This is a genomic window from Arthrobacter sp. efr-133-TYG-120, from assembly GCF_030209785.1.
GTDB lineage: Bacteria > Actinomycetota > Actinomycetes > Actinomycetales > Micrococcaceae > Arthrobacter.
This window is the reverse complement of the sequence record NZ_JARVRI010000005.1, coordinates 226,214-273,709: the sequence shown is the minus strand read 5'-3', so window position 1 is coordinate 273,709 and position 47,496 is coordinate 226,214. Positions and strand designations below refer to the sequence as shown.

At 63.7% G+C, this 47,496-nt stretch carries 49 protein-coding genes and 3 tRNA genes (1 of these 52 running past the window's edge); 25 read left to right on the top strand and 27 right to left on the bottom strand.

Translation table 11 applies throughout. From position 1 onward, the window contains the following. A partial coding sequence (locus QRN51_RS04625; RefSeq protein WP_284988804.1) for a glycogen/starch/alpha-glucan phosphorylase occupies positions 1 to 914 on the top strand: 914 nt, incomplete at its 5' end. A 35-nt stretch (positions 915 to 949) separates the two neighbouring features. On the opposite strand, the gene QRN51_RS04620 is transcribed toward QRN51_RS04625, so the two are convergent. Beyond that, positions 950 to 1,309: a barstar family protein gene (locus QRN51_RS04620; RefSeq protein ID WP_284988803.1), complete on the bottom strand. Its 360-nt coding sequence runs from the start codon at positions 1,307 to 1,309 to the stop codon at positions 950 to 952. Between the two features lie 5 nt (positions 1,310 to 1,314). Further along, the gene (glgX, locus tag QRN51_RS04615) at positions 1,315 to 3,423 is read right to left on the bottom strand and encodes a glycogen debranching protein GlgX (RefSeq protein WP_284988802.1); all 2,109 of its coding nucleotides are present in this window, start codon (positions 3,421 to 3,423) and stop codon (positions 1,315 to 1,317) included. A gap of 282 nt (positions 3,424 to 3,705) precedes the next feature. Between glgX and QRN51_RS04610 the strand changes: the two genes are divergently transcribed. Beyond that, positions 3,706 to 4,518, top strand: a complete 813-nt coding sequence (locus QRN51_RS04610; RefSeq protein ID WP_284988801.1) for a carbon-nitrogen hydrolase family protein — start codon at positions 3,706 to 3,708, stop codon at positions 4,516 to 4,518. 172 nt (positions 4,519 to 4,690) lie between these two features. Here the strand turns inward: QRN51_RS04610 and rlmB are convergent, their stop codons facing one another. From rlmB to QRN51_RS04585, 5 genes are all read right to left on the bottom strand, one after another. Further along, positions 4,691 to 5,686, bottom strand: coding sequence for a 23S rRNA (guanosine(2251)-2'-O)-methyltransferase RlmB (gene rlmB, locus QRN51_RS04605; RefSeq protein ID WP_284753371.1), 996 nt, complete (start codon positions 5,684 to 5,686; stop codon positions 4,691 to 4,693). A gap of 79 nt (positions 5,687 to 5,765) precedes the next feature. Next, positions 5,766 to 7,229, bottom strand: coding sequence for a cysteine--tRNA ligase (cysS, locus tag QRN51_RS04600; protein WP_284988800.1), 1,464 nt, complete (start codon positions 7,227 to 7,229; stop codon positions 5,766 to 5,768). A 68-nt stretch (positions 7,230 to 7,297) separates the two neighbouring features. Then, complete coding sequence (gene ispF / locus QRN51_RS04595) at positions 7,298 to 7,807, bottom strand: 2-C-methyl-D-erythritol 2,4-cyclodiphosphate synthase (protein WP_370872236.1); 510 nt, start codon at positions 7,805 to 7,807, stop codon at positions 7,298 to 7,300. A gap of 23 nt (positions 7,808 to 7,830) precedes the next feature. Continuing rightward, on the bottom strand, positions 7,831 to 8,613 hold the full coding sequence (ispD, locus tag QRN51_RS04590; protein ID WP_284988798.1) for a 2-C-methyl-D-erythritol 4-phosphate cytidylyltransferase: 783 nt from the start codon (positions 8,611 to 8,613) through the stop codon (positions 7,831 to 7,833). Positions 8,614 to 8,790: 177 nt separating this feature from the next. Further along, positions 8,791 to 9,273 (bottom strand): CarD family transcriptional regulator, encoded by a 483-nt coding sequence (locus tag QRN51_RS04585; protein WP_011690592.1) that lies wholly within the window; start codon positions 9,271 to 9,273, stop codon positions 8,791 to 8,793. 295 nt (positions 9,274 to 9,568) lie between these two features. Here QRN51_RS04585 and QRN51_RS04580 point away from each other — a divergent pair, with 295 nt between their 5' ends. Beyond that, complete coding sequence (locus QRN51_RS04580; protein WP_284988816.1) at positions 9,569 to 10,141, top strand: hypothetical protein; 573 nt, start codon at positions 9,569 to 9,571, stop codon at positions 10,139 to 10,141. Positions 10,142 to 10,244: 103 nt separating this feature from the next. On the opposite strand, the gene QRN51_RS04575 is transcribed toward QRN51_RS04580, so the two are convergent. Together QRN51_RS04575 and QRN51_RS04570 are read right to left on the bottom strand one after the other, a co-directional pair. Continuing rightward, positions 10,245 to 10,925 (bottom strand): winged helix-turn-helix domain-containing protein, encoded by a 681-nt coding sequence (locus tag QRN51_RS04575; RefSeq protein WP_059388662.1) that lies wholly within the window; start codon positions 10,923 to 10,925, stop codon positions 10,245 to 10,247. Next, a complete protein-coding gene (locus QRN51_RS04570) occupies positions 10,922 to 12,127 on the bottom strand; it encodes a sensor histidine kinase (protein WP_284988815.1) in 1,206 nt (401 codons plus the stop codon). Before QRN51_RS04570 ends, QRN51_RS04575 begins: the two co-directional genes overlap by 4 nt. Before the next feature lie 206 nt (positions 12,128 to 12,333). Here QRN51_RS04570 and phoU point away from each other — a divergent pair, with 206 nt between their 5' ends. Further along, entirely contained in the window at positions 12,334 to 12,987 is a 654-nt protein-coding gene (phoU, locus tag QRN51_RS04565; protein ID WP_284753411.1) for a phosphate signaling complex protein PhoU, read from the top strand. A gap of 73 nt (positions 12,988 to 13,060) precedes the next feature. Here the strand turns inward: phoU and QRN51_RS04560 are convergent, their stop codons facing one another. Next, entirely contained in the window at positions 13,061 to 13,807 is a 747-nt protein-coding gene (locus QRN51_RS04560; protein ID WP_284988797.1) for a phosphoglyceromutase, read from the bottom strand. Positions 13,808 to 13,940: 133 nt separating this feature from the next. On the opposite strand from QRN51_RS04560, the gene QRN51_RS04555 reads away from it, so the two are divergent. Beyond that, a complete protein-coding gene (locus QRN51_RS04555; protein ID WP_502870847.1) occupies positions 13,941 to 14,753 on the top strand; it encodes a class I SAM-dependent methyltransferase in 813 nt (270 codons plus the stop codon). A gap of 43 nt (positions 14,754 to 14,796) precedes the next feature. On the opposite strand, the gene QRN51_RS04550 is transcribed toward QRN51_RS04555, so the two are convergent. Then, positions 14,797 to 15,135 (bottom strand): DUF2516 family protein, encoded by a 339-nt coding sequence (locus QRN51_RS04550; protein WP_284988796.1) that lies wholly within the window; start codon positions 15,133 to 15,135, stop codon positions 14,797 to 14,799. 10 nt (positions 15,136 to 15,145) lie between these two features. Further along, complete coding sequence (locus tag QRN51_RS04545) at positions 15,146 to 16,330, bottom strand: trans-sulfuration enzyme family protein (RefSeq protein WP_284988795.1); 1,185 nt, start codon at positions 16,328 to 16,330, stop codon at positions 15,146 to 15,148. A gap of 174 nt (positions 16,331 to 16,504) precedes the next feature. Between QRN51_RS04545 and tmk the strand changes: the two genes are divergently transcribed. From tmk to QRN51_RS04530, 3 genes are read left to right on the top strand one after another with little or no spacing between them, the layout of a single operon-like run. Further along, complete coding sequence (gene tmk, locus QRN51_RS04540; protein ID WP_284988813.1) at positions 16,505 to 17,149, top strand: dTMP kinase; 645 nt, start codon at positions 16,505 to 16,507, stop codon at positions 17,147 to 17,149. After that, positions 17,146 to 18,294 carry a DNA polymerase III subunit delta' gene (locus QRN51_RS04535; RefSeq protein ID WP_284988794.1) on the top strand — a complete coding sequence of 383 codons (1,149 nt, stop codon included), beginning with the start codon at positions 17,146 to 17,148 and terminating at the stop codon, positions 18,292 to 18,294. Before tmk ends, QRN51_RS04535 begins: the two co-directional genes overlap by 4 nt. Before the next feature lie 49 nt (positions 18,295 to 18,343). Further along, positions 18,344 to 19,945, top strand: a complete 1,602-nt coding sequence (locus QRN51_RS04530; protein WP_284988793.1) for an alpha/beta hydrolase — start codon at positions 18,344 to 18,346, stop codon at positions 19,943 to 19,945. A 28-nt stretch (positions 19,946 to 19,973) separates the two neighbouring features. Here QRN51_RS04530 and QRN51_RS04525 read toward each other — a convergent pair whose 3' ends face one another. Then, a complete protein-coding gene (locus QRN51_RS04525) occupies positions 19,974 to 20,711 on the bottom strand; it encodes an HAD-IA family hydrolase (protein ID WP_284988812.1) in 738 nt (245 codons plus the stop codon). A 228-nt stretch (positions 20,712 to 20,939) separates the two neighbouring features. Between QRN51_RS04525 and QRN51_RS04520 the strand changes: the two genes are divergently transcribed. The 3 genes from QRN51_RS04520 (at position 20,940) to QRN51_RS04510 (ending at position 22,594) form a co-directional block, all read left to right on the top strand. Next, positions 20,940 to 21,012 (top strand) — tRNA-Thr (locus tag QRN51_RS04520). Between the two features lie 595 nt (positions 21,013 to 21,607). Further along, positions 21,608 to 22,096 carry a hypothetical protein gene (locus tag QRN51_RS04515; protein WP_059388657.1) on the top strand — a complete coding sequence of 163 codons (489 nt, stop codon included), beginning with the start codon at positions 21,608 to 21,610 and terminating at the stop codon, positions 22,094 to 22,096. 186 nt (positions 22,097 to 22,282) lie between these two features. After that, positions 22,283 to 22,594: a hypothetical protein gene (locus tag QRN51_RS04510; protein ID WP_172465578.1), complete on the top strand. Its 312-nt coding sequence runs from the start codon at positions 22,283 to 22,285 to the stop codon at positions 22,592 to 22,594. 263 nt (positions 22,595 to 22,857) lie between these two features. Here the strand turns inward: QRN51_RS04510 and QRN51_RS04505 are convergent, their stop codons facing one another. Beyond that, entirely contained in the window at positions 22,858 to 23,283 is a 426-nt protein-coding gene (locus QRN51_RS04505; protein ID WP_284988792.1) for a hypothetical protein, read from the bottom strand. Positions 23,284 to 23,340: 57 nt separating this feature from the next. Beyond that, the gene (locus tag QRN51_RS04500; RefSeq protein ID WP_059388654.1) at positions 23,341 to 23,670 is read right to left on the bottom strand and encodes a hypothetical protein; all 330 of its coding nucleotides are present in this window, start codon (positions 23,668 to 23,670) and stop codon (positions 23,341 to 23,343) included. A gap of 516 nt (positions 23,671 to 24,186) precedes the next feature. Between QRN51_RS04500 and QRN51_RS04495 the strand changes: the two genes are divergently transcribed. From QRN51_RS04495 to QRN51_RS04475, 5 genes are all read left to right on the top strand, one after another. Continuing rightward, on the top strand, positions 24,187 to 24,777 hold the full coding sequence (locus tag QRN51_RS04495) for a hypothetical protein (RefSeq protein WP_284988791.1): 591 nt from the start codon (positions 24,187 to 24,189) through the stop codon (positions 24,775 to 24,777). Positions 24,778 to 24,979: 202 nt separating this feature from the next. Then, positions 24,980 to 25,648 (top strand): hypothetical protein, encoded by a 669-nt coding sequence (locus tag QRN51_RS04490; RefSeq protein WP_284988790.1) that lies wholly within the window; start codon positions 24,980 to 24,982, stop codon positions 25,646 to 25,648. 178 nt (positions 25,649 to 25,826) lie between these two features. After that, positions 25,827 to 26,171 (top strand): hypothetical protein, encoded by a 345-nt coding sequence (locus tag QRN51_RS04485; protein ID WP_284988789.1) that lies wholly within the window; start codon positions 25,827 to 25,829, stop codon positions 26,169 to 26,171. Between the two features lie 357 nt (positions 26,172 to 26,528). Then, entirely contained in the window at positions 26,529 to 26,837 is a 309-nt protein-coding gene (locus tag QRN51_RS04480; RefSeq protein WP_284988788.1) for a DUF4190 domain-containing protein, read from the top strand. Between the two features lie 265 nt (positions 26,838 to 27,102). Next, the gene (locus tag QRN51_RS04475) at positions 27,103 to 27,780 is read left to right on the top strand and encodes a hypothetical protein (protein ID WP_284988787.1); all 678 of its coding nucleotides are present in this window, start codon (positions 27,103 to 27,105) and stop codon (positions 27,778 to 27,780) included. A 156-nt stretch (positions 27,781 to 27,936) separates the two neighbouring features. On the opposite strand, the gene QRN51_RS04470 is transcribed toward QRN51_RS04475, so the two are convergent. Beyond that, a complete protein-coding gene (locus QRN51_RS04470) occupies positions 27,937 to 28,989 on the bottom strand; it encodes a matrixin family metalloprotease (RefSeq protein ID WP_284988786.1) in 1,053 nt (350 codons plus the stop codon). A 79-nt stretch (positions 28,990 to 29,068) separates the two neighbouring features. After that, on the bottom strand, positions 29,069 to 29,479 hold the full coding sequence (locus QRN51_RS04465; protein WP_284988785.1) for a hypothetical protein: 411 nt from the start codon (positions 29,477 to 29,479) through the stop codon (positions 29,069 to 29,071). 248 nt (positions 29,480 to 29,727) lie between these two features. Between QRN51_RS04465 and QRN51_RS04460 the strand changes: the two genes are divergently transcribed. Beyond that, positions 29,728 to 29,904, top strand: coding sequence for a CsbD family protein (locus tag QRN51_RS04460; RefSeq protein ID WP_059388645.1), 177 nt, complete (start codon positions 29,728 to 29,730; stop codon positions 29,902 to 29,904). Between the two features lie 212 nt (positions 29,905 to 30,116). Then, positions 30,117 to 30,632: a DUF7793 family protein gene (locus QRN51_RS04455; RefSeq protein WP_284988784.1), complete on the top strand. Its 516-nt coding sequence runs from the start codon at positions 30,117 to 30,119 to the stop codon at positions 30,630 to 30,632. 99 nt (positions 30,633 to 30,731) lie between these two features. On the opposite strand, the gene QRN51_RS04450 is transcribed toward QRN51_RS04455, so the two are convergent. The 6 genes from QRN51_RS04450 to QRN51_RS04425 all read right to left on the bottom strand — a co-directional run bounded on the left by QRN51_RS04450 (position 30,732) and on the right by QRN51_RS04425 (position 34,920). Then, positions 30,732 to 31,571 carry an aldo/keto reductase gene (locus QRN51_RS04450; RefSeq protein ID WP_284988783.1) on the bottom strand — a complete coding sequence of 280 codons (840 nt, stop codon included), beginning with the start codon at positions 31,569 to 31,571 and terminating at the stop codon, positions 30,732 to 30,734. Between the two features lie 116 nt (positions 31,572 to 31,687). Next, complete coding sequence (locus tag QRN51_RS04445) at positions 31,688 to 32,140, bottom strand: hypothetical protein (protein WP_284988782.1); 453 nt, start codon at positions 32,138 to 32,140, stop codon at positions 31,688 to 31,690. A gap of 8 nt (positions 32,141 to 32,148) precedes the next feature. After that, complete coding sequence (locus QRN51_RS04440) at positions 32,149 to 32,802, bottom strand: bacterial proteasome activator family protein (RefSeq protein WP_284988781.1); 654 nt, start codon at positions 32,800 to 32,802, stop codon at positions 32,149 to 32,151. 26 nt (positions 32,803 to 32,828) lie between these two features. Then, on the bottom strand, positions 32,829 to 33,287 hold the full coding sequence (locus QRN51_RS04435) for a GNAT family N-acetyltransferase (RefSeq protein ID WP_284988780.1): 459 nt from the start codon (positions 33,285 to 33,287) through the stop codon (positions 32,829 to 32,831). 32 nt (positions 33,288 to 33,319) lie between these two features. Continuing rightward, positions 33,320 to 33,901: a PadR family transcriptional regulator gene (locus QRN51_RS04430; protein ID WP_284988779.1), complete on the bottom strand. Its 582-nt coding sequence runs from the start codon at positions 33,899 to 33,901 to the stop codon at positions 33,320 to 33,322. 35 nt (positions 33,902 to 33,936) lie between these two features. After that, on the bottom strand, positions 33,937 to 34,920 hold the full coding sequence (locus QRN51_RS04425; protein ID WP_059388640.1) for an NAD(P)H-quinone oxidoreductase: 984 nt from the start codon (positions 34,918 to 34,920) through the stop codon (positions 33,937 to 33,939). Between the two features lie 112 nt (positions 34,921 to 35,032). Here QRN51_RS04425 and QRN51_RS04420 point away from each other — a divergent pair. After that, positions 35,033 to 35,120, top strand: a tRNA-Ser gene (locus tag QRN51_RS04420). Positions 35,121 to 35,211: 91 nt separating this feature from the next. Here the strand turns inward: QRN51_RS04420 and QRN51_RS04415 are convergent. After that, a complete protein-coding gene (locus tag QRN51_RS04415) occupies positions 35,212 to 36,474 on the bottom strand; it encodes a plasmid pRiA4b ORF-3 family protein (RefSeq protein ID WP_284988778.1) in 1,263 nt (420 codons plus the stop codon). 40 nt (positions 36,475 to 36,514) lie between these two features. Further along, entirely contained in the window at positions 36,515 to 36,889 is a 375-nt protein-coding gene (gene nirD, locus QRN51_RS04410) for a nitrite reductase small subunit NirD (RefSeq protein WP_284988777.1), read from the bottom strand. A 279-nt stretch (positions 36,890 to 37,168) separates the two neighbouring features. On the opposite strand from nirD, the gene nirB reads away from it, so the two are divergent. Next, positions 37,169 to 39,784, top strand: a complete 2,616-nt coding sequence (gene nirB, locus QRN51_RS04405) for a nitrite reductase large subunit NirB (RefSeq protein ID WP_284988776.1) — start codon at positions 37,169 to 37,171, stop codon at positions 39,782 to 39,784. A 37-nt stretch (positions 39,785 to 39,821) separates the two neighbouring features. Here the strand turns inward: nirB and QRN51_RS04400 are convergent, their stop codons facing one another. Further along, entirely contained in the window at positions 39,822 to 40,595 is a 774-nt protein-coding gene (locus QRN51_RS04400; protein ID WP_059388637.1) for a potassium channel family protein, read from the bottom strand. A gap of 109 nt (positions 40,596 to 40,704) precedes the next feature. On the opposite strand from QRN51_RS04400, the gene QRN51_RS04395 reads away from it, so the two are divergent. Both QRN51_RS04395 and QRN51_RS04390 read left to right on the top strand, forming a co-directional pair. Beyond that, positions 40,705 to 41,583 (top strand): undecaprenyl-diphosphate phosphatase, encoded by an 879-nt coding sequence (locus tag QRN51_RS04395; protein WP_284988775.1) that lies wholly within the window; start codon positions 40,705 to 40,707, stop codon positions 41,581 to 41,583. A gap of 123 nt (positions 41,584 to 41,706) precedes the next feature. Beyond that, positions 41,707 to 42,486, top strand: coding sequence for a VOC family protein (locus tag QRN51_RS04390; protein WP_059388636.1), 780 nt, complete (start codon positions 41,707 to 41,709; stop codon positions 42,484 to 42,486). Between the two features lie 134 nt (positions 42,487 to 42,620). Here QRN51_RS04390 and QRN51_RS04385 read toward each other — a convergent pair whose 3' ends face one another. Continuing rightward, entirely contained in the window at positions 42,621 to 44,612 is a 1,992-nt protein-coding gene (locus QRN51_RS04385; RefSeq protein WP_284988774.1) for an FAD/NAD(P)-binding protein, read from the bottom strand. A 59-nt stretch (positions 44,613 to 44,671) separates the two neighbouring features. On the opposite strand from QRN51_RS04385, the gene QRN51_RS04380 reads away from it, so the two are divergent. The 3 genes from QRN51_RS04380 to QRN51_RS04370 form a co-directional block, all read left to right on the top strand. Next, positions 44,672 to 46,933 (top strand): prolyl oligopeptidase family serine peptidase, encoded by a 2,262-nt coding sequence (locus QRN51_RS04380; RefSeq protein ID WP_284988773.1) that lies wholly within the window; start codon positions 44,672 to 44,674, stop codon positions 46,931 to 46,933. 140 nt (positions 46,934 to 47,073) lie between these two features. Further along, a tRNA-Ser gene (locus QRN51_RS04375) sits at positions 47,074 to 47,161 on the top strand. Positions 47,162 to 47,316: 155 nt separating this feature from the next. Continuing rightward, a protein-coding gene (locus QRN51_RS04370) for a metallophosphoesterase family protein (protein WP_284988772.1) crosses the window boundary here: on the top strand, positions 47,317 to 47,496 show its beginning. The gene runs 903 nt beyond the window's last position; 180 of the gene's 1,083 nt are visible here — the first part of the coding sequence; its start codon is at positions 47,317 to 47,319; the stop codon falls past the right edge of the window.

Here is a 47,496-nt window from a genome sequence, read left to right as displayed (position 1 = left end):
CCGCCGTGCGGCACCGGATCGTGTTCCTGCCCAATTACGACATCGCGATGGCCCGGACCCTGTTCCCGGGCTGCGACGTGTGGCTGAACAACCCGCTCCGGCCCCTGGAAGCCTGCGGGACCTCCGGGATGAAGGCCGCCATCAACGGCTCCCTGAACCTCTCGGTGCTGGATGGCTGGTGGGATGAGATGTACGACGGCGAGAACGGCTGGGCGATCCCGACCGCGAACAACGACGCGTCCCCGACAGAACGCGATGACATCGAAGCGGCCGCGCTCTACGAGCTCCTGGAAACCCAGGTGGCCCCGCGCTTCTACGGCTCCACGGTCTCCGCGGAAGCCGGCGCGGCCGGGCCCTCGCAGTCCGGCCCGGAAGCCGTGCCGACGCACTGGGTCTCGATGATCAAGCACACCCTGGCCCACCTCGGCCCCGCCGTCTCGGCCGACCGCATGCTCCAGGACTACGTCAACACCCTCTACCGCCCCGCAGCCGAGTCGGGACGGCGCGCCGTGGCCGGCTCGTTCAAGGAAGCGAAGGAACTCGCGGCCTGGACCACCAAGGTCCGCACCGCCTGGCCACAGCTGATCGTGGAACACGTCGATTCCATCGGCGTCTCCGAGGAGCCCCAGATCGGCGACACCCTCCAGGTCAACGCCTACATCGCCCTGCATACGCTGACACCGGACGATGTGAGCGTCGAGGTGGCCTATGGGCGGGCCGAAGAAAGCGATGAGCTGGAGGACATCACCGTGGCCGAACTGAGCTCGTTCGAGGACCTTGGCAACGGGCGCCACCTGTTCACCGGGTCCATCCTGATCAACCGCTCCGGGTCCTTCGGCTACACCGTCCGGGTCTTCCCGAAACACCCCTCCCTGGCCTCCAAGGCCGAACTGGGGCTGATCGTCAACGCGTAGCGGTTAACCGGGCGGGCCCTGCCCGCCCGGTCGCGCTAATGCTGGAAGACCGCTATGACAGCGAGGTCCCGCCCGGAGTAGAACTCGGCGTCCTGGAGGATTTCGCAGACCAACCCGAAGGACCGGTCCGTTCGGTAGACGGCAGGGACCTGCCAAATCAGGGTGACGGGTGGTTGCTCGTCCTCGGACACACTGTCTGCGAAATCGTGGAGTGAATCGTTGAGCGCATCCAGGTCCACGCCGTCGTACTCGGGGAAATCGAGCACCTGGCCGAACACTTCCAGGACGGCCTCCTTGTTTGCGGCCGGCGGCACCATCACGGTCCGGCGGCCGGCGTCGGACACTTGTTCCTGTAGTTCTTCGAGTGTCCACGTGTCTGCGGAATAGATTTTCATGGTTCCTAGGTGCGGTAGACGTTGATGGTGTTGCCTTGGACGACTTCCCGTTCGCCTGCCGCGACCAGCGCGCCCTGCCTGCGGTCATTGAGCTCGGACGTCGTCAGTCTTAGTTCGAACATCCGGCTGCCGGCACCGGATTCGGCGACCAGTTTGGGCAGGACGACCTTCTGATCGTCTTTGTTCCCGTTGATCACGAGCAAGCCGCGGTAGGCGCCGCCCTCCGAGCTCACCAGGAGTTGCACAACCCGCAGGGAAGGATCGTGCCAACGGGCCGCCGTCATGGGCTGGCCTTCCTCATCAAACCAGTCCAGGCCCGTCCCCTTGTCCGGGAAGCCCGCGTCCTGGGCCTGCATGAACTCCTTGCGGAGCCGGATCACCCGTTTGGTGCTCCGCAGCATGTCGTGCGATTCGGGTGTCTGGGTCCAGTCGATCCACGTCAGGGGGTTGTCCTGGCAATAGGCGTTGTTGTTTCCCTGCTGTGTGCGCCCAAGCTCGTCGCCGGCGGTGATCATGGGCACGCCGATGGAGATCATCAACGTCGTCATGAGGTTCCGTTTCGAAAGGGCACGGGCCGCGAGAATCCTCTCGTTCTCCGTTCGTCCTTCGAATCCGTGGTTGTAGCTGCGGTTGTCGCTGTGGCCATCGCGGTTTTGTTCGCCGTTGGCCTCGTTGTGCTTGCGGTCGTAGGACACCAAGTCGGCAAGCGTGAAACCGTCGTGGGCGGTGATGAAGTTGAGGGAGGCGAGCCTTGAGCGCCCAGAGGGTTCAAAGACCCGGGCTGAGCCAGTCAAGGCGTCCGCCAAGACCCCCACGTTTCCCCCGGACATCCCGGCGTCGGCAGCGCCCCGGTCAGAGAGCCAGAAGCGGCGCACGCCGTCGCGGAAGTGATCGTTCCAGTCCACCCATCCCTTGGGGAACCGCCCTGTCTGCCAGCCACCGTAGCCCACATCCCACGGCTCGGAAATGAGCTTGGTCTTGGAGATCACCGGGTCCTCCGCGATGCGCTTCAGGAAAGGATGTTCAGGATCGAACTCGTTGCCCGCATTGCGGCACAGGGTCACGGCAAGGTCGAAACGGAAGCCATCGATGTGGAATTCTTCCGCCCAATAGCGCAGCGATTCAATGGCCAGATCCACTACCCTCGGTTCCGCAAAATTGAGGGTGTTGCCGCAGCCCGTCGTGTCGAGGTAGCGGCCGTGGGCATCGTGGCGGTAATACCGCTGCTCGCCGAGGCCCCTGAAACTGAGGGTGTCGCCGTCGGGGCCGCCTTCCGCCGTGTGATTGTAGACGACGTCGAGGATCACTTCGATCCCGGCGGCATGCAGGAGCTTCACCATGCCTTTGAATTCATCCTGGACGGCGTGTGGCCCGGCCTGCTGGGCTGCCTGCGTGGCGTAGTCCGAGTGGGGCGCAAAGAAAGCTGCTGTGTTGTAGCCCCAATAATTGGTGAGGCCCAAGTACTGCAGGTGCTGCTCGTCGATGTGGAAGTGGATGGGAAGCAATTGGACAGCCGTGACTCCCAATGAGTGGAAGTGCTCGATCATGGCGGGGTGGGCCATGCCCGCGTAGGTGCCGCGGAGGTGCTCGGGGATATCCGGATGCAGCATGCTTTGGCCGCGGACGTGTGCCTCGTAGACAATAGTCTCCCGCCACGGCGTGCGCAGCGGACGGTCGTCGCCCCAATCGAAAGCCGAGTCCATCCGCACGGAGGTCAGCAGTTCTCCGCGCTGGTGCACCGCCCGACCGTAAGGATCCAGCAAGAGCTGCTCGGCGTCGTCGGCGTCAAAGTCCGGAGCAGGCACAGATAGTGGAAGTGTGTCCTCGTGGACTGCTGCCCGGAAGCCGTACCGGGTGCCGAGCGGAAGCCCGTCCACGATCCCGTGGTGCACGCCGTCCTCGAGTTTGGGCAGCGTGTGGACTTTCCAGGAGTCGCCCGGGGCCTTGTAGGCGATTTCGACTCGAGCGAGTCCGGGGGCCCATACAGCGACGTTGACCCGGTCCGGCGAGGAGGTGTCGCGGTCGGATTTCCCGGGCAGCGGAACACTGAGCCCGAGCGGCGACGGCCGCGAGGCGTCCACTGTAGATGCTGTGTCAAAAATCGGCATAACCATTAGTTGAGAGTTTAGTCTCCAGCGCCAATTCTCCCTTGCCCACGGCCCATATGACAGTGCCCGCATCCTCCGGTCGGACCCAAACCGACGGCCCCCGGGAGCGCAAACAAGCTGCTCACCTGCTGAAACGTCATCTCCCCCGGCCCGTTGCGCTTTTCGTGAAACCGGTCGTTGGAGCGGATTGTGTCGGTTGCGCGGAAGACGCCCGCGCGCACGCGGATGAGTTCGTATCCTCGGCGCGGTCGTTGCATACTTTGGCTATACACCAATGTGGAGGTAATCGTGCGAATCGCTCTTGCTCAACTCATCAGCGGCCGCGAGCTGGCAGACAACCTGGTCCTGTTGGAAGACTACGCGCGCCGGGCCAAGGAGGGCGGCGCCGAGCTCGTGGTGTTCCCGGAAGCGACCATGCGGGCGTTCGGAAATTCCCTGCTCGACATCGCCGAGCCCCTGGACGGGCCATGGGCAAGCCGGGTGCGGAAGATCGCCCAGGATCTTGGGATCGTGATCGTGGCCGGAATGTTCACCCCTGGAGTGGCCTCCGACGGCAGCAGCAGCGGCAAGGTCCGGAACACCCTGATCGCCACCGGGCCCGGAGTGGACACCAGCTATGACAAGATCCACCTTTTCGACGCGTTCGGCTTTGCGGAATCCGACACCGTCGACGCCGGCACCAATCCGGTGACGTTCGACGCCGGTGGCCTCACCTTTGGCCTGGCCACGTGCTACGACATCCGATTCCCGGCGCTCTTCACGGCCAATGCCGAGCGCGGAGCCGATGTGAATATCGTGTCCGCTTCCTGGGGAGCCGGACCGGGGAAGGCGGAGCAGTGGAAGCTGCTCGCGCGGGCCCGGGCTCTCGACACCACGACCTTCGTCCTTGCGTGCGGTCAGGGCGATCCAGTGACCCAGGGCCGTGAACCCAAAGGTGCGGCACCCACCGGAGTGGGGCACTCCGTCGTCGTGTCCCCCTTGGGAAACGTGTTGGAAGAGCTCGACGCCGAACCCGGCCTCTTGTTCGCGGAACTGGACGCCGCCGTCGTCGAGGACGCGCGGGTCAAACTCCCGGTCCTGGCGAACCGCCGCGACTTCTGAAGGTAACGGCAACGCTGGCTCACATCTGGCGTCAAAAACAAGGACGCTCGCTCACATCTGGGGATAAATAGACGGACGCCCGCTCACCTAAGTGAGCGGGCGTCCGTCGGAAACACCACATAAGTGAGCGAGCGTCAGTATTTGGCCGGCGGCTGGGCCGCCACCCAATCGGCTACTTGGCCGCGCGCTGCCTTGAGACTTCGTACAGGGAGATGCCCACTGCCATAGAGGCGTTGAGCGATTCCATGGCGGAGTCGATCGGGATGGAGATGATCTGGTCGCAGTTTTCGCGGACCAGGCGGCTGAGGCCCTTGCCCTCGGAACCCACCACAATGCACACGGGATCGGTGGCCAAGGAGAGATCCGGCAGCGAGACATCGCCGTCGCCGTCCAGGCCCAACACGAAGATACCCATCTGCTTGAACTGCTTGAGGGCGTTGTTCAGGTTGGATGCCCGGGCCACGGGAACGCGGACCGCCGCGCCTGCGCTGGTCTTCCAAGCCGAAGCGGTGACACCGACGGAGCGGCGCTCGGGGACAATCACGCCGTGGCCGCTGAAGGCGGAAACGGAGCGGATGATGGCGCCCAGGTTGCGGGGGTCGGTGATGCCGTCGAGCGCAACGAAGAGGGGCGCGTTGGGGATGTACCCCTTCTTCCATTTGGCGACCGTCTCTTCGGCGAGGTCGTAGGCGTCCTGGTATTCGTACGGCGGGATCTGCAGCACGAGGCCCTGGTGGACAGCGTCTTCGGTCATGCGGTCAAGCTCGGGCTTACCGGTTTCCAGCAGCGGGATGCCGCGTTCGGCAGCGAGTTTGAGGGATTCCTTGACGCGGTCGTCCATCTCGATCCGGATGGCAACGTGCAGTGCCTTCGCGGGGATTCCGGCGCGCAGTGCCTCCACCACGGAGTTGCGTCCGGTGACCACTTCCTCGGTAGCGCGTCCCTTGGGGCCCGAGCGGGCGCCCGGGTTGGAGCGGCTGGCGCCTCCGGCCGCACGCTTGGCCGCGGAGCGTTCAGCAAGCTGCTTGCTCTTGTACGCCTTGTGGTACTCGCGGTCCTCAGCCTTGGGGGTCGGACCCCGGCCTTCGAGGGCCTTTCGACCGTGGCCACCGGTTCCGGTGGTGGGGCCCTTCTTGCTCTTGACAGCCCGGCGACCGTTGTTGGCCATGAATTCCACCCTTGATTGTGTTGAGTACGTCTGCAATCAAGTCTACTGAATCAACTTAAATCGGGACGACGGCCCTTTCTCAGTCCCGTTTGAGGCTCCAGCTGGCGCCGTCGGCGCCATCCTCGACGGCGATACCGGCTGCCGCGAGAGTGTCCCGGATCGCGTCGGAAGCCGCCCAATCCTTGTTGGCCCGCGCGTCGGCCCGCGCCTGCAACTGGGCTTCCACAAGGACCTCAAGGGCCTGGGCGGTCTCGGAATTCTCCTGGACCTCGCCGCGTACATCGTTCAGTCCGAGCACAGTGGTCATGGCCATCACGGCCTGGAGCGCCTGCCGGGCTCCCGCGTCGTCCCCGGACGCCAGCGCCGTGTTTCCGGCACGGACAGTCTCGTGCAGGGCGCCAAGGGCCTGCGGGACGTTGAGATCGTCATCCATGGCAGCAGCGAAGGCATCCGGCACGGGACTCGACTCAGGGTGGGCGGCAAACTCGCCACCGAACTTCTTGGAGGCTTTCGCAATAAAACCGTAGATACGCTCCACGGCAGCCGCAGCCTCCTGAAGCGAGGTGGGCCGGTAGTCCAGGATGGAGCGATACTGCGCCTGGCCGAGGTAGTACCGGACAACGCGCGGACTCGCGAGCTCGAGCATCTCCTCGGGGCTCACTGTGTTGCCCACCGACTTGGACATCTTTTCGCCCTCATACGTGACCATGCCGTTGTGCAGCCAGAAGTTGGCGAACTCGTCGCCCGCGGCCTGCGATTGTGCCATCTCGTTCTCGTGGTGCGGGAAGCGGAGGTCCAATCCGCCGCCGTGGATGTCGAACTGCTGGCCCAAGTACTTCGTAGCCATGGCGGAGCATTCAAGATGCCAACCCGGCCGGCCGGTTCCCCACGGCGAAACCCAGCTCGCCGTCGTCGGCTCCCCGTCCTTGTAACCCTTCCACAGCGCGAAGTCCCGCGGGTCGCGCTTCCTGTTGCTGAATTGCGGCTCGACGTCGGCGGCGCCCTGCATATCGTCGATGTTCTGGCGGGTCAGCGAGCCGTACTTGCTCCAGGAGCGGATGTCGAAGTAGACGTCGCCGGAGTCGTCCAGCGCAGGGTAGGCGTGGCCGCGGTCGATGAGCCTTTGAATGAGGGCGTGCATCTCCGGGATATGGCCGGTGGCGCGCGGTTCGTACGTGGGGCGGGAAACGCCCAGGACGTCGTAGGCCTGCTCGAATTCCTGCTCGTAGCGGTAGGCCAGGGCCCACCATTCTTCCTCGGCCTTGGCTGTTGGTTCCTCGGCCCAGTCCGGCCCGAATGACTGCGCCGACTTGGCGAGGATCTTGTCGTCGATGTCTGTGACGTTGCGGACAACGGTGACACGCAGGCCGCGATATTCAAGCCAGCGGGTCAACTGGTCAAAGGCGATCGCGGAGCGGACATGTCCCACGTGCGGCATCCCCTGCACCGTGGCACCGCAGTAGTAGACGCTGGCCTTGCCGGCTTCAAGGGGAACGAAGTCGCGGACTTCGGCGGATGCGGTGTCGTAAAAGCGCAGGGTCACCGCTCCAGATTAGCGGATGCGGACCATCAGGCTTCGTTGGGCGCCATCCGTCCCTGTTTAGGCGCGATTTAGGCGCTATCGCCTTTGTGCGCTCCCGGCACGGCGTACACGAGTGCCGTGGCGACGGCGGAAATGCCCTCGCCACGCCCCGTGAAACCCAAGCCATCGCTGGTGGTTGCCGTGACGCTGACGGAAGCTCCAGCGGCGGCGCTGAGGACACGCTGCGATTCTTCACGCCGCGGCCCGAACTTTGGCCTGTTGGCAACGAACTGCACTGCCACGTTCCCGATTTCGAAACCGGCGGCACGGACGATCCTGGCAGCCTCCCCCAAGAGTTTCACCCCGGACGCACCCGCGAGTTCGGGACGGTCCGTGCCGAAATGCGTGCCCAGATCACCGATGCCGCACGCCGAGAAGAGCGCGTCCGCAGCCGCATGGGCGACGCAATCGCCGTCGGAATGCCCCGAAAGTCCGCGCTCCCCCTCCCAAAACAGCCCGCCGAGCCATAGCGGCTGCGGATCGTTGTCAGGTGCGTAGGCGTGCACGTCCACCCCGATGCCGGTGCGCGGCAGGATCATCGTTACGTTCTGCGAGCCTGCCATCAGCCTTCCACCCAGCGGACTCCGAGCGGCCCTTCCAGCAGGCCTTCGGCAATGATGAGGTCCAGCGGCGTGGTGATCTTCAACGACTGGCTGGCGCCCCGGACCGCGTGCACGGGCACGCCCAGGAGCTCGACGAGCATGGCGTCGTCCGTGACTGCCGCCGACTGCTCGTCGTCGAACGTCGCGGCCGCCGCGTGGGCGCGCAGCAAAGTCTCATAGTCGAATCCCTGCGGAGTCTGCACGGCGCGCAGTTGTTCGCGCGGGGCGGTGCCCGTGACGATCTCCGGCGCGATTCCGGCGTCGTCCCCGTCCGTTTCCGCAACCATCTTGACGGTGTCCACCACCGGAATAGCGGGGATGACCGCTTTGGCGCCCGACGAGAGCGCAACGGCTACGCGGTGGAAGACCCGGTCGGGAGTCAAGGCACGCGCGGCGTCGTGAACCAGCACAGCGCGAGTTCCCTCAAGGACCGCCCCAAGGGCCGCCCGGACCGAAGCGGCACGGGTGGATCCGCCGTCGACCACGGTGATCAGCGGACCGTCAGCGCCCAGCTCTTGGCGGAATTGTTCACAAAGCTCGCGCATTTCCAGATCGCCTGCGGGAACTGCCACGCAGATCTGGCGGGCAACATCGGCGGTCGCGACGCCGCGAAGGGCATGGGTCAGGATCGTTTCGCCGCCCAGCGGCACTTTCGCCTTGGGCATGCCGTAGCCAAGCCGCTCACCGGAGCCTGCCGCAACGACGACGACGGCGGTGGCCTCGCGCTGGGATGGTGTAGTCATGCGCCCAAGCCTACGTGGTGCCCACCGGCCCAACTAGCTAGCACTAGGTGTCGTTTTGGTCGCCCAGAACGACACCTACTGCGAGTTGGTTGGGCTGCGGCGCTGGGAGCTCAGCTTTCGGGCAAAAGGAAACCCCGGCAGCAGGTTGCTACCGGGGTTCAAATCTTTGAATCTCTGTTAGGAAGCCAGAACTTCGTCGAGAACGCTTGCGGCTTTCTCTTCGTCGGTCTTCTCAGCCAATGCCAGTTCTGAAATCAGAATCTGACGAGCCTTGGCCAGCATTCGCTTCTCACCTGCGGAAAGGCCGCGATCGTGATCACGGCGCCAAAGATCGCGGACGACCTCTGCAACCTTGATGACGTCGCCGGAAGCAAGCTTCTCCAGGTTTGCCTTGTAGCGACGGGACCAGTTGGTGGGCTCTTCAGTGAACTCGGCGCGGAGAACGTCGAATACGTGCTCCAAGCCTTCCTTGCCCACTACGTCGCGGACCCCAACAAGGTCTACGTTTTCTGCTGGAACTTCAATGGTCAGATCACCCTGAGCCACCTTGAGCTTGAGATACATTTTCTCTTCGCCCTTGATAGTGCGCATCTTGATTTCTTCAATTTTTGCTGCACCGTGGTGAGGGTAAACTACTGTCTCGCCGACCTCAAAAACCATGTGGACTTTCCCCTTTCCCGCAGACCAGTTTATCACGCTTAAGGCATACGATTGGCACGGAAAGGGGTCCTGAGCCCAGTAAATACGCGGAAAATGGCCTTTTCGACCCTCCGGCACCCTCTTGACGGGAGGGCATAAAAGTGCATTGGACGCAGCGTTCCGGATGACCCTACTCCTTCTGGAGGGCCGCCACAATGGTGATCGGAATCCTTGTTCCTGCTAGTTTGCCGATAGGCTATGGCTGAAAAGTGTTCCAATGACTCTTAGAGGAGTACGTGTCGTGCGCATTACTGCGATGAACCGTGTCCAGCGCGGCAAACTGGCGATGGCGGCGGCCGCCATCAGCATCGGTCTCTTGTCCGTGACCGGCTGTGGCTATATCAACCCCCAGCAGACCAACGAGCAGTACTCTCCGTCTGATGGCGTCAGGGATGACCTCGGTTCGCTTCAGCTGCGCAACATGCTCATCGTCGCCACGGACGCCAACAAGCCGGGACGCGTCATTGGTGCCGTGTTCAACACTTCCTCGAGCGATGCAACCCTGACCATCAGTGGCGCAGGCGGCTCACAGGCGACTATTCCGGTCAAGGCCAAGTCCCAGACCTACCTCAACGAGAACACCGACCCCGCGATTCTGAGCACAAGCGGCGGAGCCCCGGGTTCCATGGTTTCCGTGACCATCAAGACCGGCTCCGATTCTCGCACCGTGCAGTTCCCGGTCCTGGATGCTTCGTTGAAGGAGTACTCGAAGTACCTCCCCACGGTTTCCGCTTCTCCGAGCCCCTCGGTCAGCGGTTCCGCCACCCCGAGCAGCAGTGCGACCTCGGGCACCAGCGCGACGCCGAGCGCAAGCGCAACCGGCCACTAGGCCGCCAGCGGCCTGCGCCGCTAGGGTCGGCAACAAGCTGGATCCACGAAGACAAAAAGGAAGGGCTCCCACGAGGGGAGCCCTTCCTTTTTGCTGTAGGTTCCTACGGCTCGAACTTGTAGCCCAGGCCCCGAACCGTCACCAGGTAGCGGGGAACAGAGGGGTCCGGCTCGATCTTGCTGCGCAAGCGCTTCACGTGGACATCCAGGGTCTTGGTATCGCCCACGTAGTCCGAGCCCCAGACGCGGTCGATCAGCTGCCCGCGGGTGAGCACCCGGCCTGAATTGCGAAGGAGCATCTCAAGGAGTTCGAATTCCTTCAGCGGAAGCGACACCTGTTCGCCGTTGACGCTCACTACGTGCCGCTCAATGTCCATCCGCACCGGGCCGGCCTGGACGGTGGACGTGATGAGTTCCTCCGGTTCGCCTTGGCGGCGCAGCACGGCACGCACGCGCGCCACGAGTTCCCTCGAGGAGTACGGCTTGGTGACGTAGTCGTCCGCGCCGAGCTCCAGGCCAACCACCTTGTCGATTTCCGAGTCCTTGGCCGTCAGCATGATGACCGGGACGCTGGAACGCTGGCGCAGTTGCCTGCAGACCTCAGTGCCAGGGGTCCCCGGAAGCTGCAAGTCCAGCAGCACCAGGTCGGCCCCGTTCCGGTCGAACTCCACCAAGGCGTCACTGCCGTTGTCCACAACCTGGACATCGAAGCCTTCCTTGCCCAATAGGTAGGACAGAGGGTCGCTGAAGGACTCCTCGTCCTCCACGATCAGAATCCTGCTCAAGCGCCAGCTCCTTGCTCTAGGGCGCGTACGGCGCCCGTCGTTTGAATCACGCTTCGGGGCTTCGCCCCGGCGTCGTCGTCCTCCTGGCCTTCCATTTCCGGAAGGCGGATGGTGAAAGTAGAACCTTGGCCTGGCTGGGACCAGACGGTGACCTCGCCGCCGTGGTTGGACACCACATGCTTGACGATGCTCAGTCCCAGGCCTGTTCCCCCGGTCTGCCGGGACCTCGCCGCATCCACACGGTAGAAGCGTTCGAAGATGCGTTCCTGGTCCTCCGGGCTGAGACCCTCGCCCTGGTCCGTGACGGAAATGGCCACCACGCCTTCTTTGGCGCGGACCCCCACTCCCACGCGGGTGTTCTCCGGCGAATAACGGATGGCGTTGTCGATCAGGTTCCGCAAGGCGGTCACCAACAGGTCCTGGTCGCCGAAAACCATCGTTTCCGTGCGGCCCCCGACGACGATCTTGATGTTCTTGAGCTCGGCCGGGAGCTGCGAGCGGTCCACGGCCTCGGAAATCACCGTATTGATGTCCACGGCGTGCCCTTGCTGTGCCACATTGGCACCTTGAAGCCGGGACAGCTCAATGATGTCCTGAACCAGCGCGGCCAGCCGTGTCGATTCCTTGTGCATGCGCTTCGCGAAGCGGCGCACGGCTTCTTCGTCGTCCGGGCTTGCCTCGAGCGCTTCCGCAAGCAGGGAGATGGCGCCCACCGGCGTCTTGAGTTCATGCGAGACGTTCGCCACGAAGTCGTTGCGGATCTCTTCGGTACGGGTGATTTCGGTACGGTCATCGGCCAGCAGGACGATATATTCCCATCCGAGCATGGCTGCCCTCACCTGGACCACAATGGTTCCCTTGCCCAATGGACCGCGGGGCAACTCGTAAGTCTCCTCGAGGATCACGCCGTCGCGCCGCACCTTTGCGGTCATGTCCAGCAACTGCTTGTGCACCACTGTGTGGCCCCGCACGAGGCCGTACGCATAGGCCGCGGGACTGGCCCGGACCACGCCGTCGATCGCGTCCACGACGACGAAAGCGCGCCCGACGACCGACAGCACCTCCGCTGCTCCCTCCGGAAGAAGCGGCTCGGTGACGTCCAGGTCCACGATCTTCCGCTGCCGTTCACTGAGCCTGAACGCGAGCACGCCAAAGACGCCGCACGACAGGCCGACTAGACCTGCGATGACACCGATGAGCACTGGATCCACGGATCTAGCTTATGCGCTCAAAACACTGCAAAATATGGAACGGTCACCAAACCGCCCCGATTCAGCTAACGTTCACCTAAAGGTGCGCAATCGTTCATTGACCACTGCCACTCTTACTAGTTGGACCGTAGTTAGCTGTGATGATTTCCGCGCCGTTAGAGGGGTGCGGAGGAGATTTCCAAGGAGAGGACGCCACCGTGCGCAAGGTTTTTCAGGAGGAGCTCATCCAGGTCGGTGAGGACCTCATCGAGATCTCAAAGCTGGTCACTGAGGCGATCCAGAACGCGACCACCGCCTTCGAAGGCGCCGACGTCGATCTTGCACAGGATGTCATTGCCGCCGACGCGCGGATCGACTTCCTGCAGAACGGCCTCGACGAGCGCGCCATCGACATCCTGGCCCTCCAGGGCCCTGTGGCAAGCGATCTCCGGATGATCGTCGGCTCCCTGCGGATGAGCGCATCCCTGGAGCGCATGGGTGACCTCGCCCGGCACGTGGCCCAGCTGGCCCGTTTGCGCTACCCGGCCACGGTCATCCCCGAGCAGCTGACGGCGACATTCAAGGACATGGCTCGCCTCGACCTCGAAATCATCCAGAAGGTGACGCTGCTCCTGGAGTCCCGCGACCTCGAAGTTGCCCGCGACATCCTCAAGCTCAACATCCGCGTGGACGATCTGCACTTGAGCGTCTTCAGGGCAATCGCTGATCCTGCCTGGGCCGAGACTGCAGCCACCACGGTGGATGTGGCCCTCGCCAGCCGCTACTTCGAGCGTTTCGCCGACCACGGCGTCTCCGTTGCCCGCAAGGTGACCTACCTGGTCACCGGTGAATGGCAGCCTGAAGGCTTCTAGCCAGTCTTAGCAAACAACGACGGCGGCCGGCCCACCTCGCAAGGTGGGCCGGCCGCCGTCGTTCTCTCAAAAACTACTTCTTGCCCTGGGCAGCTACAGCCTTGATGGACTCTGCCGCTGCCTCTGGGTCGAGGTAGGTTCCGCCGGGGTTGATCGGCTGGAAGTTCTCGTCCAGGTCGTAGACCAGCGGGATGCCGGTGGGGATGTTGAGGCCCGCGATGTCTTCGTCGCTGATGCCGTCGAGGTGCTTGACGAGCGCGCGCAGGGAATTGCCGTGAGCCGTGACCAGGACGGTCTTGCCCGACTTGAGGTCTTCCTTGATGTCGGATTCCCAGTACGGCAGGAGACGCACGAGGACGTCCTTGAGGCATTCGGTGCGCGGGAGGGCATCGCCGAGGTCCGCGTAACGGGGATCGTGTGCCTGGGAGAACTCGCTGTCGTCGGAGAGCGGGGGCGGCGGGGTGTCGTAGCTGCGGCGCCATTCCATGAACTGCTCTTCACCGAACTCAGCGAGGGTCTGGGCCTTGTCCTTGCCCTGCAAGGCGCCGTAGTGGCGCTCGTTGAGGCGCCAGTCACGCTTGACCGGAATCCAGCCGCGATCGGCCTTGTCCAAGGCGATGTTCGCGGTGTTGATGGCCCGCTTGAGCAGGGACGTGTACAGGATGTCCGGGAGAATGTTGTTCTCGACCAGAAGCTCTCCGCCGCGGGCTGCTTCCTCGCGGCCTTGGTCGTTCAGGTCGACGTCCACCCAGCCGGTGAACAGGTTCTTGGCGTTCCAGTCGCTGTGGCCGTGGCGCAGCAGAATCAGCTTGTAAGTCATGGTTTTCATCCTAGGCGATCAAGCCCTGCCGTTGCCGGGCGTTACGCCCTCCACAACGCGGGGTCACTTAGCGCCGGTGTTCGTCCGCCGGATGGGCCGTAAGTGACCCCGCGTTGGAGGATAAAGTGGGACGGTGGTGCGAAAAGCGGAGCGGGTGCAGGGAAGGCGCGGCAAACCCGTCGGAAACATCACCAGGGGCACCACCAATCCCAACCGCATGCGCCGTTTGGACCGCTGGTTGGCGGGCCCGCAGGGATGGCGGCTACGCTCCGCCGTCGACCCCTTGGTAGTGGACCTTGGCTACGGCGCTTCCCCGGCCACCGCCGTCGAACTCTTCGAAAGGCTGCAGGCCGTCCGCCCGGACGTCCGCGTGTGCGGGATCGAGATCGAACCCGAGCGAGTCAGTATCGCGAAGCCCTTGGAAAGGCCCGGGCTCAGCTTCCACGTGGGCGGTTTCGAGGTTCCTGTTCCGGGCAATCCAGTGTTGGTGCGCGCCTTCAACGTACTGCGGCAATACGAGGAGTCGGACGTGGCGGGGATCTGGGCGCTCGTGCAGTCGCGGTTGGCACCGCAGGGGTTGTTCATCGACGGTACGTGTGACGAAATCGGCCGCAGGGTGACGTGGGTTGCACTGGATCCGGACCGGCCGTTGAGCCTGAGCCTGTCCATGCGGTTCGGCGGCTTCGAACTGCCCTCTGACGTGGCCGAACGCCTGCCCAAGGCACTCATCCACCGCAATATCCCCGGCGAACGCATCCATGCTTTCCTGAATGCGTTGGACCAAGCCTGGCTGGAAGCCGCACCAATTGCGTCCTTCGGCAGCAGGCAGCGGTGGACCGCCATGTGCCAATCAATGCGCGACGCCGGTTGGCCCCTTCAGGACGGACCCTCGCGCTGGCGCTTGGGGGAACTTACGGTCGACTGGTCAGCGGTGGCCCCGGCTTAGTTGGCCCCGGCCTGAGCTTGCGAAGGCTGGGAGCCGGTGGGGATCACCAGGGACCGTACGGCCCCTGGTTGCGGCCGCTGTTGCCGATTTCCTTCACCGCGGGACGGACGTCCGCCAAATAGACGCACCCCGCGGTGACAGCCGCGATGCCGAAGAAGCCGAAGCCACTGCCGCCACCGAGCAGGGAAAGCCCGCCGATCACCGCTGCGATGCCGGTCAGGGCAAGCCAGAAAGTCTTGGTGCGCTTGGACGCGGCCTCAAAGGACGAGGGTTTGTGGCGCAGGCAATCGACCAGCGCCCACAGCTCCAAAGCGAAGGCGACCAGTCCCAGAATGAACCAAATCCCATTCTGGATGTTTGAAATCAAAATTTTTCCGTCCACGCCCACAAGCCTAGCGGTCAAGCGACTTGAGCGCTTGCTCCAAATCCGCCCAGAGGTCTTCGACGTTCTCGATTCCGACGCTCATCCTGACCAGGTTGTCCGGCACACTGAGCGGCTCGGCGGTGTGCCGGCGTCGGCGTTCGATGAGGGATTCGACGCCGCCCAGCGACGTCGCCGGGATCCACAACTGCAATGCACGAACCAGCTGATCTGCCGCGTCGGCACCGCTGCGGGTCCCGTCTCCGGCGAGCTGGATGCAGAGGATCGAACCGAAGCCCTTCATTTGGGACTTGGCCCGCTCATGGCCGGGATCGGTGGGCAGGCCCGGGAAACGGATCGACTCGACGCGGGGGTGGGTACTCAGCCGCTCGGCCAGGGTTGCGGCAGAAGCTTGCGAGCGCTCGATCCGGAGTGCCAGCGTGCGCAGTCCGCGGAGCGCGAGCCAGGCCTCGAACGGGCCCGCGATGCCGCCGTGGATGATGCGGTGGTGCAGGAGTTCCCCGCGCAGCCCGGCGTCGGATGTCACCAAGGCGCCGAGTACGACGTCGGAGTGGCCGGCCAGGTATTTCGTCACCGAATGGAGCACGACGTCGGAGCCCAGGCTGAGGGGCTGCTGGACGAGCGGCGTGGAGAAGGTGTTGTCCGTGACCACGATGGCGCCGGCCTCATGGGCCGCGGTGGCCAGGGCCCGGACGTCGGCGATGCCGAGCATGGGGTTGGTGGGACTTTCGATCCACAGCATGCTGGCGGGCTTTCCATCCGCGGGGGCGAGCTGCGCCTTGACGGCGTCGGTGTCCGCGATGTCGACGGTCCGCAATTCAAGGATGCCCTTGGCCGCGAGTTCGGTGGCCATGACGAGCGATCCTGCGTAGCTGTGCGTCGGCATGACGAGGACTCCCCCGGCCGGCACGAGCGACAACGCGGAACTCACCGCTGCCAGGCCCGAGGCATACAGCAGGCCGGGCAGCTCGGCTCCTTCCAGCTGGGCCAGCGCTTCCTCGAACGGATCCCACGTGGGGTTGGCATAGCGTCCGTAGCCGCGGTCGCCGTCGCTCAGTGCTCCCGTGCCGAAATACGTGGAGGACAGAACGATGGGCGGGTTGACGGGCTGGTCATGGCTTCGTTCGGGACGGCCTGCCGCCACCACCACAGTGTCAGGGGACAGATCTGCGGCATGTTCTCGGGAAAGACTCATTGCCCCAGCCTACGGCGCGGGGAGCGGGCGCTGGAAAGCTGTTACGGCTTCGTCTCGCCCAGCGGCAGGGTGCGTCGCGCCCGGGCGGGCGAGCGCCGCCGTCGGGCACTGTCAGAGTTCCTCTGTACGCTTAGATCCGTGACTACGCAGCGCCTCAAGCAGGACCAGAGCCCCATGCCGGACCAGCGCCCCGGACTCTTCATCGCCTTCGAAGGCGGGGACGGGGCCGGCAAGTCCACGCAGGCCGCCCGCCTGGCTGAGTCGCTCGAGTCCCTTGGCTTTTCCGTGCTGCGCACCCGGGAGCCCGGAGGCACGCCGATCGGTGAGAAGCTGCGTTCCCTCGTGCTGGACCACGGCCACGGCGCTATTGATCCCCGGACCGAGGCCCTGATGTTCGCAGCCTCCCGGGCCGCCCACGCAAGCCAGGTCATCCGCCCGGCGTTGGCACAAGGCGCAGTGGTGATCACGGACCGCTATATAGACTCCTCCGTCGCTTACCAGGGCGCCGGCAGGGATCTCGGAACCGTCGACGTCAGGCGGCTCAACGAATGGGCCACCGAAGGACTCGAGCCGGACCTGACGGTCCTCCTCGACGTCCACCCCGGCGATGGCCGGGACCGCAGAACTGCCGGAGACGCTGCCGAGGACCGGCTCGAGTCGGAACCGGACGATTTCCACGCCCGCATCCGTGCCGCTTTCCTGGAACTGGCACAGGCGCGCCCGGAGACGTACCTCGTGCTGCCCGCCAAGGATGCCGTCGAGGACCTCGCCGCGCAGATCCTCCGGCGCGTGCAGGACTTACTTGGGAGCCGCACATGAGCGTCTGGGACGAGCTCCAGGGCCAAGCGCCCGTCGTCGCGCAATTGCGCGCGGCTGCCCAAGGCGAAGGCCTCACGCACGCGTGGTTGTTCACCGGACCGCCGGGTTCGGGCCGTTCCAACGCGGCCAAGGCGTTCGCGGCGGCATTGAACTGTGAGCAGGACGACGTCGCACTTCGCGGCTGCGGCGAATGCGCATCGTGCCGGACCATCCTTGGCGAGACCCACTCAGACGTGACCTTCGTGCGCACGGAGAAGGTCACCATCACCATCGAAGAAGCCCGCCAGCTGGTGTCCAAGGCCGGCGACCGGCCGGCGTCGGGCCGCTGGCGCATCATTGTGGTGGAGGACGCGGACCGTATGGCCGAGCGCACCACCAACGTACTGCTTAAGGCCATCGAGGAACCCACACCCCGGACCATCTGGATGCTGTGCGCACCGTCGCCCGCGGATGTGCTGGTCACCATCCGCTCGCGTTGCCGTCCCGTGAGCCTTCGGATTCCGCCGGCTGCCGACGTCGCCGCCCTGCTGGTAAGGCGCGACGGCGTCGACCCCGCCATCGCTGACCGGGCCGCCCGCGCTGCCCAAAGCCACATCGGCATTGCGCGTCGGCTGGCCCGCGATCCGGAGGCCAGGGAACGCCGGATGGAGACTGTCCGTTTCCCGCTGGGCCTGAGGGGCGTCACTGCCGCCGTGATGATGGCCGAAAAGCTGGTCAAGATCGCGACCGATGAGGCCAACAGCTCCAACGACGAACGCGACGCCGCCGAAAAGGTCGCCCTGCTCGCGAGCTTGGGCGCTCCGGAATCGGGCACGCTGCCGCCGTCGATGCGAAGCCAGGTGAGGCAACTTGAGGACGACCAGAAACGGCGGGCCAAGCGCTCCATCACCGATTCCCTCGACCGCACGCTGACTGATCTGCTGTCCTTCTATCGGGACGTCCTGGTCATCCAACTGGGGAACGCCGTGGAGTTGGTCAACGTTGAACTCAGGAGTGAACTGGAGGCCTATGCGGCAGGCTCCACGCCTGAAATCACCTTGGCCCGCATGGATGCCATCAACAAGGCGCGCGTGCGGATCACCACCACCAACGTGGCACCGCTGCTGGCCGTCGAGTCCATGGCGAGCAGCCTGATTCAGCAATAGCCGGATAGTTTAGAAGTACAGCACGCTTCCCCAGCCTGAGGAGAAACGCATGACCCCCGCACGACGCCGGCCCGCCGGGTCCAGTTCCAGGACACGGTTCCCCTCACTGCGGCGGGTGGCAGCGGCAGTCGCTGCCACGGTCTCCGCGAGCCTGCTGCTGAGCGGCTGCGTTTTCTCGGTACCGGCGCCCAACGATGGTGCCGGCAACGGGTCCGGCAACGTCAGCACCCCGGATGCGTCCATCGCCGCCGCGGCGCCGGCAGGACTGGAGAGTTTCTACTCCCAAAGAGTGAACTGGACGTCCTGTGAGCAGGGATTCCAGTGCGCCAACATCAAAGTGCCGGTGGACTATGCCAAACCCGATGGTGACAGCATCTCCATCGCGGCCATCCGGCTCCAGAGCCAAGGCACAAAGAAGGGTTCACTCCTGGTGAATCCCGGTGGCCCCGGCGCTTCGGGCTATGACTTCGTCAGGGACGCGGCGAAAACCCACTTCACCAGCAAGCTGCGGTCCAGCTTCGACCTGGTGGGCTTCGATCCCCGCGGCGTCAAGCGGTCGGCGCCGGTGACGTGCCTCAGCGATGCCGAGCGGGACGCTTCCCGCGAGAAGGTCTACAACTACGAAACCGACCAAGGCATCGCCGCGGCGTTGGCCGACACCAAGGCCATCAATACCAAATGCGTGGAAAAATCCGGGCCCGCCCTGCCGCACATTGACACTGCCAGCTCCGCCAAGGACATGGACATCCTCCGTGCAGTGCTGAACGACGCAAAACTCAACTACCTGGGCTTCTCCTACGGAACGTCCCTGGGCGCCACCTATGCATCCTTGTTCCCGAACAACGTCGGCAGGCTCGTTTTGGATGGCGCTGTGGATCCGGCCCTCACCAACGAGGACCTCACTGCGGGGCAGGCCGAGGCGTTCGAAAAGGAGCTCCGCACGTATGTGGCGGATTGCCAGGCAAGATCCGGATGCCCGATGACCGGCAGCGTCGATAATGGCGTGCAGCAGATCCAGGACCTCATTGCCGACGTCGAGCAGAATCCCAAGCGCGCCAAGGACGGGCGGCTGGTCACCGGGGCGACGTTCGTCAGCGGTATTTTCACCCCGCTCTACGACAACGAATCGTGGCCCGTCCTGACCCAGGCCCTGGTGGCCGCGTTCAAGGGCGACGTGTCGCTCATGCTTCGGATTGCCGACTTCGGCGCAGACCGGGACCCGAACGGCACCTACACCTCGAACACCCAGTTCGCGTTCAACGCCATCAACTGCCTTGACTACCCCATGGTCACGGACACGGCCGGGATGCGTTCCGAGGAAGCCCGGCTGAAGCAGCTCTCCCCAACCTTCGGCTACTACTTCGCTTACGGCGGCATCAACTGCAAGGACTGGCCCTACAAGCCCGTGCACACGCCTGCTCCCGTCAAGTACACGGGCTCGGCGCCGGTTGTGGTTATTGGCACCACCGGGGACCCGGCGACACCTGTCGCCTGGGCTGGTTCCCTGCGGAAACAACTCGGCAATGCTTCCCTCGTGACGTGGAAGGGCGAAGGCCACACCGCCTACGGCCGCTCCAACCAGTGCGTTTCCGACGCCGTGGACAACTACTTCGTGAATGGAACGGCGCCTTCAGACGGGACTATGTGCTGAGCTTGTTCGCAAACTTGAGGCGCCCGCGCTAGAGCCGTGCCGCGCGGGGCTCAAGCAACGCGGGAAGATCCTTGACTGAGGGCACGACGGCGGTGGCGCCGGCCGCACGCAAAGCCGCCTCGGAGTGGAAGCCAGTGAGCACGCCCACCACGGCGGAGGCGCCGGAGCGAAGGCCGGACAACATATCCGAGCTCGTGTCCCCCACCACGACGACCTCGCGGACATCATCCAGGTCAAGGGCCAAGACTGCCGTGAGAATCATGTCTGGGTAAGGGCGTCCGCGGCCGGCGTCGGCCGGGCACAGGCTGAGATCGGCCTTCCCCATCCAGCCCAGGGACTCGAGCACCATGTTCTGGGTGTGCCGGCCGAAGCCCGTAGCCAGGCAAACTTTCACGCCGGAGTCTCGCAACCAGTCGATGGTTTCCTCAGCACCTGGAATAGCCCGGACACCAGCGTCGGCAATCAGATCGTCGTAGGCGCGTTCGAAGGCCTTGTTGGCGCTCTCGGCCCGTTGGGCTTCTTCAAAAAGATGGCTGAAAACGGTCAACTTGGAAAAGCCCATGGTGTCCCGGGCGTAGCCGAGCATGCTTTCGAAACGGGGCGAACCAGGCTCGACGCCGGTCTCCTGCAGGGCGAGGGACATCGCCCGCTCGGTACGGCCATCGTCGGTAATCGTGGTGCCCACCATATCCAAGACAGCAAGCCGCAGCCGCTCCGCACGGTGCGCCCCGGCGTCGTCCGCGTTGATCCTCTTGCTGCTGTCCATGCTCATGGCGCCCCTTCGCTGGTTGATGACCGAAATCGTGCGGCCACGTTAGTCCGCCCAGCTTGCCCCCGGTCCGCGACGACGGCCTGAACCCGGCGCGACGAGCGGGTGAATTCCGCAACAACGGCGCCAAGGGAGCTCCGCGCCGGGCTGTTTTGACCCGGACGAGGTGACTCTATTACAGTTGTATCTTGCGTGATTCAGCCGGTACCCGGACGATAACGCGGTGCTTCCTTAGCTCAGTCGGTAGAGCGTTTCACTCGTAATGAAAAGGTCATCAGTTCGATTCTGATAGGAAGCTCGAAAAGCCCCGCCAATCCATTGGAATGGTGGGGCTTATTTTTTGCTCCGAGGTCCGGGCTCCACTTTTGACTCTGTTGCTGGACTCGTAGCAGCGACCCGACCCCGATCATTGAGTGCTTGGCAACAGAAGACAGGGAACCGTGATAATCGGTGACGAGTATCATGCCCAGAAGGAGCGCGGTAAGGCCAATCAACCCGAAGGTGTACGGGAAGACTGCTTTCGCTACGCCGCCCGGCAGCGCAAGTGGACCCAGGACGGTGACCAGAACGGCGCCGACACACGTCGCCCACGCCACACGCAGCGGCAACGGGAGCGACCCCAGTTTCCTTGAGACTTCTCCCCAATGCCACCCCTCCGCTGATTGCCCTTGCCCAAAGAGTAAGGGCTACCGTCCTGCCGCGACAGAGGTCCGACCGGACCACCCCTTTTATGAGGGACGGTGCCATGCGGGCGCCCCCGAGGTCTTGTCTGCATACCGTTGCCACCACCGAGAACCTTGACCAGCGACGTTCCGTGGCAGACGATATTCGAATCGTGCTGCGTTGGCGCTCACTCCCGAGCTGCTCCAAGTGGCAGCTATCAGGGGGACAGCATGGCAAACGTGACAGTCGATCCGGACATTTTTGAAAGTCAGGGCGAGCGGTCTGAGGGGATCTTCGATGGCTGGGAGGGGCCTTCACCGTTCTTCCTGGTCATTTCGGACGAAACGGACAAAGCGGCGGAGGCACTCCATGTTGCGATAGGACGATGCATGCGTGTTGACGGCAATGGCAACGAGCTGACCGCCGCCGAGATGGCAAGCACCGGGGAATACACCGCAAATTACTGCTCCCCGGTCTACCTCACAGACACAGGCCTGATGGCGTACTTGGACACAAACGGTGAGCTACCGCGGGCCATGGCCGACACAATGCTCCGCATCCTCGTGGAGGAAGTCGAGGCACGCGACATTACCGCCCATCTGACTACTCCGCCGCGAGGCTCCGAGTCAACGGCAGGGTGCACAGAATGGGAAGACTCTGAGGCGGGAATGGCAAGACTGGCTTTCGAAATAGCCAACCTTGACCCGGAATGGCCATAAGGCCAATGTGGCGGCTACGTCGTCCGGGCTGGGAGCAATCATCAATCATGTCCAAGCGCCGAATGCACGGTACGTGGGTGTTGTACTTGTTGCCGCCTTTCGCCGTCGTGAGCGGGAGAGACAGCCCGGCGGGTGGGTCTAATGTCCACTTCGGAGAGGTCCCGCAGGACCGGCAGGGCCGCTGACGTGACCAGAAGAGCGCAGGGGCCGACGACCAGCAGAAACACGTGGCAAGCCGTGTACTCGATGTTCGGTCCGATGGCGGTCGCCAACTTCACGATGCTCCTCGTCATCGTCCTGTTCGTTGTGTTTCAACCCAAAGCCAGCGATCCGAGTACGTATTGGGCCATCGCATTGATGGCGGTCTTGATGCTTATCGCGGGAGTCCTGATGGTGAAGGGAATGCTCCGACTCAGGCTCGTCCGCAAATCGCACAAGGAGGACCGGCGACGCATCGCCGCGGGCCTTACGTTGGAACCCGAACGCGACGATGACTGAAACCCCGGGTGACCGAATGACTTACGTTTTCAGAGGTGGCTTATCGAACTCCGGGCGGTTCAGGATCAAAGGACCGTGGGTGATACTCACCATGAGCGCCTCGCAGCTTGAGTTCCGCCCCCGATGCCGGTGGTGGGCGCGCCACTTCGGCCCTTGGCGGCTCGAGCGTTCGGCCGTCCGCGAGATCTATCCGGGGCGTCCGCATTTCATCTTCTCCTGGACTCCGGTGAACTTCCTCGCCAAGGAGAACATGCCGTGGATATTTATGGCCGAATGGCCGGAGGGGGTCCTCGGAGCCGCGGAAGAGCTCGGCTACCCGGTTCGATACGAGGGAGCGCCCTGTAGTACATGCCGAACTTGGAGAAGCTCTGCAGGGTCGTGTAGCCATGCCGGTACTCCCTGCGGGCCTTGTAAATGGACACCGCGCCCGACACCGCCGCGGTGAGTCTCGCGAGCACGAAGATCCCGTAAAACACGAGGGCGACGTTCTTGACCCCGGCGCCATTGTTGCTGGCGATCGCAAACCCAACCATGAGTATGCCCGTGCCTAGGAAGGCCAGGAGACTTGTTGTGGAGGTCCGCTGCCAGGCTGCGGCGCTGAAACCCTTGAGCACGGGATACCGGACCGTCGGCTCCCACGGCGCGGTCGGGACCGCGCCGCCGCCCTGGTCCTTAATGGTGTGAAGCACGTGAGCCTCCTGGGGATTCTACCGGACCAAGTCGGCCTTTAGACTTCGTGAGCCGGTTCATCTGCCGCTTGGCCCCGGTGCCGGGTCTTTCTCTGGCCACGTCGTGTAGCCGAGTTTCCGCTCGGCGTAGTAGGGGCGGATCGCGAGGACAGCGATCACCATGGCCCCGGCGCACAGGGCGATGGCAAGCCAAAGGGGCACCAGCGGTATCCACGTCGGGAAGGCATAGTGGGTGGCGGCGTCGATCAGTGCCAGCGGTGCTCCAACCCCCAAGGCCGCCAGGATCCCTTTGATGAAAGGAACGGCCCGGATCAGCCACATTCCCGCCGGCGGCTGGACAGGCAGCGTGTCCCATTGGCTACGTGGAACGAACCTCACCTCGGCCATTCAAACCCTCCCCACAGGCAATCGACGCTTCGCTGTCACTGAACGTCATGCTACACAGAAACTGCCCATTCGTTTCGGCCCGTCAGCGCGGCGAGCAGGGGCGACGCCAAGGCAGGCATGACGCCAACATCCCGATGTTTAGTACCTTGTTGAGGCCCCGATAGAGGCTCAGAGCGGACACGGCGGAGGCCCGGCCAACAATTGCTTTCGGGGAAGGAGTCGAGAAGCTAATCTTGTCCAAGCCCCTATGCCTGAAGGTATCGGGGCTTGAGGGTAACGCAAATGCCGTGCATCGTCGGCCCGCGTTCACCTTGGCGATCTATTTGGGGGTTGGTTGCATTGAGGTTTCCGCGCGTTCTCATATCGCTGCTCGCCGGCATGATGATCCTGCCGATTTCCGGTTGCTTGAGCGCTTCAGTACCAAGTGCGGCACCGACAGACGCCTGGACGATCAGCCCCGGCCCCACATCCAGTGCGGCCCCTGCCCAGGTCTATTCACTGGCTCAACTGCGCGCAATGGTCGCAAGCGTCCGTGCTATCAACGGTGCCGCCGCCACGGTACTGGACGACGCCCAGCTCAAAAAGATCCAAGGCATCCAGTCGATGGGTTCATCCTTGCTGAGAACTGACCCCGATGAATGCCTCAGCCTGCTGCACGACGGAAGCCTCTCCGATGACCGGATACCGGCAGCAGCGGCCCTGATCGGGCCGCCCGCGAGCCAGTCAGCAATTACCGCATCCTCCGATGATTCCGGGCTGTTCTGGCAGGGCATCTACAGTCTCGAAAAGACCCGGACCCGCTGCTCACCATCAACCCTGACCCTCGACGGCCAGACCGCCAAGTACGAGCTTTCACCCGTCCTTGCAGACCTGCACGGGCAGAAATCAACAGCCAACGTCCAGACCATCACCGACCAAACGGGACCGCATTACACGCTGAGCATGGTGGCCATGAGCGGCACCCTGTTCGTCACCGGCAGCAAGAAAATCCCGGCCGCGCAGCCGACCGACGCCGAAATCAAAGAGCTGAGCGGCTACATCAACACCGTCATCGACGGAGCAGGCAAAGCTATCCCCTCGGCGCCGGCAACAGGCGTCGGCGCATAGACTGCGTGCGAGGCACAGCCGACCCGACAGAACCCGCCATCAACTCCGACGCCAACCGAAAACAGGGGACTAAATGAATAGAGAGTCCGAGGACCACACACCGGCCCAGCCAGACGAGACAATTCAAGGCGTCGCGCCCCTTTTGTCGACGGGGACAGATGGCAAGAACGGCCAACGTCAGTCAGGGCGTAGAAGAAGTACCTTGGTCTTCGGCATCGCCGGTCTGGCCGTCCTCTGCGGCGCCGGGGTCTGGGCACTGCTTCCCCAGGCGCTGAACGGCGGCCAGGATGCGGCGGCCGCCTCTACGACACAGGCTGCTCCCCCGCCCACCCCGACCGCACGGCCAACTCCAACTCCGCGTCTGACAGATTACACCGACCCGACCCACGGCTTCGAAGTGAAATTACTCAGCCCGCCCACCCACACCAAGGTCGCAATTCCCCTAACAGCCGATACGACAGCAACCGCGGACGTATTCACCGCCCAATACCACGGACAATCCGTTATCGCTGTCCCATTGCCGTGCATGAACCCTGCACACACGACCGAGATCCTGCAAGGCTTCATGGATTCAACCGTGAACGGTCAGGGAAAATCCACCTCAGCCCCGCCGGTCGTCGAAACCCGTGATTCGACAACGTTGCAGTCGTTTCCTGCGATCCTTGGCAAGTTCACGTACACCGACGCCGATGGCCGAAGACTGAACGCTCAAATCCTCACTGTCATGCACGGCTCAACCCTCATCCAGGCCCTCGCCATATCCGGCTCTTCCCCCGACGCCTTCCTTGATGCCGGACAAAAGGCCTTCATGGACTCACTCCACTTCCTGGACCGACCCGCACCCAGTGCACCGATGTGCGACCCCTCCTAACTCCCCGTGGCGGCCGGCCAAGGAGTCACTATGTCCGCCGTCTGGACAGCCTTCCGCCTGCATCGCCCCGTAGTGCGGCTGTAATCTTTTGCCACCTGGGGTGGGTCTATCCTGCATGCAGGAATGCAATGCATCGGCAAGTTGCCGGGATCTTGGGGGCGTCATCAAAACTATCCGGTTGATCAAGCGGCTTGCCACTGAGATGCCACAGCCCGCTCGCGCATTGTCATGGCTGATCCCTTCACTCTTCATCGCAGGCCTGCTGATCTATGTCCTCACACGACAGTTTTGGCCCTCACGCATCGCTATTGGCGCCGCTGGTGTGTTCCTTTTCGCATTTGGATTTTGCGTCTTCCGGGACATCAACGGTGCGGCAAGTTCATGGTCCCGCATGTACAAGGAGAGCCGGGGCCTCTCCCCTGAGCATTTCACTTTTGCCGACGTGCCGACACTCAAAGGCATGGGATTCATCTACATGGTCATGGCCGTGCTTTGGCTTTGCATGGCGGTCTTTGCAATGTAGACGTCGATGGCCGGACCCGTGCGGAACGTCATTCGTCATGCCTGCGCGCCACCCCAGCCCAGACACCTACTTCTATGTCAGGCTGTCGTCGTCCGGCTCCACCTCGAGGGCGATCGACTGGTCATGGCCGAGGTTGTTCAGAATCGTCAAGATGATTGCGGCGAGCAGAAGGACCGGTGGCCATTAACCGAGCGGGCTACCTGTGAACGAAATGAATGACGTGACGTCCGTCCGGCATCAGAGTAGGTAGTTCGCTTTCAAGGCTCCGACACACCCGTGGATTCCCGGCCTGCAGGCATGCTTCCACGCCATATCGTAGGCTCGCCTGACATCATTCCAGGAGAAAGAACAGACCTCATGAGCAGTGTTCCTCCACCTCCCGAAAAGCGCTGGCCGTCCGACGCCCCGCAGATACCTAATCCATACGCACCAGTCCAGCCACGCGCTCCGTTCAGCAAGGCGGCAATAGCGGGTTTCATCATCAGCTGCGTCGGGCTTTTCGTCTTTGCCATGGCGGGCCCGCTCGGGACCGCCATCTCAGGCCTTGGCTTCCGGCGGGCCAGAGAGCGCGGGTTGCGTGGTCGCGGGCTCGCCATCGCGGGCATGATCATCGGTGCCGCCGATTTTGCGTTCTATCTCATCGCCCGGTACCTCCTTCATCCGTGATGCACAGCTGGCCAGGTGGCCCTATTTGCCCGCACCCTGCCCGCAGGGTTTGTGTACCCGTGGCCAGTCCTTCGGCTGCATGAAATCCACGAAGCTCTGTGAGGTCGCCGAAGGCGTTGAGACCCGGGGCGAGTAGGCCGCCCGGCGCGCCGGGCGCTGCGAAGTTCAGGCAACAGGATAGAAAAGATGGGCGGGAGTTACCGGTTTCCGCCCGTCGTCCCCTTTCCGGAGGACGGACTTCCGAGCCGCTGAACACTTGAGGGTCATGAACTTCCGCAATCGCCTCGCCCTGCCCGCCGCGTTCCTCTTTGCTGCATTGGCCCTCGCCGGATGTCAGCAGGGAACCCACCCCGCCGATGCGATGACCAAGGCCGCGTCGCCGGCCGTTCCCCAGGCAGTGGCGCCCGTTCCCGGGGGCGCCCCCTCGGGTGCAGCGGCTGCAGCCGTGAAGTCCATCCACTCCCCCGGCATGGTCGCTACCGACGAGCAGCTTGCTGCCGGACAGTGTTCCGCCAAAGTGGTCGACGCCGCCACGGGCGAGTACCTGCCGGACCCGGCCTGCACTCCCGGGGCAACAGATCCCGCGGTTACCCAAGAGAACCTCGATTCGACGATCTGCATGAGCGGCTATACGGCCACGGTGCGCCCGCCAGCTTCGAATACGGACAAGGTGAAGGCCGAGAGCCTGCGCGAATACGGCCAGACTGCCGCGAAGACCACGGAATACGACCATCTCATCAGCCTTGAGCTCGGCGGCACCAACTCCGTGTCGAATCTGTGGCCTGAGCCGAACAAGGCGAGCGCCACGGGCACCACGAACCCGAAAGACGCGGTGGAGAACACTCTGCACAAGGCCATCTGCACCCATAAGGTCACCCTGTCAGCTGCCCAGAATGCGATCGCCCACAACTGGGTCACCGCGGTCAAAGACCTCGGTTTGTAGCAGCGCGGACCGCTGCATTGACCATCCGGGATCTCTCAAAACCCGACGGCGGCCCTCATGCAATCCAGCCCCTCTTGCAAGGAGCAATCGACGCGTTCGGCAGCAAATGGGGGTCAAGGAGCGCATCGTAGGATAGAGCGTGCCTGTCCCGCTCCCCTACAAAGTGGGCTGGCACTTTCCTTGACCAACGAGGGAGAGCCCGGTGAGGTCGCCGGCGCCGAACGAAACCACTCCTGGGGTCTCCGAGGGATTCATGATCTGGCTAGGGTCGTTGACATGGTCCAGGCCAACCACGTGACCGAGCTCGTGCTCGATCACGGCCCTCACCTGTTCCGTTCCGAGTTCCGCCGACATCCGTTGGAGTGCAGGGCCGTTCAGCTCCACCTGCCCGCTGACGTAGGTGAAGCCGGTATTCCCAAAGCTGACAGCTTCGCTGCCTCCCAGGCCCATGACAGTTTCCCCTTGCGCGGGATTCGTGAATTTCGGTTGTTCGGCGTGGGTCTCCCAGGCGATGAGCACCGGAGCCCAACGGTCCCCATACCGATCCTTCTGATATGACCGATGGCCCGCGGACGGAGCCTCTGCCGTGTCGCCGTCGTTGACGAAGGTCAGTCCAGTTGCGTGGGAGATCGCAGTGACAGCTTCCTGGATGAGCTCGGGGCCGACTGCCGGTGAGTTGTCGGGGCGGGTGACGTAATGGATCGCCCGGCACGGATCATAGGTGACCGGACTGCCGTCCTCACGCTTCTGCAGGAAGGCGTATGACTTGCTGGTCACGGTCAGCGGTGCAGGCTGACCAAGGGGGCCCGGGTTTTCCCCGATACCCGCCGGTGGATGATCCTTTGCCTGGAGCGCCGCGCCGGCTGCAGGCCCGCCGGGTGCCAAGGGCCCGATCGCACCCGGATTGGCGGCGCCGGTTAGTCCACCAAGTCCGTTCAGTCCGGGCACAAAGGGTCCCACGAAATAGAGCCCGGCCAGAAGCACAACCATCCCGGCGACGATCGAAACAGCTCTGGCAACCCGCCGCAGTTTCTTGGGTCGCGGGGTAGGATCAGCTGCTTCGCGCCAGGCAGTCGGCGTCGGCGTACCTTCTCCCAGCATTTCTTCGAGCTTCCACAGCGGAATACGTTCCGGCACTTTCCGTGGCCCAGAGGCCGAGCCTCCGGTGACCTCCCCGAAGATGCCTTCGTTGTCCCTCGAATCCCCCATCGTCAGAGTTTATCCCCCGTCCCGAACAGACATCCCATATTCCGGGCCACATCAAGGGCCTTCGGAACAACGCGCGCTCTTAGGTCATCGGAAATACTCTGAATCCATCCTTGGACCGGCTCACGCCCCAGAGCAAGACGGACCCGTCCAGCCTTCGGACGGCGATGGACCGTTGGACGCTCAAGATGTCCACATCCTGCGGGTAGTCGCACTCGGTGTGCGCTGTGAACTCATCGGCGAATCTGCGGTTGAAGATGAGAGCAAGCCCCTTCCACTTCCGTTTCTCGTACGTGGACAACCCGAAAGAGAAAGCCACCGCGATTCCCGCGACGATGAACAGAGGCCATTTGGGAAGTTCAGCCGACCCGAACAAGGTGACACCCGACAGGATCCAGAACAGGAGGAAGAAAACTCCCGACATGATCCTGACGGCTCTGTATTTCCTCGCTTCGGGGAATGCAACAGTGAAGCCCGTGCGACGATCATCCATGAGGCGCCCCGATCCGCGTTGCAAAGTGCGTTTCTTGCTAGTGAACCAAGAATGTCGAACCGACGATAGAACCTGGCCTCATCCGGCGGGGTGCCTCCGGAGTGACGGCAACGTCGTCGAGTCCCCGGGGTGGTAGAGGCGCCTAGCCATCGGGAAGGCCGAATCGGATTTGAAATCCAAACCCGAAGCATGCTTAGTATGTAGTAACGGCCGTATCGATCGGCTGCCGAACCAGAGGAGGAAACACCATGGGACTAGGCGACAAGATTGAGAACGCTGCCGAGAAGGCTGGCGGCAAGGGCAAGGAAGCTGCCGGGAACGCCACAGGCGATGAAAACCTGAAGGCGGAGGGCAAGGCCGACCAAGCCAAGGGCGATTTGAAGCAGGCCGGCGAGAAGGTCAAGGACGCCTTCAAAAAGGACTGACCTGACCCGTAGAGCAAAGGGCGCATCCCAGCGGGGTGCGCCCTTCGCCGTGCCCGGTACTTGATTCCAGACGGGCTCCCGCGGGCAAACACTCCGCATACTTACTAATCATGGACGCCGGGCAACCTCACCGTTACTGTGATCACACCCGATGTTGCTCATCCGGGGACTGTGTCAATGGAGTCGCAGTGAAATCACATCTGGGGGATTTGATGACAACGCTGGTTCAGTCCGAGGGCGAATTACACCACGACGCAGAGGTCGACACCGTTTCCGGCGTGGACGGCGGTGGAGCGGGGTTCAGCCCAGAACATGAAAATGTCAGGATTGAGGACGCAGGTGAAGGGATCCTCAGGATCATCTTGCGCCCAGGAGGCCGAATCACCGCAGAAGACGGGGGTCTTGTCCAGGAGCGGTACCTGGCGCTGACGGGCGGAAGGGGCGCTGCGGTCCTACTTCAGGTCATCGGCGTCGAGTCTGTCAGCCGCGACGCCGTCCGATTCTTCAGCGAAGCGGCCACGATCACGGCCTTCGCGATTCTGGGTAGCACGCCGGTGGACCGTGTCATTGCCCACGGCAGGCACGGGCTCCCCGCACCGCAGTGCCCCACCCGGTATTTCTCCGATGAACAAGAAGCCTGGGGGTGGTTGCGCGAGCTGCGTCCTGATGCCGCAAAATCCGGCACCAGGACGTCTTCGAAGTACACCGCCCCAAGCCCTCCCCTCTGAACAACGCGGGGTCACTTACGGCCCATTTGGTGCCGCTGAATGGGCCGTAAGTGACCCCGCATTGCGAGATCCCGCGTTGTGAACTGCGCGAGTTAAGAACTATGCGAAGTCCGAGACTGCCGGATCCGGTCCGATGCGGCCTTCGGCGCCTCGGTCCAGGCCGTTGATGGCCTCGATGTCGGCCTCATCCAAGGTGACGCCAAGGGCTGCGAAGTTCTCCTGGATCCGGGACTCGGTCACGGACTTGGGGATCACAACGTTGCCGATCGCGAGGTGCCAGGCGATAACCACCTGCGCCGGGGTGGCGCCGTGCTTGGCAGCAATCTGCGCGATGGCGGCGTTCTCAAGGAGCTCGCCACCCTGGCCAAGAGGCGACCAGGCCTGCGTCAAAATGCCCCGGGCAGCGGCGAACTCACGGAGTTCGGACTGGTTGAAGAACGGGTGCAGCTCGATCTGGTGGATCGCCGGAACAACGCCGGTCTCGTCGATCAGTCGCTGCAGGCCTTCCTTGCTGAAGTTGGAGACGCCGATGGACTTGATGCGTCCGCGCTTCTGGAGCTCGATGAGGGCCTTCCACGTGTCCACGAACTTGTCCTGTTTGGGCTGCATCCAGTGGATCAGGTACAGGTCAAGGGTTTCCAGGCCAAGGCGGTTCATGGACTCTTCGAAAGCCGCGAGCGTGGACTCGTAGCCCTGGTCCGCATTCCACAGCTTGGTGGTGATGAAGATTTCCTCGGGCTTGAGGCCGGAGGATGCTATGGCGCGTCCTACGCCTGCCTCGTTGCCGTAGATCTTGGCGGTATCGATGTGGCGGTAGCCGGCGTCGAAGGCCTGGCGCACTACCTTTTCGGCTACATCGTCCTCAACCTGCCACACCCCGTAGCCGAGCTGGGGGATGGAGTTGCCGTCGTTAAAAGTAAGGTTCGGTGACGAAGTCATGGCTTCCATCCTGCCAGCCGTGCACACGGGGTGGCTACGGATTCCAGCCCCTCTAAGCTAGGCGCTTAATAGTTGTTATGTGGGAATAGACGCGTCTGCACCTAACTCGCCGAACTCTATGAGCCGGCTTTGGTCCCCAGCAACCGTTCGGCTTCCTCGACGTGCTCGTAAACGGCTTCGGCGCGTCGCCGTACCGAAGCCGCACCCACAGGAACGGGCCCGACGGCGAGACGCAGCATCGCGGCCGCCTCCGCCGTCGTGGCAAGAGAGTTACCCGCTTTGGACAGCGCGCGATGGACACCTGCGAGCGATCCCGGAATATCCAGCCCGTCACTGGGCGAACGGAGCTGGGCCTCCACGCAGACCGCACGAACCCTGGACGACAAGTCCGCCAGTTCGTTGGCAATGGCTACGAGTTCGCCGTAGAGCTGCTCGTCTTCGACACCTTCCAGCACCTGGTGATAGCGATCAAGGCCGCGGTGAAAGCGGTCGTGGGCACGGCGCCACAATCCTTTGCCAAGTTCAGCGTCATCCTTCCGCCCCTGCCGGACGGCCCCAAAGAATCCCAAACCAGCGCTCAGAGGTACTGGCCCGGACCGTGGTCCGGATCTTCAACTCGAGCAGGTTTGCCTGGTTCCGCTTCTTTGCCGGGAAGGTGGGCACGCTGGGGCTCACCGTTCTCCCCGATAACGACTCCGGGAGCAATCATGGTTCCGGGCGGGAGCTGGCGAAGCTGCAGCTGGGCAACAGCGTGCTCCCGGGCTGCCTGCTGGGCGGCGATGGCGGTCTGGATTCCGTGGAACAAGCCCTCGAGCCAGCCGACAAGCTGCGCCTGCGCAATCCGGAGCTCAGCGTCGGAAGGGGTCGCATTTTCAGGGAAAGGGAGACTGATACGTTCCAGCTCCTCCACTAGTTCAGGAGCGAGGCCCTCTTCCAGCTCTTTGATGGAGCGTTCGTGGATCGCGGCAAGGCGTCCGCGCGCTGCCTCGTCCAGGGGAGCGCTCTTCACTTCTTCGAGGAGCTGGCGGATCATGGTGCCGATCCGCATGACCTTGGCTGGTTCGTCGACGAGGTCCTGGAGGGTGCTGCCCTTCTTGGCGCCAGGCTTCCCGTCGGCCCTGGGGCCCGCTTCCGATGCGCTCTGTGCCGTGCCAGCGTCCAAGGTTGTGCCCTCCACCGGGATGTCGTCAAAACTCTCGCCACTGGGTTGAGTGTCGTCCTGATCGCTCATGCGTTCATACTCTCATGTGCCGCAACTCAGCCCAGCGCCTTGACCAGTATTTCGCCTTCGTCCTTAGCGAAACCACATTTTTCGTAGAAACCCGTTGCATAGAGGTTGGCCGGGACCCAGACTTCTTCCAGCCCGTGTTCCCGCATCCACTCCTCCATGACTGCCAGAAGGGACCGGCCGATACCGCGGCGGCGCCACTGCGCATGGGTCCCCATTTCCATGAGGAGCAGTTCCGCCCAGGGCCCGGCATTACGGCGGCGCTGAATGCAGCAGTGGAGGAATCCCACCATCCCCCCGCCGAGCTCAGCCAGCCAAAACAGCACGGCGGGGTCGCCCAGGAAGGAGCGGGCGCCGTCGTACGTCAACGCGCCCGACGGCGGGACTGAAGGATCTTCGTCGAACAAGTTATCCATCTCCGCCAGGCTGATCAGCGCGCTGGCGTCGTCGGGGCCAAGCAGGCGGATCCGGACGTCGGCATTCGTCAATGTTTCGATGTCAGCACCTCCTGCGGAGCAGTCTATGCGGTGGTTGTCCCGTTGCCGCGGACGATTCCGATCACGCCGTTGCTGGCGCCATTGGACTGCTGGACCAGCCTGGCTTCGCAAAGATCCAGCCAGCGGGCCTCCGCCTCGGCATGGAAGATCAGGGAGTCCAGGACAAGCAGCCTGGCGGTATCCGTCACTCTTTGATTGGCGGCCAGGTCCTTGCGATCCTGTGTGTACTCCTGCAGTTCCCGCAGGGATATCTCACGTTGGGCCTGGATGAGAGCGTGTGCGTCGGTCCCCGCCGTCGAGACGGCCAACGCCAGCTTGATGGCCAATTCGTTCCTCGGCGGCGCTCCACGATCCACCGCGGTTGAAAACCATCGGCGGATCTCCGCAGTCCCCGCGTCGGTGATGCTGAAAAGCACGTGGCCTCGGCCGTCGTCGCCCTCTTTGCGGACCAAAGCGTCGCGCTCCAGCCGGTTCAACGTGGTGTACACCTGCCCGATGTTCAGCGGCCAGACGGATCCCGTGCGTTCCTCGAACGCCGCCCGCAATTGGTATCCGTAGCGTGGTTGCTCCTGAAGCAATGCCAGGATGCTGTACCGGATGGACATCGCTCTCCTTCGTGCTGCCGGTTTTGCGGATGTCGCTAGAGCAGCAGAAGGACCTTGCCCATGTGCTCGCCGGAATCGAAGTACTCGTGGGCTTCGCGGACCTGCTCCAAAGGGAACGACTTGGCCACAAGCGGCTTGATCCGGCCATCGGCCAGCATCGGCCAGACCGATTCGCGGACGGCGTTCATAATGACACCTTTTTCGGCGACCGGCCGCGGGCGCAGCGCTGTGCCGATGATCGCCGCACGTTTGCTGACCAGCTGGCCGAGGTTGAGTTCGCCCTTGACGCCACCTTGCAGCCCGATCACCACCAGCCTTCCGTAGTCCGCGAGTGCTTCCACGTTTTGCTGCAGGTATTTGGCACCGACGACGTCGAGAATCACGTCCGCGCCTTTGCCGCCGTTTTGTGCCTTGAGGCTTTCGGCGAAATCTTCTTCCGCGTAGTTGATGGCGATGTCGGCTCCGAGGAAGGCTTTCGCGGTTCCGACCTTTTCGGCCGTTCCGGCCGTCGTCGCGACCGTGGCACCGTACGCTTTGGCGAGTTGGATGGCCATGGTGCCGATGCCGCCAGTGGCGCCGTGGATCAGTACCGTCTCACCCGCTTGCAGTTGTGCAGTCATGATGAGGTTCGAGTACACCGTGGCGGCTACCTCAGGCAAGGACGCGGCGGTGACCAGATCCACGCCGTCGGGCAATCGCAAGACCTGCTCCGCGGGGACAGCAACCTGCTGTGCATAGCCGCCACCCGAAAGCAGCGCCACTACCTTGTCACCCACGGAAAACGGTTTGCTCACCTCGGGCCCGAACGCTGCAATCCGGCCGGAGACTTCAAGGCCGGGAATGTCGGACGCTCCCGGTGGTGGCGGGTAGAAACCGCGGCGCTGCTGGACATCGGCCCTGTTGAGACCTGCGGCGACGACGTCGATGAGAACCTCGCCGGGGCCGGGAACCGGAGCAGGGACGTCGCGGATTTCCAGAACCTCGGGTCCGCCCGGTTCGGAGATGTAGACGGCTTTCATAGAGTGCTCCCGATCTTGCTCAGTGCAATTGGCCTTTCAGACACCTTAACCGCGTTAATCGCGGAGGCAGGTTTTTGGCACAGCCAACTCCCTATGAAACACTACTAGGCAGGGAAGGTTGTCCGAGCGGCCTAAGGAGCTGGTCTTGAAAACCAGTGTGCGGTAACCCCGCACCAAGGGTTCAAATCCCTTACCTTCCGCGTGGCGCGCTTTAAGGCGCGAACTGGCAGCAGATGCCCACAGAATCGCTTCTTGTGGGCATCTGCTGCTTTTTCGACGGCGCTAGCCAGTTCAGTAGCTGCGGTCCCCGAATCGGCGCTGCACGTCGAGCAGGAACTTGAGCCCGCCGTCAGACAGTTCCGAGTTCCGGAGACTCCAGCTGGCCGACTCCCGCAACGCCAGGCACCGGAGGGTCCGGCTGTTGTCCAGATCCAGGTGCCAGGCGTCATCCAAGGGAATCTCGGTGCCGCCAGGCATCCGGTAACCCTTTGCGTGGAGCGCCGACTGAATCACTTCCCGGCGCACGTTGTACGGGGGCGCCTCGCCGCTAACAGCCCAATGGACCAGCAGGCGCATGACCTCTTTGTCGACGCCGTGGTGCGGAAAGGCGAACCGCTCGGCCAGATAGTCCCACAGGGCTGCAGGATCCTGCACAGCGTGACGGCCAGCGGGGGTGAGGACCAGCCTTCCTTTAAACTTGCGTAACAGTTTCCAATCCTGCAGTTGTTCACGAAGGTCCAGGATCGGAACAACGTTGTTTTCATTTCGCCCCGGCATCGGCCACTCATCATCCCAGCCGAGCTGGGTCATGGCCCGTTTGACTATTGCGGGTTTGAGGTAGCCGGCGGATGTCAGTTCCAGCCCGTCCGGGTGTGCTGCATTTAGAAACCACGAAACCGGGCCAAGGACGGTCTCTCTGTCTTCCGGTGTAGCGTCGCCCGGCCAGATCCGTCGTGCCAGTTGGCGCAGCTGCCCATTCACCGCGACGAGATCGAAGTCGGTGGGGTCGAAATCGGCTGCCGGCTGATGGGTTACCAATTCGAGCCACTTCGCGCACTGGCCATGCTCGGAGTGGCCAGGGTTGCCAAGCACGGCCACCACATTCGCGTAGCCCGCTGCCCCGCCGGAGTCTTCCAGGGGTCCCCGCATCGCGCCATCGAGGCAGGCAACGGTGTTTTCAGGGAGAGTGGCCGGGCCCACGACCTCGATCTCGTGAATCCACGAATCACCAAAATCGTACTCGTACTCCAGCGGAGCTTTACCCGGCCGGGCCGGGTCAATGAGCTCAAGCAGCCCGACGTCGGCAGCAAGCTCGGCGCCGGGTTGCACGCCGTCGTCGTCGGTTCCGATGATGATCCGGCGGACGCCCTTACGATCGACACCGCTAACGCCGTAAAGGTGGCAATCCTTCCAACCGAAGGCCGTCTGAATGCTTCCGTGCAGCACAGCGACGGTGGCCGATTCGGGGAGGACCACCCGCCTCCAAATGAGCGGTTCAGTATCGCGAATTTCTATGCGGAGCTCGACGGCGGGAAACTGCTTGGGTGCGTCCATATCGGCCATTCTGCCAGTAGGGGCAGCGCCCTGATGCAGCCTAGACGGCTACTTCGACATATCCGTCCACCAAACGGGTGGCGTAGCTTGCAAGCCGCAGTTCGGGGTTGGTAAAGCATTCGCCGGTTTCCAGGTCGTACACCTCTTTGTGAAGCGGCGAGGCGATCGTGGGACGGCTGCCTCGGGAACCGACGATTCCCCGCGCCATGACGTTGGAGAGGGTTGCGGGGTCCTGCTGGGATACGGCCAGGACTTCATCCGGCGTGGTGCGGAAGAGCGCTACTTGCCTGCCTCCGACCAGGGCAGCTTCGCCCCAGGCCGGTTCCAGCTCGTCGATCGCGCAGACGCGGTGCCAGCCGGACGCGGTCGGTGCGCTCTGCTGTTGTTCCTTTTCACGATCCAGAATTACGGTCATTTCAGCCCCTATCGCTTAGCCTGCCGGTCCGGCGGATCCAATTCCGCCATCCGGCACGGGCCGTTTGCGGCCACAACTTCACGGTAGGCCCGCCATGTTTCGCCGGAATGCAATCAATGTGTCCTGCTCGTAAAGGAGACCTCACATAACCGCAATCCTCACCGTGATGCCGAAGTTAAGCCCCCGAAACAAAAGGGAAACTGACGCGAAACTGCGCGTCTTTAGTCTGAAGTGACAAGTCGCGGATGACGGTTCTGCGGCACATGCGAAAGGCCGCCAGTGACCGGACATACTTCCCCTTCAGAGAACCCGCGCCGCATTGTCGTCGCGGGCGGAGGCCCTGCGGCCCACCGTTTTGCCGATGCCATGCATACCCGCGGCCTCGAGGGCTGGCACGTCACGGTCCTCACCGAGGAAGCACATCTTCCCTACGACCGGGTCACGCTGAGCAAGGCGCTCATCGAGGTGGACTACGACCTCACCCTCGGGCACGCGTCGATGTGGGACCACGATGCCCTGGACCTGCGCACTGGCGAGCGGGTAGTCAAGATCAACCCCGAAGCCAAGTCCGTGGAAACCGCTGCCGGCAACAGCTACGAATACGATGCACTCGTGGTCGCGACGGGTTCGAACGCCGCGCGCCTCCCGATCCCGGGCGCCGAACACACCCACGTCTACCGAACGCTCGAAGACGTCTGGGCCATCAACAAGGCGATCACCGAACTCACCGCGAAACTGGGACGCAGGATCAAAGCCGTCACAATCGGCGGCGGCCTCCTGGGCCTTGAATCGGCCGCCGGGACTGAGCGGCTTGGCGCCACCCCGATCGTCATCGACGGTGCGCCATGGCTGATGGCCACGCAGCTCGACGAAGGCGCTGGCCAGGCAATGGGCCGGCTCATCAAGGACAAAGGCTTCGAAATCCACGGCGGCGTGTTCCCCTCGGAAGTATTGTCCGACGACGGCCAGGTCACCGGAGTCCTCATGGCTGACGGCCGCATCATCGACGCCGACATCGTGATCGTCGCGATCGGGGTCAGGCCCCGCGACGAGCTCTTCCGTGCAGCGGAGGGTGAGGAGCAGGTCTTTACGCTTGGTCCGCGCGGCGGTGTTGTCATTTCCGATGGTTGCGAAACCGAGATCCCGGGCATCTTCGCTATTGGTGAAGTCGCCAACTTCGGCGGGATGTGCCTGGGGCTCGTGGCTCCGGCGAACACGATGGCCGAGATCGTGGCCGACCGGCTGCACGGCGGCCAAGCGACGTTCCCCGGCTTCGACACCGCCACCAAGCTCAAGCTCTCCGGAGTGGACGTGGCCAGCTTCGGCGATGCGTTCGCCAAGACCGAGCACTCCCTGGAGATCGTGTACGCCGACCCCGCACGCGGCGTCTACCAGAAGATCGTCACCACTGACGATGCCAAGACCCTCCTCGGCGGGATCTTCGTCGGCGACGCCACCCCGTACATGAGCCTGCGCCCCCTGCTGGGCCGGGAACTGCCTGCCGAACCCGGCGCCTACCTCACCGCGGCCGGCGGCGGGGACGCCCCCGAGACCGAACTCCCGGATGACGCGATCCTGTGCTCCTGCAACAATGTGGCCGCAGGATCTATCCGGGACGCCGTCAACGCGTGCGGGACATGCGAAGGCAAGGAGCCGGTCCACGACGTGCCAGGCCTCAAGGCCTGCACCCGGGCCGGCACCCAGTGCGGTTCGTGCGTGCCGATGATCAAGAAGCTCCTCGAAGGGGAACTGAAGAAGTCCGGCATCGAAGTCTCCAAGGCCCTGTGCGAGCACTTCGAGCTCTCCCGGCAGGAGCTTTTCGACGCGATCCGCGTGCTGGAGCTGACCTCCTTCGAGGACATCCTGGCCAAATACGGCACCGGCGCGGGCTGCGACATCTGCAAGCCCACCATCGCGTCCATCCTGGCCTCCCAGCATTCCGCGTACGTGCTCGACGCCGGCCGCGGCACCTTGCAGGACACCAACGACCGCGCACTGGCCAACATGCAAAAGGACGGCACCTACTCGGTGGTCCCCCGCATCCCGGGCGGGGAGATTACACCGGACAAGCTCGTGGTCATCGGGACGATCGCCAAGAAGTACGGCCTCTACACGAAGATCACCGGTGGGCAGCGGATCGACATGTTCGGGGCCCGCCTCGAACAGCTCCCGGAGATCTGGGGCGAGCTCATTGACGCAGGCATGGAATCCGGCCAGGCTTACGGCAAGAGCCTGCGCACCGTGAAATCCTGCGTGGGCTCTACGTGGTGCCGCTTCGGTGTGCTCGACTCTGTTTCCATGGCCATCAACCTGGAGCTGCGCTATCGGGGACTGCGCAGCCCGCACAAACTCAAAATGGGCGTCTCCGGTTGCGCCCGCGAATGCGCCGAAGCCCGTGGCAAGGACGTCGGCGTGATCGCGACTTCGGAAGGCTGGAACCTATACGTCGGCGGCAACGGCGGCGCGAACCCCGCCCACGCCCAGCTCCTTGCCGGCGGCTTGGACGACGAGACCCTGGTGAAGTACATCGACCGCTACTTCATGTACTACATCCGCACCGCCGACCGGCTTCAACGCACCGCCCGCTGGCAGGAAGAGCTCGACGGCGGCCTGAAGCACGTGCGCCAGGTGGTCGTCGAGGACTCGCTCGGCATCGCCGACGAGCTCGAGGCCGCCATGGCCAAGCACGTCGGGTCCTACGAGGACGAGTGGGCCGCGACCCTGAAGGACCCGGAACGGCTGCGCCGCTTCCGTTCCTTCGTCAACGCCCCCGAGCAGGAAGATGAGGCCATCGTCTTCGTCCCGGAACGCGGCCAGATCCGTCCGGCCACCAACGAAGAGAAGAGCGCCGTCTTGATTTCTTCCGCGAGCATCCCGGTCCGCGGAAGGGACTAAGGACGCACCTCGACGGCGAGCTACGGGGACGGGCGGGCTAAGGCGGCGGCGAGTGGTCGCCGCGGGCTCCGACCACGCCGCCTCGTAGCTCGCCGTCAGCGTTTTCCAGAAGCGCGCTCAAGCGCTCGACCTGCTCAGCCAGCCGGCGGATCTCCTGCTTCATGGGTTCCTCGGCGACTGTCGCGGCCGCCGCAGCTCCGGAAGAGACTTGTTCAACGAGCCAAGAGGCAACCGATGCGGTCACGACGCCCAGGACGGCGATTCCGCAAACCATCAAGCCGCCGGCAACGCAGCGTCCCACCACCGTCACCGGGTAGTGGTCCCCGTAGCCGACGGTGGTGATGGTGACCATCGCCCACCAGATGGCGTCGCCAAAGTTGGTGATGTTAGCGCCGGCGGCGTTCTCCTCCGCATCAAGCACGGCGAGCGCACCACAGTACGTCAGGAGGGCCGCGGACCCGAGGACGAAAGTGAGGATCCGGCCTCGCATGGCGTTCCCGGCTGTGCGATGAAGCAGCTTCAGGAGTGTCACGAGCCGCAACAACCTCAAGGGTCTGAGGACCGGTAGTGCCAGGATCAGCAATTCGTGCAGGTTCCGCACGAACCACTTGGCGCGCCGCCGCGCCAAGACGAGGCACATCGCGTAATCCAGGGCAAACACCAGCCACGTGACCCAAATGATGGTGTCAACAACGGTGGATTGGGCCTCGCTGAGATTGGCGATCACCTGGAATGAATAGGCCACCAGGAACAGCACCGCTGCCGCCACCATGGGCCATTCGGAAACCTGCCGCCATCGTTCTTGGGTCATTGGTCGATATTAGCCACCTACCCTATCGACCGCGTTCACCTGCTGGCACCCGGCTGCCTCCCAGCAAACGTTCATCTCGCAGTAACCGGTACTGGCTAGGATCGAGCCCATGATTAATATGATCCAGGCCATCGTCATGGGCCTGCTGCAGGGAATCACCGAGCTCTTCCCGATTTCCAGCCTCGGCCACAGCGTCATCCTGCCCAAGCTCTTCGGTTGGGGCCTGGACCAGAAGGCGCCGGAATTCCTGAACTTCCTCATTGCCACCCACCTGGCTACAGCAATTGTGCTGTTCTTCTTCTTCCTCCGGGACTGGATTGAGATTGCCAAGGGCCTTGGCCGTTCAATCCGGGACAGGAAGATTGCTCCGTCAGACACGTATGCAAAGCTCGGCTGGCTCCTCGTGGTTGGAACCGTGCCTGCGGGAATCATCGGTTTGGTCCTTGAGAAGCCCATCCGGAACCTTTTCGGTTCCCCGCTGATCGCCGCGGCCTTCCTGGTGGTCAACGGTCTGGTCCTTTTTGGGGCCGAACGCCTGCGGACAAGGGACAGCCGCCGTGCCGCGGAGCAGCCAGCCACCGCAACGGCTTCCGACGCCGAAATCGCCACCCTGCCGTGGAAGCGCGCCTTGGCAATCGGAACGGCCCAGGCAGCCGCCCTGATCCCGGGCATCTCCCGCTCCGGCTCGTCCATGGCCGGCGGTTTGCTGTCCGGGCTGAACAACGAGAACGCCGCGCGCTTCAGCTTCCTGCTCGCCACGCCGATCATCGGCGCGGCCGCCGTGCTCAAGCTGCCTGACCTTTTCACTCCGGCCATGGCCGACGAGCGTGGCGTGTTCCTGGTGGGCGCGCTGTGCGCGGGTGTCGCCGCATGGTTCGCTACCAAGTTCCTGCTTCGCTTCTTCGAGACCCGGACCCTGACACCGTTTGCCATCTACTCGGTGGTCGGCGGAGCGATCTACTTCATTTTGATGCTCGTCATGGGCTAGGTTCCGCTAGTGGCATCGAGCGAAGGCATTGAAACTGTCAGAGGCCCCGCATAGGGTTTTGTCTGTCTCCACCACCCACACATGAAACCGTGGAACAACCGCGGTAACGACACAGGAGAAAACATGCCCACGCCTGACATCACCCCCGGCTCACCTTGCTGGATCGACCTGATGACCTCGGACCCGGAGAAGGCAAAGTCCTTCTACAACACGCTCTTCGGCTGGACCTACGAGACCGGGGATCAGGAAAAGTACGGTGGCTACATCACCGCCTCGAAGGACGGCAAGATGGTGGCCGGGATCATGCAGAAGCAGGAAAACATGGGCCAGATGCCCGATGTCTGGTCCACTTACCTGCGGACTGACGACATCAAGGCCACCACCGAAGCAGCCCTCGCCAACGGCGGCCAGGTCTACATGGAACCCATGGAAGTTCCGGACCAGGGAACCATGGCCATGTACGCGGATTCCTCCGGAGCGGCCATCGGTGCCTGGCAGTTCGGCGAGATGAAGGGCTATCAGCTGGCTGCCGAAACAGGCGCGCCGGCCTGGCACGAGCTCTTCGCCAAGGAGTACGACTCGGCCGTTTCCTTCTACCAAAACGTCTTTGGTTGGGAAACCACCGTCGTGGGCGACACCCCGGAGTTCCGTTACACGACGCTCGGTGAGGGCGACAACTCCAAGGCAGGCATCATGGATGCCTCCGGTTTCCTCCCTGCCGAGGTGCCGTCCTACTGGGGCGTCTACTTCGCGGTGGACAAGGTCGATGACACCATCGAGCAGGCCGTCTCCCTGGGCGCCACCGTGGTCCAGGCGGCTGAGGACACCCCCTACGGCCGGATGGCCACCCTGACCGACCCGACGGGTGCGATCTTCAAACTCATCCAAAACCAGGCTGCATAAGCCCAACCGCCAGGCGCAGCCCGCTACCGCCAGAGAGCATGCTCTCCCCCGGGACCGACGAGTGGACATATCAGGCTTATGTCCACTCGTCGGAACCGGCAGGGAGCATGCGCAGTCTTATTGGGGGAACATGCTCATTTTTGGAGCGGAAGTCCGAGCATGTCCCTGGCGATTTCGTCGGCGTCGCGGAGGGTCCGTTGGCCACTCCGATAGCCGCGACCATCGGAAGGCCGGGCCTCGGCGGCGATGGCCGTACCCCATTGCGTGGAAGAAAGCTGCAGGCCGAGGGCGTACATTCCCGGAGTCACGGAACCGTTGGCGCCCACCACGCGGTACGGATGCGGCTGGACATCCAAGCCGGACGTCTGCACCGGCGTTCCCTCGGCAGTCATCATCACCTTGGGCCGCACCAATCCGTCGGCAAGCAACTGCCGCAGGAACGGAGAAACACTCACGCCTACCCGGTTCGCCGGGGACATGGCCTCAATCAGGATCCTGGCTTCCGCGGCGTCGTCGTGCACCCAAGCAGATACCGCCCGGAAGACGCGCTGGGAACGGTCGACGCTGAACCGCGGATCCGGGCCCACAAAACTCACGACGCCGGCACGCGCCAAAGCGGCCAATTGTTCGGCGCGCAGCGCTGGAGGACCGCTCGCGAGCCCCTCAACGAAGGATTCGAACCAGCCGCGCAGCTCGCCCACCCACGATTCGTCAGTGATACCGCCGTCGGCCACGGCGCTCTTCAGGATGGCCCGTCCGGTGTGCAACGCACCGATGGCCATCTTCACGGGATCCGACTCTCCCAGGGCGGAGCGGCGGGCGTCATCGTCCAGATAGTCCGCGACGGCGGCGTCGAGTTCCTTCCTGGACGCGAAGGAATGCCCGGCCAAAGGCGCCGCGAGGCCCAGCAGGTCAAGGCGGCGCGACGCTGCAACATGGGTGGAGACCAACTCGGCGACATGGTTTTCCCAGCGCCCGGTGGCATGCGCGTGGGGCTGCAACAAGTCTTCGAGAGCGGCCAGGAATTCCGTCGCATCAGACACGGCCACGGGCTCGGCCACAACCAGCGTTGAGTAGTAGGCCCACAAGGCGTCGCGATGCAGGAGGGGCCAAAGGTCATGGTCGAAGCCAGGCTGGATACCGGCCGCGGCGAAGCGTTCCACCGCGCTCTCGGTCAGATACCGCAAGCGCACGGACTTGGGATAGTAACCGTCCAGCCCGGCCTTGGCCCGGTACGGAGTGCCGCGCCTGGATGCCGCAATGATCTTCGGTTCCTGGCCCGAAGGCAGGTACCTGAGCTTCCCGTGGAGACCGCCTTCGGCCGGCACGAACTGTCCGCCGCGGCCTTCGGTCAGCTGGCCCATGACGTCGAAGAAATTCAGCCCCATGCCCCGGACCAGGACCGTCTCCCCCGCAGGGACCAACGCCCAGTCCACATCGGCCGGAGCGGCCGGCGGCACATATAGCAGCCCGAGCTCCGCTGCCACCTCCCTGAACGAACGCTGCTCCGGGTTGAGCCGGGACTCAAGGTGGCCCAGCGCGAGGACGAGGGAATCCACGGTGAGCCGAGCGCCGTCGTCGAGTTCGACGTCGAACCCTCCGCCCGCTGGCTTGCCCGGCGAACCGTCCGCCGGGCCTCCCGGCAGTGGATGCGCCGCCACGGCGTTGCTTCGGTGGAAGGCGATCTCCACTCCGGCCGGAACGCGGTCCAGCAGTTCCTCAAGAGTCGAACGGAGATACCGTCCGTAAAGGGCACGGCTGGGAAAGTCGTGGGAGGCGAGCGAGGCAAGTTCGGCCCGTTCCTCGGAGCTCAGGCCTTGACCGCCGACGGACTGCTTCTCCGTCCGCCACTGCTCAAAAGAGCCCCCGGCGAGGGGCGGCGCGAGTCGCTCGTCCTCGGGAATCAGTGTGGGGTAGAACGACTGCGTGTTCATGAGGTAGAGCCGGGACTGATCGGGCTGCCAGACGTGCCCGGGACCGGCGGGATAGGGGTCCACGACGTCGATGTGCAGGGAGCGTGTGTGCGTTTCCGTCGCGACCCAATTGGCGAGCAATCGCTCCAGCACACTGGTGCCGCGGGGACCTGCCCCGATCAGCCCAACCCGGATGTTCTGCGATTTACCCACGCCCAAGCCTAACTTCTTGTGACTTGCTTCCTGCTCAGACAGTCACTCTAGGATGAGGCATGACCACCACAGCAGCTGATCAAGCGCCCGCGCCCGACAACGAAACTGCCCAGGGTACCGCAATCGCCCCCGAACCTGTCGACGAGAATATCTGGCTCGAAGACATTCATGGCGAGGAACAGCTGGCCTGGGTGCGGGAGCAAAATGCCCGCACCGAAGACTTGCTCGACGACGCCGAATACACCGCGCTGGAAGCCGGAATCCTGGAGGTTCTGGACTCCACGGACAGGATCGCCATGGTCAACAAGCGCGGCGAGCACTACTACAACTTCTGGAAAGACCAGCAGAACCCCAAGGGCCTCTGGCGCCGGACCACGTGGGAAAGCTACCTCAGCGACGCCCCGGAATGGGACGTGCTGCTCGACATCGATGCGCTGGCCGCCGCCGAGGGCGAAGAATGGGTTTTCCACGGCGCCAACTTCCTGCGCCCGGCCGAAGGCGAACCGCACCGCCTCGCCATCATCGCCCTCTCCCCCGACGGCGGCGACGCCAACCGCCACCGCGAGTTCGACGTCGAAACCCGCACCTTCGTGGACCCTGCCGCAGGCGGTTTCGACCTTTCGACCGCGAAGGGCAACGTGAGCTGGCTCGACGCCGACACCTTGCTGGTTGCCACGACCGCCGACGGCCTGCCTAAAACCAGCTCGTCGTACGCGCGCACCGGTGTGAAGCTCCGTCGTGGCCAATCCCTGGCCGAAGCCGAGCGGATCTTCGAGATCCCCGAAGACCACATGATGGCGCTCGTCGCCCGCGACTCCACCCCGGGCTTCGAACGCACTTTCGCGGTGGACTGGATCGACTTCTTCAACCGGACCACGTCCGTGCTGCGCGATGACGCGTGGCTGGCCATCGATGTGCCCACCGACGTGAACCTCAGTTCCCACCGCGAATGGCTCATGTTCCGTCCTCGGCAGGACTGGAACGTGGACGGAACCACCTATCCTGCCGGATCCCTGTTGGCCGCCGACTTTGAGGGCTACCTGTCCGGGACACGTGACTTCACGGTGCTTTTCACCCCGGATGAGCACACCTCCCTCCAGTCATGGAGTTGGACCCGGAACTACCTCCTCCTGAACCTGCTGCACGACGTCTCGTCCGAGATCAGGGTGCTCGACCCGGCCCGCAAGGACTCCACCGGCGGGTGGGCCTCCACTTTATTGGATGCGTGCCCGCCGCTCCATGATGTGAACGCCTACGCCGTCGACGACGAGGACGAAGCAGAAGGCGACGACGCCGGAAACGACTACTGGCTCGTCGCTACCGGCTTCACCACCCCCACGACGCTCATGCGCGGCACCCTGTCCCCGGGTATCGCCAGTTACACGCTCGACGCAGGCCACGACGGCGGGGTGGCGAGCACGCACGCGGTAGTGAAGTCCTCGCCGTCGTTCTTCAACGAGGCGGACTACGAGGTCCAGCAGCACTTCGCCACCTCAGCGGACGGCACGCGCGTGCCCTATTTCCAGGTGGCGTCCAAAGATCTGGACCTCGACGGCGAGAACCCAACGCAGCTATCTGGCTACGGCGGGTTCGAGGTCTCAAGGACCCCCGCCTACAGCGGAGCCATCGGGCGCGCCTGGCTGGAACGCCGGAGCGAAGGCATTGCGCCCGACGACGGTTCCGCACCGCATTCACGCGGCGGCGTCTACGTCGTAGCCAACATCCGCGGCGGCGGCGAGTACGGTCCCGCGTGGCACAGCGCTGCCTTGCAGGCGAATCGACACCGCGCCTTCGAGGACTTCGCCGCTGTGGCGCGGCACCTCATTTCGCGGGGCGTCACCAGTCCGCGGCGGCTCGGCTGCGTGGGCGGCTCCAACGGCGGACTGCTGGTGGGCAACATGCTCACCCAGTATCCGGAGCTGTTCGGAGCCGTCTCCTGCGGTGTCCCCTTGCTGGACATGCGCCGTTACACCAAGCTTTCGGCCGGCTACTCCTGGATTGCCGAATACGGCGACCCCGACGTCCCGGAGCAGTGGGAGTACATCCGCACCTTCTCCCCGTACCACCTGCTGCGCGACGGAGTGGACTACCCGGAGACGTTCATCTGGACAGCCACCTCCGATGACCGGGTAGGCCCGGTCCAGGCGCGGAAGATGGCCGCCCGGATGCAGGCAATGGGCATCCCGAACGTGTGGTTCCACGAAGCACTCGAAGGCGGTCACGCGGGAGCCTCGGACAACCGCCAGGCGGCCTCGCTCCAAGCCCGCAGCCAGCACTTCCTGTGGCGTGCGCTTGCGGGCAAGGAGGGTTCACGGCACTAACGCCCTCAACGGTGGAGTGCCCGACGGCGGCCCGCGTCGGGTCCGGCAGGCGGTGGCGCGGCGCCCGACGGCGGCCCGCGTCCCCGTTTTGCACTGGGTGCCCAGTTCTGCGTATCCTTGGTTGGCTAGCAATAGCAACTGGAGACGTGCCAGAGCGGCCGAATGGGCTTCACTGCTAATGAAGTGTGGGGCACAACTCCACCGGGGGTTCAAATCCCCCCGTCTCCGCGTTTTGGCCCCGGTCCTTGGACCGGGGCCTTTTTGCGTTCCGGGGCCTTCAGCGTCCGGTTCTGGCTAGGAAGATTCATGTCTCCGACTCCTTGAATTCAGCTTGCGCCAATAGCCTCGTCCGGGTAAAGGAGACCACCGACGAGGAGAGATTCATGCGTTCAATGACGAGATTCGCGATCGCGACGGTTGGGGCCGTCTTGCTGTCAACCACGTTGCTCACTCCGCCGGCACTGGCGGCCAATGACGGCAACACTTCAGGACAGAATGGCTCCAACGGCAACGGCCGCCAAGGCAATACCGAAGGCTTCAGCTTCGGCGTGATCGGCGATGTA

Excerpts from the sequence above, each read along its gene's own strand:
- QRN51_RS04620 (WP_284988803.1), bottom strand. The coding sequence starts at position 1,309 with ATGAAAATCTATTCCGCAGACACGTGGACACTCGAAGAACTACAGGAA.
- glgX (WP_284988802.1), bottom strand. The coding sequence starts at position 3,423 with ATGGTTATGCCGATTTTTGACACAGCATCTACAGTGGACGCCTCGCGG.
- rlmB (WP_284753371.1), bottom strand. The coding sequence starts at position 5,686 with ATGGCCAACAACGGTCGCCGGGCTGTCAAGAGCAAGAAGGGCCCCACC.
- ispF (WP_370872236.1), bottom strand. The coding sequence starts at position 7,807 with ATGATCCTGCCGCGCACCGGCATCGGGGTGGACGTGCACGCCTACGCA.
- ispD (WP_284988798.1), bottom strand. The coding sequence starts at position 8,613 with ATGACTACACCATCCCAGCGCGAGGCCACCGCCGTCGTCGTCGTTGCG.
- QRN51_RS04585 (WP_011690592.1), bottom strand. The coding sequence starts at position 9,273 with ATGGTTTTTGAGGTCGGCGAGACAGTAGTTTACCCTCACCACGGTGCA.
- QRN51_RS04580 (WP_284988816.1), top strand. The coding sequence starts at position 9,569 with ATGAACCGTGTCCAGCGCGGCAAACTGGCGATGGCGGCGGCCGCCATC.
- QRN51_RS04560 (WP_284988797.1), bottom strand. The coding sequence starts at position 13,807 with ATGACTTACAAGCTGATTCTGCTGCGCCACGGCCACAGCGACTGGAAC.
- QRN51_RS04545 (WP_284988795.1), bottom strand. The coding sequence starts at position 16,330 with ATGAGTCTTTCCCGAGAACATGCCGCAGATCTGTCCCCTGACACTGTG.
- tmk (WP_284988813.1), top strand. The coding sequence starts at position 16,505 with ATGCCGGACCAGCGCCCCGGACTCTTCATCGCCTTCGAAGGCGGGGAC.
- QRN51_RS04535 (WP_284988794.1), top strand. The coding sequence starts at position 17,146 with ATGAGCGTCTGGGACGAGCTCCAGGGCCAAGCGCCCGTCGTCGCGCAA.
- QRN51_RS04530 (WP_284988793.1), top strand. The coding sequence starts at position 18,344 with ATGACCCCCGCACGACGCCGGCCCGCCGGGTCCAGTTCCAGGACACGG.
- QRN51_RS04525 (WP_284988812.1), bottom strand. The coding sequence starts at position 20,711 with ATGGACAGCAGCAAGAGGATCAACGCGGACGACGCCGGGGCGCACCGT.
- QRN51_RS04515 (WP_059388657.1), top strand. The coding sequence starts at position 21,608 with ATGGCAAACGTGACAGTCGATCCGGACATTTTTGAAAGTCAGGGCGAG.
- QRN51_RS04500 (WP_059388654.1), bottom strand. The coding sequence starts at position 23,670 with ATGGCCGAGGTGAGGTTCGTTCCACGTAGCCAATGGGACACGCTGCCT.
- QRN51_RS04495 (WP_284988791.1), top strand. The coding sequence starts at position 24,187 with ATGGTCGCAAGCGTCCGTGCTATCAACGGTGCCGCCGCCACGGTACTG.
- QRN51_RS04480 (WP_284988788.1), top strand. The coding sequence starts at position 26,529 with ATGAGCAGTGTTCCTCCACCTCCCGAAAAGCGCTGGCCGTCCGACGCC.
- QRN51_RS04475 (WP_284988787.1), top strand. The coding sequence starts at position 27,103 with ATGAACTTCCGCAATCGCCTCGCCCTGCCCGCCGCGTTCCTCTTTGCT.
- QRN51_RS04470 (WP_284988786.1), bottom strand. The coding sequence starts at position 28,989 with ATGGGGGATTCGAGGGACAACGAAGGCATCTTCGGGGAGGTCACCGGA.
- QRN51_RS04465 (WP_284988785.1), bottom strand. The coding sequence starts at position 29,479 with ATGGATGATCGTCGCACGGGCTTCACTGTTGCATTCCCCGAAGCGAGG.
- QRN51_RS04460 (WP_059388645.1), top strand. The coding sequence starts at position 29,728 with ATGGGACTAGGCGACAAGATTGAGAACGCTGCCGAGAAGGCTGGCGGC.
- QRN51_RS04455 (WP_284988784.1), top strand. The coding sequence starts at position 30,117 with ATGACAACGCTGGTTCAGTCCGAGGGCGAATTACACCACGACGCAGAG.
- QRN51_RS04450 (WP_284988783.1), bottom strand. The coding sequence starts at position 31,571 with ATGACTTCGTCACCGAACCTTACTTTTAACGACGGCAACTCCATCCCC.
- QRN51_RS04440 (WP_284988781.1), bottom strand. The coding sequence starts at position 32,802 with ATGAGCGATCAGGACGACACTCAACCCAGTGGCGAGAGTTTTGACGAC.
- QRN51_RS04430 (WP_284988779.1), bottom strand. The coding sequence starts at position 33,901 with ATGTCCATCCGGTACAGCATCCTGGCATTGCTTCAGGAGCAACCACGC.
- QRN51_RS04425 (WP_059388640.1), bottom strand. The coding sequence starts at position 34,920 with ATGAAAGCCGTCTACATCTCCGAACCGGGCGGACCCGAGGTTCTGGAA.
- QRN51_RS04415 (WP_284988778.1), bottom strand. The coding sequence starts at position 36,474 with ATGGACGCACCCAAGCAGTTTCCCGCCGTCGAGCTCCGCATAGAAATT.
- nirD (WP_284988777.1), bottom strand. The coding sequence starts at position 36,889 with ATGACCGTAATTCTGGATCGTGAAAAGGAACAACAGCAGAGCGCACCG.
- QRN51_RS04400 (WP_059388637.1), bottom strand. The coding sequence starts at position 40,595 with ATGACCCAAGAACGATGGCGGCAGGTTTCCGAATGGCCCATGGTGGCG.
- QRN51_RS04395 (WP_284988775.1), top strand. The coding sequence starts at position 40,705 with ATGATTAATATGATCCAGGCCATCGTCATGGGCCTGCTGCAGGGAATC.
- QRN51_RS04390 (WP_059388636.1), top strand. The coding sequence starts at position 41,707 with ATGCCCACGCCTGACATCACCCCCGGCTCACCTTGCTGGATCGACCTG.
- QRN51_RS04380 (WP_284988773.1), top strand. The coding sequence starts at position 44,672 with ATGACCACCACAGCAGCTGATCAAGCGCCCGCGCCCGACAACGAAACT.